The organism is Mesorhizobium sp. M0659 (assembly GCF_040320605.1).
GTDB lineage: Bacteria > Pseudomonadota > Alphaproteobacteria > Rhizobiales > Rhizobiaceae > Mesorhizobium.
In genome coordinates, this window is the sequence record NZ_JAMYPY010000007.1 from 57,672 (window position 1) to 111,920 (window position 54,249).

Here is a 54,249-nt window from a genome sequence, read left to right on the forward strand (position 1 = left end):
CGATCCCTCTCTTGTTCATACTGGACGCAGTTTGGATATCGACTGTGCTTGGTGTCCCGGTAAACCGTTTGCTTGCCGGAGGGGCTCTGGTTACACCTTTGGCATCCTTCATAGTCACAGGGATCTGGGCCGCCTATGTATACAGATCGGTCAGGGTGAGAAACACGTTCGGTGGCAGTACGGCAGCCACTCAGGCTGCGACGTTTTCTTAGAAGGTCGCAGGATCAACGGTTGCGAGTTAGCCTGATGCCGCTGCTGCCAGCTGCCCCGAATTGAACTATCGGTCGAGCTTCGAAGGATGGCCCGCCATCCGAAGCTCGAAGAGCGAAGGATGGTGCCCCCGGACGGCGCTAAAGGCCAAATCCTACCTGAGGCGTTCCACCCGAAGTTCCGAAAAAAATCAAGGGGATAGAAGGGGTTCTTCCCCCGAAGCGGTGAAGCTCGGTGTACCTCTGTGTGCCCGAGCGGTGTACCTCCTGTCAAGGTGGGCAGGGGGCCACAATCTTCTCATGCTGTGGACAAAAGACGCGTCTCATAAAGGGGTTCTCACGACAACGTTAAGCCCGCCGCATGTCCTCAACGTACCAAGCGGAAGGCCCTGCCACGGGTCATCGTCGAGCAACTTACCGCCTCGCCATAGGTATCGCGAGCCAACGCTACGGGTCGATCTCTTGCCCTCGTTTTCAACTTCCAGCATGCTGCGCAAAACCGGGAGGTAGGAATGCGGTCTATGTTCATAGCCGCGCTCGGCTTGGCGCTTGTCGGGTGCAACAACACGACGTCATCAGGGCATTGGCGTGAGGTTCAGGCCACAACAAAAGACAGCCGTCTTGAGAGGGCGAAGGCAATTTGCAAAGGTCGCGCAGGTGAAACGCAGGTGATGGCGGGACGGCTCTGGATTGCCGGGGCGATGGCAGCGAACAGCACCTTCAAAGCCTGCATGGCGGAACAGGGGTTCGTGCAATGAAAGGCCCCGCCCCGACACACCTCTTGGGGCGATGCATCGGGACGGGAAGGTCATTGTGGATTAGAGCCCGTGCGTCTTTCGCGCCGCTGCTATGGCTTGCGCATGTCCATGGAAGACGTGCCATTCGCCCTTGGCTGCAGCCCTGCGAAGCGCCGGGTAATCAGCCTCGTCGACATGCTCGAAGTACGTCGCCAGCGTCAGCCCATGCTGCCGAAGGACATTGCGGTCCAAATGCTGAGAGAAAGCAGTCTCGACCACAGCCGCTTCCACCGGGTCGATCCCGTATGCTTCGCCGGTAAGAATTTCTCCGGTCTCCACGTAGGCATCCACGATGAACTGCTGCTGCGGTTCGCTGTGGGTGTCCCGAAACCGATCAAGGCTCTGGTCGGCCATGCGAACAAACTCGGCATGTTGCTTCTCTTCCTTCGCATCGTCGATCACTTCCTCGTCCTGGGCGTCCACGGCAGGCAACTCAGGGGCCGAAGCCCCCTCGTCACTCTCGGCCTCCGTGGTCAGGTGAAAGACTTCGGTGCCGCGTATCCACGGCAAGCCAGTCCGTCGACCACAGCCTTGTTGAACTCGGCCTGGGTGATCTGCCCCACCTCGCACATGTCCTTGGCCTGCTGGAATGAGACCTCGATACCGCCGAGAACCCTGACCGTGGTCTTCTCGATCTCAGCCATCGGCGGGATAACGCCCACGTCCTGAGACCGGATCGCCCCTTGCGTCTTCACGCCCATGCGCTGGGCGGCAAGCTGCTGGTTGAACTTGGACATCGAGAGTTCGACAGCGCGGTCAATCTCTTCCTGCTTGGCCCGTTCTGACGCCTCGGCAGCAACGGCGTGTTGCTTGGCCGTATCAGCCTCTGCCTGTGCAGCTTGAGCCCGTATCATCGCCTGAGCCAGCGGCGTATTGTCGGTCTGGTATTTGTTGGGGTTGTCGTCGTAATTGGTCATGTGTTCGTTCCTTCTGGTCGTCATTGGCCACCCCGGCGCGTCATTGCTCCGGGCGTGGGTAGGTTCGGTGGTGTTGGTGGTGGTGGCGGCGTTATGCCCGACGTGTGAACCCGTAGGTGTCCAGTGCGACAGAGCCCTCAGGACGCGCCGTAGGAGCGGCTGGGGTTGGTGGTCGGGAAAGATCGCCGCTGCCTCGGGCGGCCCCTCCGCGCGCCGCTGTGTAGCTGGGCCGCACCGCAACCTCGGCAACACGTCTCGCGACTGCCGCAGCATCTAAAGCCGGATAGCCATAAACCTCAAAGCACCGCTCGGCTGCCGTGTTGAAGCTCTGTGTCCATTCGATGCCGATCCACGGCAATCTCCGGTCAAGCTGCGAAACCGTCTCCCAGTCGTCGGCCCCAATCCATTCAGCCAAGGCAAGGGCCGCCTCCCGCGCCGGATAGGTCGCGACCCAGTCCTGCCGCCTGATCTCGTCAAGGGTCAAAACGGGCATTCCGGTCGTTGCGCCACCGTAGCGGCCCGTGCTTCACGATCAGCGGCAGGTGATCTTGGAAGGTCTCACCATGCTCGCTGTGCGCTGTCGATGCCTCCAGCATGTCCAGCACCGTGGACCGCTGAAGATCGCGCGACGGGTGCCGCTCGGGCAGCCCGTTCAGCCAGTCCAGAACGTCTTGACTGACATGCCGGACAAGGCCAGCCTTCATCGCACCATTGCCGACAAGGCGCTTCAGTTCGCCGTTCAGCATCGACCGGCTGGTGATGTAGGCGCGGTCGGCCCATACGCCGGTTGACTGGAGGCCAGGCCTCCGGGTCCGCTTCATCTCGACCGTCTGGACGATCCATTCACGATCCGTCTCGACAACGCGGATTGTCGGGGTGATCTGGTGGACGTTCTCAGCGGACACTGGCAGAGCCCTGCGCGGCATATACGGTCTTCCGCCACTCGGCGAAGAGCTTCCGCACTTCCCGCTTATCCGCGTTGATGGTGTCGCGGTGGCGCTGATAGGTCTCCCGGTACATCTCGCGGTTTCGCTCCGGGTTCTCGCTGCGCCACTTGCGCTTGTATTCTCGCCATTTACGGCGTGTTGCTTCGTCTTGCATTCTGATGTTCCTTTCTTTCCTGTTGCCAGCATCGTGCTGCCCGCCCATGTGCGGGAGTGGTCACGAAACTGGAGCTGTTTCCAATTAAAAAAGCCCAATGAAACCAATCATCGGGCGTCTGTTTGTCGTCGATTTCTCGCAATAGTGCAGGGATTTCCCAGCGAGCGTTAGGCGAACGGGTCTGGCATCTTGCTCGTCAGCATCGCGGAGACATCCTTCAATGCTTTCTCCAGCAATTCCTCGGCCTTGCGGAGGCTCATCTCCTGATCCAAGGTATTTGCGATGTTGACCACTAGTGTGATTGCCCGTTCCAACTTACGGTTATTCTGGGCTTCCCTGACCTCGTCTGGATCGTATTCAGGATCGGTGTTGTCGTTCCACTCGTCGCCGTAGCCCGTCCTCTCGGTCAGCGCCCGCCACGTCGGATAGGAGACCTCCTTGACCCATTTCCAGAACGTCTTGATGTCGATGCCGTCATTGTCGAGGCACATCTGGGTGACGGACTTCAGTTCGCCATTGGCCCGCCCGCCGCGTGGCCCCGGATGCCGATGCAGATTGGCCCTGATGTAGCGCCGCAACTGCTCTTTGCGTTCCTTGGGCTTCAGCCGCTTGCCGTGCTGGCCGTTTGCCTTGCCCGCCTGCCATTCCCGGTAGGCTTGACCTCGATCTGGAAACACGATGGCACCTATGGCCAGCTTCCCGGCCCGCCTTGCCGCCTCCACACGATGGAAGCCGCTGACGAGATGGAATACATCCTTGCCGCCAAGCCTGCCGCGCACGCGGTCGACCTCGATCAAGTCCTTGAAGCCGTAGGTCATGGCTTCGATTGGCTGCCCGTCACTGTCAAGGATGATGCCGTCGACCTCGGAAAGACCGTCGTCATGGGCCTGCAGCACGCCGACGAGGGTTCGCACGTGGGCTTCATCGAGTTTGTCCCTGATCTGCGTCCCTTCCGCGTCAACGAGAATGTCCCTGAGCGCGACAATCTCGGTCACGCCCTGGGCATCGCGCGGCTGGCTGCCTGCCGTCTTTGCGGGCGGCTTTACCACGACGTTCATATCGGCGGCTGTTGCTCCTCGTGTGTCAGTTCCAAGTCGGATGTCATGGTGATCGTTCCTTATCGTTGATCGGATGGATTGCTGCCACCCTGCGCCACTCAGTCCAAAAGGGAGGACAGATAGAGGCAGGCACGGCAACAAAGATTAGGGCCGCTGATTGGGGTGTTTTTCTGGGACATGGTGGCGCTTATCCCACCAAGTATCACTCCCAGTGATCGTCGGACATCTCGAAATTATCCGTAAATACACTCTGAAGCCTCATCGAGGGCTCCATTTTGGTCAACTTCTGCGACTGCTCAGTGACTGCTTTGTTTCGGTTGTCGTTTGCTTCAGATTGTCTTATTGCGGCATCCTGCTTCTTGTCATTGTACCGCTGAATTGACGCCTCCTCCATGCGCCGAAAGCGGTCCTCGACCTTCCGTTCCTCGGCTTTGCTGCGAGCGCCCGCGCCGGACGCTATCGCCGCATCAACTGATGCCTTTACATCCTTCATCGGATGGCCCGCCTTCATCCGCCCGCAAATCTCATCCTTGAGGGTATTGTAGAGGCTCCAGTTGCATTTCTTGGCGCGGATTTGCCCACGCATCCAGTGCAGCAACGCCTTCATGGTTTGCTCGCGTCTGACGGCTCGGCTGCCGCCCGTCGCCTTGAATTTGTCGAGCTGGAGGATTTCCTCGAAGCTCTTGCCGTCGTCTTGCCACCCGCATTGGTATTGGCCGTTGCGCCAGCCCTTTCCTTTGATTGTTCTCGGCTTAGACATTCGTCTGCATTCTCTCCAATGTTCTCGAAACCTGTTTGGCCGTCCACACTCCGCCACGTGGTGTCGCTATGCCGGCCTTCTGCAACGCTCCGGCGATCTCTCTCAGCGTCTGCTTGGCGTCCCTGAGTGGCCTGATGAAGTCGATCACGCGCGCCGCATCGGCATGGGCCACGGCCTTGAGCCCCGCGATCCTGTTGTCGAGCGCGAACGTCCCGTCCTTCCGTACCCTTCGCCCGCCAAGCCTCTTGCCGTTCGCCTTGGCCGAAGCCAGTGCATCCTTGGTCCGCTTGCTGATGAAATCGCGCTCCTGCTCGGCCAGCGCCGCATAGATGTGCAACTGGAACTTGTCCGCATGTGGCATCGAGGCAACCCGGAGCTTCACCTTCTTGTCGTCCATCAGGCTGGCGATGAACGAGACCTTGCGGCTCAGCCTGTCGAGCTTAGCCACAAGCAATTCCGCGCCGGTCTTCCTGACGAGATCAAGCGCCTTGGCCAGTTCTGGCCTGCCATCATCCTTGCCGGTCTGGACCTCTTCAAACTCCCCGACTATGGCGAAGGGAACTTCCGAGTAGTTTTCCAGAAACAGCTTGATATCGCGTTTCTGCGCATCCATTCCAAGACCTGAGTGCCCTTGGTCTGCCGTCGACACCCGGCGATAGGACACATACTTGTTCATCATCTGCCCCTCTCCGCTCGTTCTGATTTGCCAATGGTAAGGGGTCTGTGTCTAACTGTCAACGGACGTTGTGCTTGACACAGTCTACACTTGCCAGCCAACGCCGAGCAACTGCTGCCGAAGACCGATCAAGCGCCTAGCAGCGCCCGTAGTCGGGCATCATATCGGACAGCTGCGTCGTCTTGGCATTGCATGCGGAGTACGGCGAGGGCGGCGCATCTTGCAACCATGTCAAGGCGCGCTTGCGCTAGCTAGCCACGAAGACGCCCTGCGCGCCTTTCCCATCCACATGGACAATCACCAACAGAATGCGACGCCCTCAAGGCACCCCAGGGGGGGCGGCGCGCGTGCCTCTTATCCGATCACCCGCTCAGAAATTTGTACCAAATATTCCCGACCCACATTAGATGTCCCTAATGGCAACTCTCCGGTACGACGTAAGGCGGGAACACGACGGGACGTTGACGGTGTTCGACGTGTTCACCGGGAAGCCGGCTATTGTAGCGGGCCACCCATCTGTCGACCTTCCCGACACGGAGTACGCCAAGGAGCTGGCGGACATCCTGAATGCCAACGACCTCAAGCAGAGGCTGTCCCACGGGAGGTTCCCAGGAGGGTTCGCCTGATGGCCCTCTCATGGTTCTCCCCAGCAGTCCCCATCAGGGAACGCCCAGGTCTCCGCCATAACGTCACCTCGGTCGAGGCAGCCGCAGAGTTGCTCCTGAAGTTCACCAAGAAGGGCGCTGCATGGCGACGTGCGGTCGAGGCTTGCGTGGCCTTCGGGGAGCATAGGGCTTCAGCTCAACAGGTCCGTAGGCTCTTTCGGCTGGCTGCCAAGGAGGAGGGGGTCCTACTGACAGAGATCACCGACAAGTGAGTATCTATTCACATCCGTTCCGCCCCGCCAAGCGCTACGTTCAGTCGGTCCTGACAGTAGCAAAACAGCCAACGGGGAGAACTGCACTTGGCAGCTTGGATGGGCGGTCAAGAGTTAAGGCGCATCGCGACGCCGAGCCGTTCGTGATACCGATATGCTGAGGCATCTCTCGACTGCATCCTGACTGAGGCAAGAGCGTCGCGCGCATGAACCATCTCAAGCCGAGCTAGCGCGAGTTGCTCGCGTAGCGTCCATGCGAGGGAAAGCGTGGCTATTAACGCATCATCTTTCATTAGCTCACCCTCATGCACGAAAGAACGAGCGTAAAGGTTTCGCTTTGAGAGGCGTTCCGTTGCCTCTTTGTCGCACCGTGCGGGCATAGCAGTTAGCCATTCGTCCGCGCTCGTACTGCAATTCGCGCTCGTACCACTGCCGAAAGAGAGAGGAGTAGGGGGATGGGCGCGCGTGCCTGTCATCGGATCACCTGCTCACGGTTTTGTACCAACACCCCGGCCTTCTCCGATATGGAACCTTTATGTCCTCGCGGCGTTCGGTGAGCGTTGTGGGTGTATGCAAACAGGGCGCAGTGGCAAGCGAACCAGCAGAAACAATATGGACGGGGTCTCTCGCGGGAGACGAAGGTCGGGCCGATGGGCGGCACGCCGGGATTGTCCTCTTGGTTGAGGACGAAATCTTCATCCGCATGGACGTAGGTGATCAACTACGGGAGGCCGGTTGGACCGTTTATGAACTGGGTACGGCGGATGACGCCATAGAGTTCCTTCAGAGCCCGATACACATCGACTTGGTGCTAACCGACGTCCAGATGCCCGGCAGGCTAGATGGCCTTGCTTTGGCGGCTTTTGTCCGACGCGAGCGTCCGACCGTCAAGGTAGCTGTCATGTCAGGCAATTACCTGCCGAAGCAACAAGATCAGCACCTGTTCGACTGCTTCTTCTCCAAGCCTGCGCTTATGGTCGCCCCAGAATTGCAGGCATTGATGCGTGGAACCGTGCCGGCCGCTGACCGTTCTCCGTCCAATGGAAGCCCCGAACCAACAGAGCCAAACGGTCCTCGTGGTTGACGGCGACGTCATCACCCGATCCGTCATCTCGGACTATCTCCGCCACTGTGGCTACAGGGTCATTGAGGCCCATGATGCCCGTGAGGCGCAACAAGCGTTGGACCATGCGGAGTTCGCTGTCGACACGATCTTGTGTGACGTTGACCTGCCGGGCAGCATGAACGGGTTCCAACTGTCGAAATGGGTTCGCGAGAACAAGCCCGAGGTCAAGATAGTGCTTTCTGCCGCAGTAGAACGAACTGCGAGCGCGGCGGGCGACCTTTGTCAGCAAGGCCCGCACCTTGCGAAGCCATACGAGCCGGCCAACGTGGTCGACCACATCAGGCGGCTTAAGCGCGGATCGGAGAGGTAAGGGCTCCAACTCAGGTCGCCAATAGGCTACCCGAAGTGATTGGCGGCCCAAAGCTCAAAACACAGCTTTTTTGTCGAACGGAGAACTAACATATGTAATTTTCAATGAAGCAGTCGAGCGCTAGATTGCTGCGTTTCCAAGTGTGAGGGGCGATGGATCAAGCAGTCTTCCGGCCAGCATCTACGGCCAAGCAGTTGGTGGATGCGGTGATCCGTCCGATCCTAGTTGGTAGCATCGTCTCAGTCCGAGACACCGTTGCCGCAGTTCGCAAAGCTGATCCCGATCTGCAAATGACCGACTGCGAGTTGGTGGAGACCATCATGGACCAAGCCACGCTCCACGGTCAGTTCGTGCTGTTCGATCTCAGAGAAGAGAGCCCTGATGCCCCCCGGCTATTTCCACTCTCCGGTCACAATTAAGACCGCTCAAAACAGAACCAATGCGGTGCCTGTTTTGGCTTCGCGAAACCCCAGCCGGCATCCTTGCCGCAGTCAGGACGCTCGCAACAATGATGCTGGATGCCGGAGGCTGTGACGTGTTCGGGGCTGGGAAGCCTGATTTCGTCGCTCACGTCCGTCATCATCCCAACATTACCGGGTATCGTCATAGCTGACGGTCGCCACCCCCGGATGCCGGTGGGCGATGGCGAGTATCTGGGTCTCAAGCTCACAGTTGTAGGCCATGAGCGCTTTCACGGTCTCAAGCGGGCTCTCGTATCGAGCGATCAGCTTCACTGCTTCCGAATGCAGTTCGGCTTTGGCTTCCGCGTCCAAATGCAAGATGCTCACCCTCGTTCCTCTCTGCGGGGCGCGGTCCCGAGCGCGCGTCAGGGCATTCGGGTAACGCGGCTTGCCGAGATAAAGACGGTGCGCCGGGCGATATTGAGCGATGAGAAGTGGTTGCGGCTAAAGACGGACCTTCGTGAGCTTGGAACGGTCGCGTTGATCCGGAGGGAAATGGCTTGGAAATTTGGACTCTGCTATAGCTTCGGGACTCAGAACATGCACTGAGTGCCGCCATTCTTCCTTGAACATCGATTGCGGAGGTGCGCTGATGTCGACAAAGCAATTCATTGCACTTCTCAGCTCACATGTGGCTGGCGATGAAGATCAATTCATGTCTATTGCGCTTCAGGTGGCTGCCCAAGAAGCGCGGGGCGGCAACTCAGCCGATGCGGAGAAGTTGAAGAGACTGGTCCAACGGATGCGTGAGCGGGGAACTACTCCGCCTAAGGGGCAATCTGTGATCCCCCTTGCGCGCCCTCGGGGGGAACTCCAGGATCTTGTTCAAAGCTCTTATCCGAAGGCTGGTCTCGATAGCATGGTACTGGCCGACGGCGTGCGAGCTCGGCTTGATCGGGTCGTGAGACAGCAATCGGAACGCGGTCTGTTGCGCAACCATGGACAGGTGCCTGCAACCCATCTCTTACTTGTTGGCCCTCCCGGCACTGGCAAGACGATGACGGCTTCCGCCCTTGCTGGCGAACTGCGCCTCCCGCTCTTCATGGTACGGCTCGACTCACTCTTCAGCCGCTTCTTCGGCGAAACGGCGGGCAAGCTTCGGCTCCTCTTCGACCAAGTTGCGAAGACCCGGGCGGTTTATCTGCTCGATGAATTTGACGCTATGGGCTCCAGTCGAGGAGACACCAATGACGTGGGCGAAGTGCGGCGGGTGCTCAATTCGGTCCTAACCTTCATGGAAGAGCCGAATGCGACAGACAGCCTTGTTGTGGCGGCAACCAATCACCCAGAAATCTTGGACAAGGCGCTTGCAAGGCGGTTCGACGAAATCGTTGAGTATGACGTGCCCGACAGACAAGCGGCGCGAGCAATTCTGACTCGCCGACTTGGACGCCTCAAGATGACAGCCAAAGGTTGGACAGAAGTAGCGGGCGCAACTGAGGGACTAAGCCAAGGCGAATTGGTCCGTGCTGCTGACACCGTTGTTAAGGATGCGATCTTGGGAGGGGTCGCAACTCTTTCAGTGTCAGCCCTTCGTGCCGCACTTGATGACCGTATTGCATTTAGGGGGCGACTAAACGCACATCGCTAGCGGTTCCTGGGGGGCAGTTTGAATGGCAGGAGAGGGTGAGAATTTTTCCGCTCACGAGTTGCAGCACTTACGAATTGATCCATTCCGAGTGCAAGCGCAGTATGAGTTTCCCAACAAGCCGCAAAACCGTGAACCGCGCCGTGAGGATTACCACGCTCACGCGCAGGTTTTAATTGGACACCTCACTGCCGCGCTTGGTGCTATTCCTACTCCCGGCGAGGATACACGATTGTCCATCGTCGGGCAGGGGCGAGGCACGATTGTCGAACTCGACACGATGGTTCCCGCCAGCGAACTCAGGGGGCCATCCAAAACACCCGCGCTTGATTACCCAGCTCAAGACATTGTGGTACTTCGCTCCACACGACAGGATGACAGGACCGAAAGGGCTGTCCTTTTTGTTCCGGACAACGCGCGCAACTTCCTTCTCGGTCGCATCGAGAACTATGGCGCGGAGAATTTGGGCAACAAGAAACGCCCTGATGTCCCGAAGTTCGAGCCGATCGAAGTTGTACGAGCTGCAGATGCGCGAACGCTCTTTGGCGGCCAAGTCGATTTCCAAGCGAAGGAGGCGGGCTGGTGGGAACTGTGGGTAAGGGAGCAGTCAACAGCGAAGCCCGGCCCTCGCACCATTGATGTAATCGTTGCTGCTCAAAATGCCGACCTTGCGGTTCACAATGAAAGGCTGAAGTTCCCTGATTCCGAGGTCGTGTTCGTTCACGGTTCGCCCGCTACTGTGGTGGCGTTTCTTGCGCGCATTCCCGGCGCTGTTTGGGAAGTGCGCAAGGCCGAGGGGAGCATCGAGCCATTCCTAGAATTAAGTGGCGATGGTTTCGGGCAACATGATTGGGTCAAGGAGCTTGTCGGCCGCATTCAAGGCCCCTCAAACGATGCTCCCGCCGTTTGCGTCATTGACACAGGGGTCGCTGCTGCACATCCGCTGATCGCGCCCGGCATTGCTGGAGCGTGGACCATCGACGACCAGTGGGGCGCGGATGACCATCACCCACATGGGGGACACGGAACACCCATGGCCGGAATGGTGCTCTACGGGGACCTAGTTTGGCGTATGAACGACAATGAACCTGTGGTCTTGAGCCACAATGTCGAGTCGGTGAAATTTCTGCCGCCAAAGGGCTTTCCAGCTAATCGACCCTCGGCCTACGGAATCGTAACTCAATCCGCGATTGCCATAGCTGAAATCGAACGCCCGAATGTTGCGCGAAGCTTCTGCATCGCATCATCAACTGATGAATTCCCCCCCGACTCCCCTTCGTCATGGAGCGGAGCGCTAGATCAAATCAGCGCTGGGTCGATGCCAGGCGAAGCTAATGATGAAATTGCAGCCAAAGACCGTTCCAAGCGTCTTCTATTGGTGGCAGGCGGAAACGTAATCGGGGGCCCCCGGCTTCAAGTCGAGCAGCATCATACCATAGAGGACCCAGCCCAGAGTTGGAATGCGCTGACGGTTGGAGGAATCACCGCGAAAGGCAAATGGCTGAAGAATCTGATGCCCCTTGCGGAGGTGAACGATAAAAGTCCGTTCAGCACCGGCTCCCAGAGCCTCGCCGGCGACCTTACACCGATCAAGCCTGAGGTGCTCTTTGAAGCTGGGAACATGATGGTCAACGCCGCAGATGACTGTGATTGGCATCCGGCAGTTTCTCTACTTTCCACGGGTTCTAACGTTGGCGAAGAGCCCTTGGTGCCATTTTGGGCGACCAGTGCCGCAACTGCGATGGCCGGCAATTTCGTGGGGCAGCTCAAGGGCGCCGTGCCCGGATTGTGGCCCGAAACGTATCGCGCTTTGGTGGTCCAATCAGCTGAGTGGCCAGCACCGATACGGCGAAGGCTCATCGGAAAGGGCTCCCACTGGAAGGGTATTAGCAAAGGCGCGGTGCAACTTCTTCTCCGCGAGGTAGGGTTCGGCGTGCCAAATCTTGGACGAGCCGTCGCTTCGGCGAGGAACGATGTCACTCTGCTCGCTCAGGCTGAGATTCAACCGTTCACGCTAGGAGCAGGCGGCAGCGCAGTCTTCAACGAGATGCATTTCTATGAGTTGCCGTGGCCTCGCAAGGCGCTGCAAGCGCTTGAGAGCGCGGTGGTTGTGATGAAGGTCACGCTTTCTTACTTCGTAGAGCCGAACCTATCAGGGCGAGCTGCAACTCGACCGGAGACCTATCGATCCTACGGGCTTCGGTTCGAATTGAAAAAGCGGCTTGAGACGCACGAAGAGTTTCGACAGCGCCTTAGCACCCCGGAAACGGACGCGGATAATGAAGCTCATGAGAAGCCGGTCGAAGCCGATAAAGCCCCTGTCGAGCCTAGTCGTTGGCTCCTAGGGCCAAAGTCCGTTCAGGCTGGTTCTCTTCACTGCGATCTGTGGCGCGGGTATGCTGTCGATCTCGCCAGCCATGATCACATAGCAATCTTCCCAGTTGGTGGATGGTGGAAATCGCACCTCGGCCAGAAGCGGGGCAAAGATAAGGCCCGATACTCCCTCGCGGTTTCCATTACTGCCGAGGGGAAAGAGGTCGACCTCCATGCGGAGATTCACGCCGAGGTACAGGCACATGTCGACGCTGGTCAGATTGTCATCGCAGCATTGGGGTAATCGGCTTGGGGGCGTGGGATGTCGAAAAAAAGAAATGTTCGGACGGAGTTGGAGAAGATTCCGTTGGAGTTGAAAGCCCTTGATTCGTTTGAGGGAACTAGTGAAGAAAAGGATAGAGAAACTCAGCGTCTGATGAGGAGGTTAAAAAGAGCGGTCTTTGAGACAGAGTCTTATGTAAAGGTGCTTGAAGGCAAAAAGAGGGAGTTGCTTGATGGATTTATGAAGTCTAATGAAACTCTGATGAGCCGAGGTCCGCATGGCGTCGTCCTTGCTTACACGCAAATTGTCGACAACGAGTTGACTAGGGTTATCCAGAGCCGCATGCCATCGCTGGATAAGCATACAAAGGAGACTTTGTTTAGCGGTACGGGGGGGCTCGCGACGTTCAGCGCCAGGATCTATGTCGCCAAAGCGTTAGCGCTCATTGAGCCTAAGTTGGCGGCGGAACTCCATAAGCTGCGCAAATTTCGGAACATGTTTGCGCACTCTGATAGGGTGCTGACGTTCGACGACGAACAAGTCGCAACCATGGTTGAGAAGTTTGATGGCGTAATGGCTGACATCCGCGCCCTTGGACCGAAAGCGATGTTCTCCGGTACAATAGCCGTGCTCCTTACGGCACTACGGGAAGGACCATCCGCTGCCGAGCAGAAGATGGAGGCTGGGGTTGTCCAGCTTCCCGACTCGGCTATCGGCTAAGGCTTTCGTAGAAGGCGATGAGGCGCTTTGCCGCAGTCGGTCTTCTCGCGCTCCGATTTCTGATGCCGACTAATCGGGGGACACAGGGCCGAGGGCCTTCAGCATCGCCTCGGTCGCCACCTTAAGCCGCGCCTCTTCGCCCCCATAGTTGTCCGCAGAGCCGCCACCCGAGTGACCCATGATGGACCGCTTGAGCTTCTCAGGGACCCAAGCAATGACCAGCAAATCCTCCATGCAGTGGCGCAATGAGTGGGTAGTCACCTTCCTGTCCGTTACGGCGGCTCTGACGTGCTTTCCAAGCGCCGCCGAGGCTTTGTCGCCGCCTCCCTCATGACCGTAACGGGCGAATAGCATCTTGCTCTCATCTGCCGTTTCGACGGCCTGCTTGGCAGCTGCCAAGGCGTCCCCAATGAGGGGGACCTTTCGGCGAGAGACTTCGGTCTTGACCCGGCGCTCATCATGCCACTCGACGTCGATGTGCGGGTACTGGGCATCGAGCATTACGTCGCTGACACGAAGCCCGGTGATCTCGGATAGACGGCAGCCCGTGCCCTCAAGCAGCCGCCAAATCTGTTGGAGGTCAGGGGCGGCGCGGTCAAGCACGCGCTCCCGAGTTGCCACCAATTGCTCGGGGGTGAAGGGGAGCCTCTTTCGTTTGTCGGGTTCGCGTCCGCTGTCGGCAACATCTAGCTTCTCAAATTGGTTCCTTGTGCCAGTTAGGTCGAACTCGCGAATGCCATGGGCAACGATGGCGCGCACGACATTGAGGTATCGGTCCACGGTCGCAGCAGTCGGGATTTCCTTCAGCATGGCGTCAGCGACTTTTCTGGCATCGGCGCGCTTCATGTCCGCCAATACCGGATCATAACCCAAGGCCGATTTGACATGTCCCACGACGCGGTCGGCCTGTTGCTCGTCCCGCTTCTTCGATTTCTCCGAAGGATTGGTCTTGGTGAACCGGACCTTCAGGTAGAGCCGTTTGGCATCCTCTAGGGTGGGCGAGGGACCGACGGGCTTATTTGAGGAGGTCAGTAGCGTGAGCAGCGCCCGGTCCTCGTCAGAGACGCCAATGGGGTGGTCGGTCTCTTCGTGCCTTGGATAACCTTTGACGATATCCTCAGCGACGACTTCGCGAGCATTCCATTCGGCCACCTCATCAGGATCATCAGGATCGCCGCTGCCGGCGCGATATGGGTTGAAGCCAAGGTCCCGAAGTCGCTTTGTCGCTTGATCGAACAGTTCACGCGCTGTGAGCTTCGCAGCCGGCGCCCTCACTCCATGCAATTCGTCCCATGCTTTGGCGAAGATTTGCTCTGCCTCGGCGTGGGTGGCGTCATACTGCTTGCGCACCTCGGCGTCGGTTCTTCCGAGGCGAAGCACCATCTCAGTCTTGCCGAGAATGCCTTGAAGTGCCTTGGGCACCTTCCTTCGATAGACCTTCCTGTTGCCGCGCGGCTGGACGTGTTCCAGTGCCATTTTCATCCTCGGTGTACCCCTCGGTGTACCTTTTGGTGTACCTCTGGGAACGTTGAAACCCTTGAGTTCCTTGATTTCTGGGGATTGTCGGGTGGAAACTGGTGCCCCCGGACGGAATCGAACCGCCGACCTTCGGTTTACAAAACCGCTGCTCTACCAGCTGAGCTACAAGGGCACGGCGCTCCGGTTAGCATATTTCGTGCGCCAGTAAAGACAAAACTCCGTTTCGATCGCTAATGGACCCCGCCGAGGTGGGCGGGCCGCCATGCTGAAAACCGCCAATGCGATCCCTACATATCTCTCAGGTGCAAACGCATCGAACGGGGTGTCGCATGATCAGACTTGTCATCATCCTGCCGCTTGTCGTCATTGCCTGGCTGCTTGCGGTAAAGCTCATCAGGGACGTGAAGAGCGCCAATGTCGACTGGACCGGCATCGCCGCCATCGTCGGTTTTATCGCGATGGCGTTTTGGCTGCGGCATGTGACTGGGATGGGGTGAATGGTGAATGGGCAAACGCCTTTCGGACCATTGACTACTCACTACTCGCTCAAAACCTCGAACCTTTCACCACGTCACCGCGACTGATCTCCAGAGGCGAATGGTCGCCTCGATCAAGGAGATCATCATGTTGAAGCGCAGTCTTACTTCGGGCCTGGTCGCCATCTTCGTCGCCACCGGCGCGCTCGCCGGTACCGTGCAGTCGTCCTCCGCTCACAGCCATCATCACCACCATCATCACAAGCACCACGACAAGCCCTGGTGGTGGTGGAACCATCACCACAAGCACCATCACCACAAGCATCATCATCACCACGGCAAGGTGATCATCTTCCTTTGAGCGAGACGACCTGCCTCGCGGAAGGGCGGCTTCGGCCGCCCTTTTTTGCGTTGAGCGCTCGATCGATCAGATCTTGGTTTCCATCGGCTGATTTCCGGCCTTCAAGAAAATCCCAAATTCTTTCGAACCTTTTTCCGCGCCGAAACGACAGATGATCAAGAGGCGGATGGATCGCCTCTCGCAACGAAACAAGGAGATCGTCATGTTCACGCGCAAAATCGCTTCTGCCCTCATCGCCAGCACCGTCGCCGCCACCTCGCTGGTCGGCACCGTCCAGCCGTCGGCCGCCCACAGCCATCACCACAACCGCGAAATCGGCATCGGCATCGCCGCCGGCGTCGGCGGCTTCGTGCTCGGCAGCCTGCTCAACCAGCAGCCCCGCACCGTCTATGTCGACGACGAGGGTGGCTCCTGGCACGTCCGCCGCTGCGCCAACCGCTACGCCAGTTACGATCCGTACTCCGACACCTATGTCGGCTATGACGGCTACCGCCACTATTGCCGCCTTTAGGAGGAGGCACCCCCACACGGAAAGGAGGGGCTGTACGCAGCCCCTCCTTCCTGATTTGAGCGCGCCGCGGTGCGGGCTACGGTTCGGAGATCGGCAATCCCGCTGCACGGCAGATGCGGGCAACACTCGCATTCTGCGATTGATCGCCCGTGGCGATGAGTTCGAAGCTGCTTCCTTCATCCGGATAGATCTTGGCGGCGAACGGTTGGTCTGTTGTATGACCACCGGACGACGTCTTTGCAGCGACATGGCCGCAGACCAGGATTTCGCGGCGGCCGTCGAGCGTTCGCTCGCCGGCACGCATCGTCCCGAATTTGGAGGATACAGGATCATGTAAATGCTGGCGAATGCCGATCGTGATTGTCTCCTCCAAAGCGAGCGAGATCGGAATCTCGCTGATTTGCTGGGAGACAGGGGCGGGTTCGGGCGCCGTCGCCACGCATCCGCACAGTGAAGCGGCGAGCAAAAGCTGAAGCGTTCTCCGCATTATAATCGGAACCCGCCGATCATCCTCGTCACCTCAGCGGCGGCGTCGCGCACCAGCGGCCCGATCTCGTCCAGCCGCTCCATCGTCACCCGCACCGTCGGTCCGGAGACCGAGACACCGCCGATCGGCTCGCCGAACTCGTTGAAAATGGCGGCGGCCACGCAGCGCATGCCGGGATGCCGCTCCTCGTCGTCGACCGACCAGCCGCGGTGCTTGATGACAGCCAGGTCATGGGCCAGCGCCGAAATGTCGGACAGCGTCTTGTCGGTGAAGCGCTGCAGGCCCGACTTGCGCAGGATGGCGGCGACGCGTTCCGGCTCGAGCTGCGCCAGCACCGCCTTGCCGATGCCCGAGGCATGGAAGGAGCTGCGCGTGCCCGGGCGGAAGAAGGCGCGGATCGCCTGATGGGTCTCGACCTGGCTGACGAAAACGACGCAATCGTCCTCGGCGACGCCGAGATTGGCGGTTTCACCGGTCTTCTCCATCAATTCCTGCATGACCACGCGGGCCCGGTCGACAAGCTTGCGGCGGCGCAGGAAGGCGGCACCCATGCGGTAGGTCTCGACGCCGATCGACCACAGCTGGTCCGATGTATCGAACTCGACCATGCCGTGGTTCTGCAGCGTCGTCAGCATGCGGTAGGCGGTGGACGCCGCGAGCTCGCTACGCGCCGAAATCTCGCTCAGCGACAGGCCACTGCCTTCAGCGACGATGGCCAGGATGCGCAAGGCCCGGTCCAGCGACTGTACAGAACCGGCCTCGGACGGACCGTTGAAAGCGCGCGGCCGGCCGCGCTGGCGTTTTTCGCTCGTTTCCATGGCGGCATTGTCGCCGGTTTCGCCGAAATCGCAATGAAAAACTTTTTCATCGATTTTGATGGCCGGATTTATGGAAAACGAAAAAGCCAGGGGAATCAGTGTATAGAAGCGGTTTTCTCGAAATGAAAAATTATTCTGAAAAAATTGAAAAATGAAAACGACACTGGCATTGTCAACCAACCAACAATCTTGAGGAGGCTGGACATGGCCAGGATGCGCGCTGTCGATGCAGCGGTTCTCGTTCTCGAAAAGGAAGGCGTTTCCTGCGGCTTCGGCGTGCCGGGCGCGGCGATCAATCCGTTCTATTCGGCGCTGAAGGCGAGGGGCTCGATCCGCCACATCCTGGCGCGCCATGTCGAGGCGGCCTCGCATATGGCCGAGGGCTACACGAGAGCCAAATCAGGCAATATCGGGCTGTGCATCGGCACGTCGGGCCCGGCCGGCACCGACATGGTCACCGGGCTCTATTCGGCGGCGGCGGACTCCATCCCGATCCTGTGCATCACTGGTCAGGCGCCGCGGGCACGGCTCAACAAGGAGGATTTCCAGGCGGTCGATATCGCCGCCATAGCCGCACCCGTCGCCAAATGGGCGGTCACGGTCATGGAGCCCTATCTCGTGCCGATGGCGCTGCAGAAGGCATTTCACCTGATGCGCTCGTCGCGACCGGGCCCGGTGCTCATCGACCTGCCGGTCGACGTGCAATTGGCCGAGATCGAATTCGATATCGATGCCTATGAACCGCTGGTCCCGTTCAAGCCGGCAATGTCGCGCGCCCAGGCCGAAAAGGCCTTGGCGATGCTCAATGCCGCGGAAAAGCCGCTGATCGTCGCCGGCGGCGGCATCATCAACGCCGATGCGTCGGATCTGTTGATCGAATTCGCCGAGATAACGGGCGTGCCGGTCATCCCGACGCTAATGGGCTGGGGCGCGATCCCCGACGACCACCGGCTGATGGCCGGCATGTGCGGGCTGCAGACCTCGCATCGCTACGGCAATGCGACGATGTTGGAAGCCGATTTCGTCTTTGGCATCGGCAATCGCTGGGCCAACCGCCACACCGGTTCGGTCGATGTCTACACCAAGGGCAAGAAATTCATCCATGTCGACATCGAACCGACCCAGATCGGCCGGGTGTTCGCGCCGGATCTCGGCGTCGTCTCGGACGCCGGTGCGGCACTAAAGATGCTGCTCGACGTCGCCACCGAATGGAAGACGGCAGGAAAGCTGCGCGACTGGTCGGGCTGGGCGAAGGAATGCCAGACCCGCAAGAAGACGATGAAGCGCAAGACGCATTTCGAGCAGGTGCCGCTGAAGCCGCAGCGCGTCTATGAGGAGATGAACAAGGCGTTCGGCCGTGACACCACCTATGTCACCACGATCGGCCTCTCGCAGATCGCCGGGGCGCAGTTCCTGCATGTCTACAAGCCGCGCAACTGGATCAATTGCGGCCAGGCCGGCCCGCTCGGCTGGACGCTGCCGGCAGCGCTTGGCGTGCGCGCCGCCGATCCGGATCGCACCATCGTGGCGCTGTCGGGCGACTACGACTTCCAGTTCATGATCGAGGAACTGGCGGCCGGCGCACAGCACAAACTGCCGTATATCCATGTCGTCGTGAACAATGCCTATCTCGGCCTGATCCGCCAGGCGCAGCGCGGTTTTGCGATGGATTTCGAGGTGAGCCTGGCCTTCGAGAACGTCAACCGCGCCAACGATCCGGAGGCCGGCTACGGCGTCGACCATGTCGCGGTCGCAGAAGCGATGGGTTGCAAGGCGGTCCGGGTGCGCAAACCGGAAGAGTTCGCCGGCGCGTTCAAGGAAGCGCAGCGGCTGATGAAGGAATACCAGGTGCCGGTGGTGCTCGAATTCATCCTCGAGCGCGTCACCAACATTTCCATGGGCACGGAAATCGACAAGATCACCGAATTCGAGGACCTTGCCGAAAGCCAGGAGGATGCGCCGACGGCGATTGTGTTGCTCGATTAGGCGCGCCGATATTCAGGTGAGACAGGCCTGCAAACGGCGCCTTCCTGCGCTTCCGGTGCTCACGTACAGAAAGTACGTTCCGCTCCGGTTCTCGAAAGTCACCGTTTTCGACTCTGCCTGACCCTGAATCTCAACACGCCTAGGGCCAAGCAGAAGAAGGAGAAAAAGAATGCCGCGTTTTTCAGCCAATCTGTCGATGCTCTTTGGCGAGCACGATTTTCTCGACCGCTTCGATGCCGCCGCCGGCGCCGGCTTCAAGGGCGTCGAATATATCGGCCCCTATGATCATGCGCCCGAGATCGTTGCGGCGCGGCTGAAGAAGAACGGCCTGAGCCAGGTGCTGTTCAACCTGCCGGTCGGCGACTGGGGCAAGGGCGAGCGCGGCATCGCGGTGCTACCCGACCGCGTGCCGGAATTCCGGCAAGGCATCGCCAAGGCGATCAGCTATGCCCACGCGCTCGGCTGCGAGCAGGTCAATTGCCTCGCTGGCATCGCGCCGCAGGGCGTGGATCGTTCGGTGCTGGAAAACACCTTTGCCGAGAACCTGGCTTTTGCCGCCGAGAAACTGGAACAGGCCGGCATCCGGCTTTTGATCGAGCCGATCAATACGCGCGACATCCCGGGCTTCTTCCTGAACTATTCGAACCAGGCGCTGGCGCTGATCGAGCGCGTCGGCTCGAAGAACCTGTTCCTGCAATACGACATCTATCACATGCAGATCATGGAGGGGGATCTCGCCCGTACCATCGAGGCCAACCTCGGCCGCATCGCGCATATCCAGCTTGCGGACAATCCCGGCCGTCACGAGCCGGGGACGGGCGAGATCAATTATCCCTTCCTCTACGAGCATATCGACCGGATTGGTTATTCCGGCTGGGTCGGGGCGGAATACAAGCCGAAGGCGGGGACGGAGGCCGGGTTGGGGTGGTTCAGAGAGCTTAACGGGCAGGGGAGTGCTGCGGCTTAGGCGTCGCAGCCCCCTCATCCGGCCCTTCGGGCCACCTTCTCCCCGAGGGGAGAAGAGATCGCCGAGGTTAGCGCCAGCCTCTTCTCCCCAACGGGGAGAAGGTGGCCGCGTAGCGGCCGGATGAGGGGGCGTTTCACACAGTCATTTGGAGAACAACAATGGAAACCATCGGCTTCATCGGCCTTGGCATCATGGGCGCGCCAATGGCGGGGCATCTCCTGGATGCCGGCTACGCCATCATTGCCAGCGACCACCGCTCGAAGCCGCCGGCCGATCTCGTCGCCAAGGGCTTGAGAAGCATCACCGGCCACGCGGCAGTGGCGAAGGCCGCGGATATCATCATCACCATGGTTCCCGACACCCCGCAGGTAGCCGAGGTGCTGTTCGGCGAGAACGGTGTCGCTTCCGGCCTGAGCAAGGGCAAGCTGGTCATCGACATGAGCTCGATCTCGCCGATCGAGACCAAGGTTTTCGCCAAGAAAATCAACGATCTCGGCTGCGACTATCTTGACGCGCCGGTGTCGGGCGGCGAGGTCGGCGCAAAGGCGGCGTCGCTGACCATCATGGTCGGCGGCGAGGACAAGGCGTTCGAGCGCGCCAAGCCCGTGTTCGAAAAGATGGGCAAGAACATCACGCTTGTCGGCCCGAACGGCGTCGGCCAGACCACCAAGGTTGCCAACCAGATCGTCGTGGCCCTGACCATCGAGGCGGTCGCCGAGGCGCTGGTCTTTGCCTCAAAAGCCGGCGCCGACCCCGCCAAGGTCCGGCAGGCGCTGATGGGCGGGCTGGCGGCATCGCGCATCCTCGAGGTGCATGGCGAGCGCATGATAAAGCGCACCTTCGCGCCGGGCTTCCGCATCGAACTGCACCAGAAGGATCTCAACCTGGCGCTGGAAGGCGCCAAGGCACTCGGTGTCTCGCTGCCCAATACGTCGACGACGCAGCAGCTGTTCAACTCATGCTCGGCGAATGGCGGGGCGAAAGAGGATCATTCCGCGCTGGTGCGGGCGCTGGAGCGGATGGCGGGGCATGAAGTGGGTGAATAGTGAATGATGAATAGTGAATGGTGACGGTAAGAACGCTTTCCCATTCACTATTTCACCATTCACCCTCCAAGGAATTTCCGTGCCGCATAAAGGCTCACCGCCGCCGCATTCGACACGTTGAGCGAGCGGATGGCGCCGGGCATGTCAAGGCGGGCGAGCGTGGTCACCGTCTCGCGCGTCTTCTGGCGCAGGCCCTTGCCTTCGGCGCCAAGCACCAGCGCGATCTTCTCGCCTGAAAAACCCGTTTCGAGTTCGGCCGGCCCGTCCGAATCGAGGCCGATGGTCTGGAAGCCGGCTTCGTGCAGCTGTTCCAGCGCGTCGGCGAGGTTCTTCACCTCGATCTGGTCGATATGTTCCAGCGCGCCGGAGGCGGATTTGGCCAGCACGCCGGATTCCTGCGGGCTGTGGCGGGCCGTGGTGATCAGCGCACCGGCGCCGAAGGCGACCGCCGAGCGCAGGATGGCGCCGACATTGTGCGGGTCGGTGACCTGGTCGAGCACCAGCACCAGTTTGGTATCGCCGAGCGCGTCAAGGCGCTTGGGCTTCAGCGGCTCGGCCTCGATCAGCACGCCCTGGTGGACGGCGTCCGAACCGGTGATCTTGTCGATGTCCTTCGGCTCGACCAGTTCGGCCTTGAACGGCAAAGCGGCGAGGTCGGCGATCGCCAGCCGCTCGGCGGCATTGCGCGTCACCAACATCTTTCTGATCCGCCGGCGCGGATTGTCGAGCGCGGCGCGCACCGTGTGCAGGCCATAAAGCCGCACCAGCCCGTCGGCGGCGTTCTCGCCCGGCGGCACCGGCTGGCGCGGCCGGAAGGCGGGCGCGCCGCCGGCCTTCTCGTCGCGGTGGGCGCGGCGCAGCTTGGCGTAATGGGTGTCTTTGGCGGTCTTGGGCGTGTTGTCATTGCTCATGGCCGGCTTCTATAGCCGCGTCGCCGGGCTGTGGATACAGGCAGAAAGCCGGCTTGCCGGGCAGGCTGTCAAATTCAGCGCATTTTGCCTTGCGGTGCGGTTGACACCCACTGGGCTTGCCGCCATAAGGCGCTTCGCTGATTTCGGACAAAACCCTGGTTTCGACCTGGTCGGCGAGAATGCCTCGTTGCAAGGCTTCGACGGCAGGCTGGAGAGGTGCCCGAGTGGTTAAAGGGGACGGACTGTAAATCCGTTAGCTTAGCTTACGTTGGTTCGAATCCAACCCTCTCCACCACTGCCAGCCCGCGAACCTTGAGGACGATGCGGGTATAGCTCAGTGGTAGAGCAGCAGCCTTCCAAGCTGAATATGCGGGTTCGATTCCCGCTACCCGCTCCAACTTCCCCCATCAAATCTGAGCGAATACGTCCAAGACGTTGCCGTGGGTGATTTTCCGGTTTCCGTCTACACGCCGGTCGATGCAGCGACCGCCGACCGGTTCATGGCTGTGGTGAAGGCGACGCCCGACAACCGCAGAGCGGCGTCGGGCGCGTTTCGGTCCGATGCAGAAGCAGGCGGTGTACCCTAGTTGTTAAACGCCGAAGCAACCTGATGCTGTTGCGGCACCTGTCCGTTCGGCGTCAGTCTGTCGACAATGCCTGGCAGGGCTGTGGACAATTGCTTGAGCAACTCCTGCTCGTCCAGTCCGGTCCTTTGCGCGATCTCTCGAATAACCTGCGGGCCGATCGCCTTGCCGAGATCATTGGCGTTGATCGGCTGGTTCTGTCCGGTGCCGACCCAGGAGTCAGCGACATTGCCTTGGCCGGCAGTCTTGAGCTTGTCGAGCAGTCCGCCCAGTCCGCCAAGCAGGCCGCCGTCGCCGGAGGCGGTGGTGCCGGTGGGGGCTGGCGTTTGAGGTGGGGCGGGCTCGCCCGTCTCTCCGGCACTCGTCTGTTCGGCGCTTCTGCCGCTCAGCATCTTTCCCACCAGCAGCGCGCCGAGCGCGATCATCAGCGGTTTGGTGATGTTGCCGCCGGGTACGGCGTTGTCAAAGAGTCCCATAGGTCAATCCTCCATAACGACCAAGCCCGTCCCGTCGGCTACAATGGACCATGCGGGCGGAATTTCAAGTTGGCTTGAGCTTTTGACAATCATGTGACCATGATCGGCGGGCGGGGAATGGAGAGGAAAAATGGGCATTATCAGCTGGATCATCCTCGGCGTCATCGCCGGCTTTATCGGCAGCAAGATCGTCAACAAGACCGGCCAGGGCCTGATCATGGATATCGTGCTCGGCATTGTCGGCGCCATCGTCGGAGGGCTGATCTTCAGCGCCTTTGGCGCCACGGGTGTGACCGGCCTCAACATCTGGAGCCTGATCGTCGCCATCATCGGCGCGGTGGTCGTGCTGTGGGCCTATCACCAGTTCTCCGGCAAGCGAACGCTTTAGGCGCCAGTCTGCCGACTGGCCGACCGCAGGACGGCCAAACCTGCTTCGACGCGTTGACTTGAAGGTCAGGCGACGACGGTCAGCCTGCGTTTGCGTTCATCAAGCGAGACGATGGTCAGCCCGCTCGCGACCACCAGCAGGATGCCGCAGACCGCCAGAGCATTCGGGAACTGCCCGAATACCAGCACGCCTGAGATGACCGCCCAGACGGTAAAGCAGTAGTAGAACGGCGCCACCACGCCGGTCGGACCGACGCGATAGGCCATGAAGATGAAGAAATGGCCGAAGATCAGGAAGAATCCGGCGCCGGCCATGAGCAGCAGGTGCCGGGCTTCCGGCATCACCCAGCGCTCGGAAACGAGATGCGCGGTGCCCGCGCCGATGAGCACCACCACGACGGCGGAAATGGCGACGATCATGCCCGGCACCTCGGCCGCGACCCGCCTGCCGGCAAGATCGCGCGCCGCTGCCAATGCCGCGTTGCCGAGCGCCAGCAACGCATAGACCGAGATGCCCTGCATGGTCGGCTGGGCCACCATAAGCGCACCGATGAAGCCGAGCCCGATCAGCGCCATGCGCACGCCGCCGATCCGTTCGCGAAACAGGATGGAGGAGCCGACCAGCATCAAAAGTGGGGTGATCTGCCCGAGCGCGGTCGAATCGGCGATCTGCATGTTGGCCAGCGCCACGACGTAACAGAGGATGGCCGCGAGCTCGAGCAGGTTGCGGCGCAGCACGCGTTTGTCGAAGATCAAAGGGATCTGCCTGCCATAGCCCAGCAGGAACAGCAGCGGCATGCCCCATAGCGTGGCCGCGACCCCGCGCAGGAACAGCACTTCATAGGACGGCAAGCCCGCGGTCGCGAGTTTCATCATCGTGTCGTTGACGAGGTACGACCCCGTCGAAACGATCATGAACAGCGGGCCGCGTATGGAGGTCGGTATGAATTGCATGGGGCAACCAAATCAGACCGCCGCCGTAGCGGCAATGGGCCAGGCGCCGGCTGCACATCCGGCAGGCAAAGGCCAGGACATGGGCGGGACAGGACATGGGCGGGAATAGCAAACAGGTGCTGGAGCCCGCAGCCCCCCATTTCATTTCCGCTCGCGCGTTCCTATATCAGCGCCACATCCCCGCAATCGGATCATCGGTTGAGACCGAGTGGACAGCGCACCCGGCCACAAGGCACTTGTGTTTTTCGGCCGTAGTCGCTAATCGCCCCGCATTCGACTGAACTGAAGGTCAAGGCCGTCCAAGGAAAGAGACTATGGCAAAAGGTAAATTCGAGCGTAACAAGCCTCATGTGAACATTGGCACGATTGGCCACGTCGATCATGGCAAGACGTCGCTGACGGCGGCGATCACGAAGTATTTTGGCGAGTACAAGCGCTACGACCAGATCGATGCGGCGCCCGAAGAGAAGGCCCGCGGCATCACGATTTCGACGGCGCACGTCGAATACGAGACGACTGCGCGCCACTACGCCCATGTCGACTGCCCCGGCCACGCCGACTATGTGAAGAACATGATCACGGGTGCTGCGCAGATGGACGGCGCGATCCTGGTCGTGTCGGCCGCCGACGGCCCGATGCCGCAGACCCGCGAGCACATCCTGCTTGCCCGTCAGGTCGGCGTGCCGTCGATCGTGGTGTTCCTGAACAAGGTCGACCAGGTCGACGACGCCGAGCTGCTCGAACTGGTCGAGCTCGAGGTTCGCGAGCTTCTGTCGAAGAACGAGTTCCCCGGCGACGACATTCCGATCGTCAAGGGTTCGGCGCTGGCAGCACTCGAAGATTCCAACAAGACCATCGGCGAAGATGCGATCCGCGAGCTGATGGCTGCGGTCGATGCCTATATCCCGACGCCGGTTCGTCCGCTGGACAAGCCGTTCCTGATGCCGATCGAAGACGTGTTCTCGATCTCGGGCCGTGGCACGGTCGTGACCGGCCGCGTCGAGCGCGGCATCGTCAAGGTCGGCGAGGAACTGGAAATCATCGGCATCCGTCCGACGACCAAGACGACCTGCACGGGCGTCGAGATGTTCCGCAAGCTGCTCGATCAGGGCCAGGCCGGCGACAACATCGGCGCGCTGCTGCGTGGCGTTGATCGTGAAGGCGTCGAGCGCGGCCAGGTTCTGGCCAAGCCCGGTACGGTGAAGCCGCACAAGAAGTTCGTGGCCGAAGCCTACATCCTGACCAAGGACGAAGGTGGCCGTCACACGCCGTTCTTCACCAACTACCGTCCGCAGTTCTACTTCCGCACGACCGACGTGACCGGCATCGTGTCGCTGCCGGAAGGCACGGAGATGGTTATGCCCGGCGACAACATCACGGTCGATGTCGAGCTGATCGTGCCGATCGCCATGGAAGAGAAGCTGCGCTTCGCCATCCGTGAAGGCGGCCGCACCGTCGGTGCCGGCATCGTCGTCACCATCAAAGAGTAATCGAGCCCGGCATCGCCGGATCGAAACGGATAGGGGCGGCCCTCGGGCCGCCCTTTTTCGTTGGCCAGATGTGCCTGTTTTGGGGTCCCAATCTCTGTTGCAAGTCTGTGAGCCTCTACAGTATAGATTGCATTGAGGGCTTGGTCGGATGGTTCCACAGCACCGTTTGCATAGTCGGTCATGGTGGGCACTGGGGCTGATCTGCCTGGCGTCGATGTTTGCCATGGGCAGCGCCGCCTTCGCGGCCGAGACAAAAAATTCAGAGCCGGATCCGGATCCGCCGATGCGGTTCGTCGTCGTGCGCAGCGACGCGGCGGGCTGTGAGCCGACCTGTCCGGAATGGATATCGGCCGAGGGTGCGATATCGGCCAAGTCGCCGGCGCTGCTCAAGGCTGCCCTGAAAACGCTCGGCGGCCGCAAATTGCCGATCGTCATCAACTCTCCGGGCGGCGATGTCGATGCGGCCATCGCCATGGGCCGGATGATACGCAAGAACAAGCTCGACATCGCGGTCGGCAGGACGTGGTTCGTCGGCTGCGAGCCGGGGATGAAAAACTGCAAGGAGAACGACGCCAGAGGCGCGCACTATATCGGCAGCCCCTATGTGCTCGGCAGCTATTGCGCGTCCGCTTGTCCAATGATGCTGGCCGGCGGCACCAGGCGCCTGGTCGGGCCGCTGGCCTATCTCGGCGTCCACCAGATCACCACCACGATCGTGCAGATGAACGTGCAATATCAGGTCCGCTACCGGATCGTGAAAGGCAAGAAGCGGGTCATCAGCAAGAAGGTCGTCAGCCGCAAGAACACCGGCAGCTACAAGACCTACGAGATGAGCAAGGGGGTGGAGCGCAAGCTGTCCGCCTATTTCAAGGAGATGGGTGTCGACCTCAGCATCATCGAGACGATGAAGAGCACGCCGGCCAGCGACATCCAGCAGATCGACCTCAGCGACATGCTGACAATGAAGCTGGTCACCAGCGACGACGCTGCAGATTTGCTGACCAGCGCAAGCCTGTGCAGGCTGAACCTTCCGGCTCCGAATTGCCGGGAAATACCGGCGAACAAGCCAGCCGGCGGCCTGCCGGACGTGGCAAAGGCTGCGCCGCTGCCGGTGAAGCCGGAGAGCGCGCCGCACGATGACGGCATGCGCTTTGTCGTGGTTCGCGGCAGCAACCCGCTCTGCAATCCCGACTGCCCGGAATGGATTGCAGCGCAAGGCGCGATTACGTCCCAGACGCCGCAGAAACTCAGCCAATTGCTCGCCACGCTTGGCAACCGGCGGCTGCCGGTGGTGATCAGCTCGCGAGGCGGCGACCTCTCCGGCGCCCTGGCGGCGGGCCGGATCATCCATGAAAAGAAGCTCGACGTTGCCGTTGCCCGCACCGATTTCGTCGGCTGCGACCCGGCAGAGTGGAATTGCCTGGCCAAGGACGGCGCCTATGCCGGGCTGAGCGTCGATGGCGACGGCGACTGCGATTCGGCCTGCGCGCTCATGCTGGCCGGTGGCGCCAGGCGGCTTGTCGGTTCCCAGGCGCGGCTCAGCCTCTATCTGATGGGGCAGAAGCAGGCGGTCAAATCCTACCTCGACGAGATGGCGATCAGCCCCGCTTTGTTCCGGGCGCTCCAGGGCAGTTCGGTCGAGCGTCAGCTCGAACCCGACATGATGATGAAGGTCGGCCTGACGACCGGGCGCCAGTCGGTGGATGCGCTGACGGGGTCCAGCATCTGCAGATCGGCGCCGAAACCTGAGAATTGCCGCGTGGTGCCGTCGTCCAATGGCTGATCGTGCCTATCGCCATGGAAGTGAAAGGGGTCGGACGGGGCGTGCTGGAGCCGACGAAGGCGACGCCGGCCAGCGACATCACGCCGAAGCGCCGGCCAAATTGTAGCGCGGCGGGTTCACACTCGCCATCGAGGCAGGTTGAGCAGGGCGCTATTTCCGCTATCGTCGTGCAGGCGCCGGGCTTGGCGGAGGATCAAGAATGAGCCAGGATATCCCGACACTCTACGAATGGGCCGGCGGCATCGAAGCCCTCAACCGGCTGACGGAAACCTTTTACGACAAGGTGTCGCGCGACCCGGTGGTCGGCCCGGTGTTCAAACACATGTCGCCGGATCATCCCGCGCATGTCGCGGCCTTCATCGGCGAGGTTTTTGGCGGACCCAAGACCTACAGCGAACAGCATGGCGGCCATCGCGAGATGGTCATGCATCACTTGGGCAAGCATCTGACGGAGGAACAGCGCCGCCGCTGGATCAGCCTGCTTGCCGATGCCGCCGATGCGGTCGGGCTGCCGGACGATCCCGAATTCCGTTCCGCCTTCATGGGCTATGTCGAATGGGGGTCACGGCTTGCCAAGATGAATTCCACCCTCGGCGAGACCTGCGACCCGCAGACCGAACCGATGCCGGCCTGGGGCTGGGGCGTACCGGGCGGGCCGTACAAGCCGCCGGCCGGGGATTGAGCGCCGGCATGCGGCTTCAGGCAGGCGAAAAATCGAGATCGGCAGGGACGGGCTGGTCATCACCTATTCGGATTTTGGCAAAGGATCTGAAAGCGCGTCAGACACTCTTTACAGCGCGCCCGGAAGCTTTTAGGAAGCGCCTGCGCTGAAACGCGCGTACGGGCATAGCTCAGTTGGTAGAGCGGCGGTCTCCAAAACCGCAGGTCGTAGGTTCGAGCCCTGCTGCCCGTGCCATTTTCCTCGTTGGAATCCGGCATTTTAGAAACGCCTTGTTTTGGCTCCTCGTTTGGTTGGGCTGAAGCCGCGTACTCGACGAGCGACGTTCCGAAGGCATGCGCAGAGCGAGAGCGCTGATGCGCAATGCCGAAGTCGGCGTATTTCCACGAACCGATTCCTTGATTCAACTGCCATTGGCGAGCCAATTGCCATTTGCGTTCACAATTCAGAATAGGCCTATTTTGCTGCCGCCGGCTGCTTTTCAGCGGCTGCGAATTATTGGAAGCGGGATGCTGGCCTGGCTTCTGAAATTTTCTGAACAGGGCTCTTGAACCGGTTTTCGGCCCTTCCTAATTCGTTTCCCGCCGAGGCCGATTGGCTTGGCAAAAGGCGGCGCTGCTGGGCGGCGCCCTTGTACCCATGTTGCTTCAAGGAGGATGTGGCTATGAGAACCTTTGATACTCTCTATCGGACCACCGTCGGTTTCGACCGGCTTTTCGACATGCCCGACAGCGGTACGCGTCCGGACTGGCCGCCCTATAACATCGAGAAGGTCGACGAGAACGATTACCGTATCTCGATGGCCATCGCAGGCTTCAGCCAGGATGAGGTTGAGCTGACCCAGCATGGACCCGAACTGGTCGTGGTAGGCCAGAAAGCTGATGATCAGAGCGGACGCCAGCTGCTGCACCAGGGCATTGCCTACCGCAGTTTCAGGCAGACGTTCAAGCTTGCCGACCACATGAAGATCAAGGCAGCCAAACTGGAGAATGGCCTCCTCTCGATCGACATTGTCCGCGAGATTCCCGAAGAGCTGAAGCCGCGCCGCATCAGCATCGGCGTGGGCGACGCCCAGGTGGGCGGCAAGCAGATCGCCCAGGATACGGAACGCACCCGCAAAGCGGCCTGATCGTATCGATTCAGTTATCCCTGCGGTCCGCCTCCCGGCTTCGGCCGGGAGGCCCAGATTGCGGAGAATGGAGATGGACAACTTCTACGAGACACCGACACTTTCTGCGGCACGCTCGGGCAAAATTGAAACTTCTTTGTGCCTGCTCGACAATCCAGACGACGTCATCAACCATCCACGCCTCAGCCGTGGAGAAAAGCGGGCACTGCTTTCCTCGTGGGCGTCCGATGCCTGCGCGGTGGAAAACCAGCCTGCCTTGCGCCGCCTGGACAACGGCACGGTAATCCCTGTCGACCAGATTCTGAGGGCGTTGAAGGCTCTCGATGAGAAACCCACGCTGGGGAAAGAGACTTCAGGCCGAGTGCTGCCTTGGCGACCCTCCTCGCGCCGCAGCGCTCTCAAGGCTTGGCGGCGTCGTGGCCGTTCTTTCGGCCCCGACGATGACGACGACCCGCCCCCGTGCCCGGCAGTGATCGCGCCGCGCCCACGCCCACCACGCGGAATCGGCGCAGTGGCCGGGGTCGAACTCGCCTGTGCCTGAACTAACCCTGGGTTGATCCAGCTGCCTCGCCAGGGGCAGCTGGATTCCAACCTTGGGTGCTTCATTTGCTTTCCAACACAGCAGGTCGCAGGTTCGACCTCAACGCCATTTCCTCGAACTTGTAATCACGTGCCTGATCTTCCGGATGCATCCTCCGGAATGGGGTCTGGCATTGAAAAACGGCAGGTGGCTTGCCATATTGGGCGAACTGAGGCATAAGGCCCCGATAGCCGGGACGGGACGACTGGATGGTTCCGAGGCGGCGTTTGATCATAAAGCGGACACTTGCCACTTGCGTGGATCAAGAATCGGTTTTATGTAGACACAACAGACACGCGACGCGTGGAGCTGGGAAGCCGGCTTTACGCGTCCGATTTGCATGGGCGAAATAGCGCTGATTCGGCGCCGACTTGAACCCAGGCGGCACGTCCCGGCCAGCGGGATCATCCAGGAGACCCGGCCAACGGGTCTTGAAGACAGAGCGGCATATGGCTTCGAAAACCACAAATCCTTTCGTCTTTCTCCAGCAGGTTCGCGCGGAAACTGCCAAGGTGACTTGGCCGTCGCGCCGGGAGACGATGATCTCGACGGTGATGGTGCTCGTATTCGCGGTCATCGCGATGATCTTTTTCTTCACCGCCGACGTGGCCATGGGCTACGCGATCGAGCGGTTACTGAGCCTCGGCCATTAAGTCCGGCGATTACGGAGAAGTCTTGAAATGACCGCGCGCTGGTACATCGTCCACGCCTATTCGAACTTCGAAAAGAAGGTCGCCGAGGACATTGAGAACAAGGCCAAGCAGAAGGGCCTGTCCGCCGATATCGAACAGATCGTGGTGCCGACCGAGAAGGTCGTCGAGATCCGCCGCGGCCGCAAGGTCGATGCCGAGCGCAAGTTCTTTCCGGGCTATGTGTTGCTCAAGGCCAATCTGACCGATGCGGTGTTCTCGCTGGTCAAGAACACGCCGAAGGTCACCGGTTTCCTCGGTGACTCCAAGCCGGTGCCGATCACCGAAGCCGAGGCGCAGCGCATCCTGAACCAGGTTCAGGAAGGCGTCGAGCGGCCGAAGCCCTCGGTCACTTTCGAGATCGGCGAGGCGATCCGCGTTTCGGATGGCCCGTTCGCCTCGTTCAACGGTTTCGTCCAGGAAGTGGACGAGGAGCGGGCGCGGCTCAAGGTGGAAGTATCGATCTTCGGGCGCGCCGTGCCGGTCGATCTGGAATTCGGACAGGTCGAAAAGGGCTGATCCGAAAACCCTGCGCCGGTTCGCCGGCAAGGGGAGGCGGCGCGGAAAGCGCGCGGCCATGAACGGGTGGGAGGCGAATGCGGCTTTAGCCGGCCGCGCGGACCGCACCACCAGACTGCAACCGCCGGTGTTCCCGATACTGGGGCCGGCATGAGATAAAGGCAGGAAAGAGATGGCTAAGAAAATTGCAGGCCAGCTCAAGCTCCAGGTCAAAGCGGGATCGGCTACGCCGTCTCCGCCGATCGGCCCGGCACTTGGTCAGCGCGGCATCAACATCATGGAATTCTGCAAGGCGTTCAACGCGCAGACCCAGGAAATGGAAAAGGGATCGCCGATCCCGGTCGTCATCACCTATTACCAGGACAAGTCCTTCACCTTCGTCATGAAGACGCCGCCGGTGAGCTACTTCCTGAAAAAGGCGGCGAACTTGACGTCAGGTTCGAAAGAGCCGGGCAAGATCAAGGCCGGCACGATCGGTCGCGACAAGGTGCGCGCCATCGCCGAACAGAAGATGAAGGATCTGAACGCAAACGACGTCGAGGCGGCCATGCGCATGGTCGAGGGCTCCGCCCGCTCGATGGGTCTGGAAGTGGTGGGCTGAGATCATGGCAAAGATTGCAAAGCGTGTATCGAAGTCCCGTGACGGCATCGACCCCAACAAGGCTTATGCCCTTGGTGAGGCGCTGAAGCTGCTCAAGGACCGTTCGACGGTGAAGTTCGACGAGACCATCGAAGTTGCGATGAACCTCGGCGTCGACCCGCGCCATGCCGACCAGATGGTCCGCGGCGTGGTCAACCTGCCGAACGGCACCGGCCGCTCTGTCCGCGTCGCCGTGTTCGCACGTGGCGGCAAGGCCGATGAGGCTCGCGCCGCCGGCGCCGACATTGTCGGTGCCGAGGATCTGGTCGACATCGTCCAGAAGGGCACGATCGACTTCGATCGCTGCATCGCCACGCCGGACATGATGCCGCTGGTAGGCCGTCTGGGCAAGGTGCTGGGCCCGCGCGGCATGATGCCGAACCCGAAGGTCGGCACCGTCACCACCGACGTCGCCGCCGCCGTCAAGGCATCGAAGGGCGGCGCTGTCGAGTTCCGCGTCGAGAAGGCCGGCATCGTTCATGCCGGCGTCGGCAAGGTCTCGTTCGACGTCAAGGCGCTGGAAGAAAACGTCCGCGCCTTCGCCGATGCCGTGACCAAGGCAAAGCCGGCTGGCGCCAAGGGCAACTACGTCAAGAAGGTGTCGGTCACCTCGACGATGGGCCCGGGCCTCAAGCTCGACGTCTCGACGCTCGCAGCGTCTTGATACGAACATCTGGATCGGCTCCAAGGCGCTGATCCGCAAGTGAATTCCGGGCCTCCGACTTGTCGGCGGCCCGGTACCGGAAGTCGAGAGGCTTCCGGACATCCTGTCCGAGATTGCAGGCGGCCCAGAAGCCTTAATTGAATTGGGCCTGCATGAGACGGGTGAAAACCGGACAACGGAGCGACAAGCTCCAATGAAAGGTTCGAACCGTGTTTGCCTTTTGTCTGCGCATCTCCGGCTTGCCGTCGATGTGGCGAAAGGGGGCAGGATCCTCGAGCGTCGTTCGGGAGATCTGTAATGGATGGCCCGGCCGGCAAAAAGGCAACCCGACGCCTGTCCCACTAGCGGGGCAGGGGTCAACTGGAGATAGGCAGTGGACAGAGCGGAAAAACGCGAACTCGTCACGGGCCTGAATGGTGCTTTTGCAGGCGCTGGTTCAGTCGTCGTGGCCCACTACGCCGGTATCACCGTCGCGCAAATGAACGACCTTCGGTCGAAAATGCGCGCTGCCGGTGGCACCGTCAAAGTCGCGAAGAACCGTCTCGCCAAAATCGCTCTTCAGGGCACGGACTCCGCATCGATCATCGACCTGTTCAAGGGACAGACGCTGATCGCTTATTCGGAGGATCCGATTGCGGCGCCGAAGGTCGCGTCCGATTTCGCCAAGGGAAATGACAAGTTGGTCATTCTCGGCGGCGCAATGGGCACCACCTCGCTCAACGCCGACGGTGTGAAGGCACTCGCCACACTTCCGTCGCTCGATGAGCTGCGCGCCAGGCTGGTTGGCATGATCGCCACGCCGGCAACCCGGATCGCCCAGATCGTCAATGCGCCAGCGGCTTCGGTCGCGCGCGTCATCGGCGCTTACGCCCGGAAGGACGAGGCGGCATGAGGCCGTTCCTCGCTATCACAAACACACGTTCGAACCTGATGAAGGAATACAACAATGGCTGATCTGGCAAAGATCGTAGACGACCTTTCGAAGCTGACCGTCCTCGAGGCGGCCGAGCTGTCGAAGCTTCTGGAAGAAAAGTGGGGCGTTTCGGCTGCTGCTCCGGTGGCGGTTGCCGCTGCCGGCGGCGCTGCCGCTGCTGCTGCTCCGGCTGAGGAAAAGACGGAATTCGACGTCGTCCTCACCGAGGCAGGCGCTCAGAAGATCAACGTCATCAAGGAAGTCCGCGCCATCACCGGCCTGGGCCTCAAGGAAGCCAAGGATCTGGTCGAAGCAGCTCCGAAGCCGGTCAAGGAAGCCGTTTCCAAGGCTGACGCTGAGAAGTTCAAGGCCCAACTGGAAGCAGCCGGCGCCAAGGTCGACCTGAAGTAAGCGTAAAAGCGGCGGGCGGCCTCGCGCCGTCCGCCACTCCCTTCATCAGAGGGGAGGATGCGTAGCGCGAGATGTACGAGAACCTCTTTCCTGAGGGCCGAAACCGGCCTTCAGGAAACGGGTTTTCTCCCGTTTTAGCCGTCGCCGCCAGGCGGCGGGAAACAGATCAGGGGCCGCCGCCGAGGTGGCCGCGCATGCAAGGTGAGCCGCGGCGAGGCTCGCCCCGAGTTTATAGCTAAGGAGCGACGATGGCCCAGACCCAGACTTTCAATGGCCGCAGACGCGTACGCAAGTTCTTCGGAAAGATTCCGGAAGTTGCGGAGATGCCGAACCTGATCGAGGTTCAAAAAGCATCCTATGACCAGTTCCTGATGGTGGCGGAGCCCAAGGGTGGGCGTCCGGACGAGGGACTGCAGGCCGTTTTCAAGTCGGTTTTCCCGATCTCCGATTTCTCCGGCTCCTCGATGCTGGAGTTCGTGAAGTACGAGTTTGAAGGACCGAAATTCGACGTTGACGAATGCCGTCAGCGCGACCTGACCTATGCCGCGCCACTCAAGGTGACGCTGCGCCTCATCGTGTTCGATATCGACGAGGATACCGGCGCAAAGTCGATCAAGGACATCAAGGAGCAGGACGTCTATATGGGCGACATGCCGCTCATGACGCTCAACGGCACCTTCATCGTCAATGGCACGGAGCGCGTCATCGTCTCGCAGATGCACCGTTCGCCGGGCGTCTTCTTCGACCATGACAAGGGCAAGTCGCACTCCTCGGGCAAGCTTTTGTTTGCGGCGCGCGTCATTCCCTATCGCGGTTCGTGGCTCGACATCGAGTTCGATTCCAAGGACGTCGTGCACGCCCGCATCGACCGCCGCCGCAAGATTCCGGTGACGTCGCTCTTGATGGCGCTCGGCATGGACGGCGAAGAAATCCTGTCGACCTTCTACAACAAGATCACCTACAAGCGCGCCGGTGACCACTGGCGCATCCCGTTCAACGTCGAGCGTTTCCGCGGCCTGAAGGCCGTTGGCGACCTCGTCGATGCCGATACCGGCGAAGTTGTCGTCGAGGCCGGCAAGAAGATCACCGCCCGCCAGGCAAGAGCACTTGGCGAAAAGGGTCTGAAGGCGATCAAGGCGACCGACGAGGATCTGCTCGGCAATTACCTGGCCGAGGACATCGTCAACTACGGCACCGGAGAGATTTTCCTCGAAGCCGGCGACGAGATCGACGAAAAGACGCTGAAGGTGCTGCTCGGCACGGGCGAAAGCGAGATCAAGGTTCTCGACATCGACCACGTCAATGTCGGCGCCTACATCCGCAATACGCTCAACGTCGACAAGAACGAGAGCCGCCAGGACGCACTGTTCGACATCTACCGTGTCATGCGCCCGGGCGAGCCGCCGACGCTTGAAACCGCCGAAGCCATGTTCAACTCGCTGTTCTTCGACTCGGAGCGCTACGACCTGTCGGCCGTCGGCCGCGTCAAGATGAACATGCGCCTCGAGCTCAAGGCTGAGGATACCGTGCGCGTGCTGCGCAAGGATGACATCCTGGCCGTGGTCAAGACGCTGGTCGAACTGCGCGACGGCAAGGGCGAGATCGACGACATCGACAATCTCGGCAACCGCCGCGTGCGTTCCGTCGGCGAGCTGATGGAGAACCAATACCGCGTCGGCCTGCTGCGCATGGAGCGCGCGATCAAGGAACGTATGTCCTCGATCGAGATCGATACGGTGATGCCGCAGGACCTGATCAACGCCAAGCCGGCGGCTGCCGCCGTGCGCGAGTTCTTCGGTTCCTCGCAGCTGTCGCAGTTCATGGATCAGACCAACCCGCTGTCGGAGATCACCCACAAGCGCCGCCTGTCGGCACTTGGACCGGGCGGTCTGACCCGCGAGCGCGCCGGCTTCGAAGTGCGGGACGTGCACCCGACGCATTACGGCCGCATCTGCCCGATCGAGACGCCGGAAGGCCCGAACATCGGTCTGATCAACTCGCTGGCGACCTTCGCGCGCGTCAACAAGTACGGCTTCATCGAAAGCCCGTACCGCAAGATCGTCAACGGCAAGCTGACCAATGAGGTCGTCTATCTCTCCGCTATGGAAGAGTCCAAGCACCACGTCGCGCAGGCCAATGCCGAGCTCGACAAGAATGGTGGTTTCGTCGACGAATTCGTCATTTGCCGCAGCGCCGGCGAAGTGATGATGGCGCCGCGCGAAAACGTCGATCTGATGGACGTGTCGCCCAAGCAGATGGTGTCCGTGGCTGCGGCGCTGATCCCGTTCCTCGAGAACGACGACGCCAACCGCGCGCTGATGGGCTCCAACATGCAGCGTCAGGCCGTGCCGCTGGTGCGCGCCGAAGCGCCGTTCGTAGGCACCGGCATGGAGCCGATCGTTGCCCGTGACTCGGGCGCCGCCATCGGCGCCCGCCGCGGCGGCATCGTCGACCAGGTGGACGCGACGCGTATCGTCATCCGCGCCACGGAAGATCTCGATCCCGGCAAGTCGGGCGTCGACATCTACCGGCTGATGAAGTTCCAGCGTTCGAACCAGAACACCTGCATCAACCAGCGTCCGCTGGTGCGCATGGGCGACCGCGTCAACAAGGGCGACATCATCGCCGACGGTCCGTCGACCGAGCTCGGCGATCTGGCGCTCGGCCGCAACGTGCTGGTCGCGTTCATGCCGTGGAACGGCTACAACTACGAGGACTCGATCCTGCTCTCCGAGCGCATCGTGGCCGACGACGTCTTCACCTCGATCCACATCGAGGAATTCGAGGTCATGGCCCGCGACACCAAGCTTGGACCGGAGGAAATCACACGCGACATTCCGAACGTTTCGGAAGAAGCGCTGAAGAACCTCGACGAAGCCGGCATCGTCTATATCGGCGCGGAAGTGCAGCCGGGCGACATCCTGGTCGGCAAGATCACGCCGAAGGGCGAAAGCCCGATGACGCCGGAAGAAAAGCTCCTGCGCGCCATCTTCGGTGAAAAGGCGTCCGACGTTCGCGACACCTCGATGCGCATGCCTCCGGGCACCTTCGGCACCGTCGTCGAAGTGCGCGTGTTCAACCGCCACGGCGTCGAGAAGGACGAGCGCGCCATGGCGATCGAACGCGAGGAGATCGAACGCCTCGCCAAGGACCGCGACGACGAGCAGGCGATCCTCGACCGCAACGTCTATTCGCGCCTTTCCGACGTTCTCGTCGGCAAGGAAGCGATTGCCGGGCCGAAGGGCTTCAAGAAGGGCTCGAAGCTGTCGAAGGACACGCTTGACGAGTATCCACGTTCGCAGTGGTGGCAGTTTGCGGTGGAGAACGAAAAGCTCCAGAGCGAACTGGAAGCCCTGCGTGGCCAGTACGACGATTCCAAGAAGGCGCTCGAGCAGCGCTTCATGGACAAGGTCGAGAAGGTCCAGCGCGGCGACGAAATGCCTCCGGGCGTCATGAAGATGGTCAAGGTCTTCGTGGCCGTGAAGCGCAAGATGCAGCCGGGCGACAAGATGGCGGGACGTCACGGCAACAAGGGTGTCGTGTCGCGCATCGTTCCGGTCGAGGACATGCCTTTCCTCGAGGACGGCACGCATGCCGATATCGTGCTCAACCCGCTGGGTGTGCCGAGCCGCATGAATGTCGGCCAGATCCTGGAAACGCATCTGGGCTGGGCATGCGCGGGCATGGGCAAGAAGATCGGCGAGCTGATCGACGCGTACAAGACGGCTGGAGACATCAAGCCGTTGCGCAAGACGCTTGAGAGCTTCATCCCGGCCAACGACCGCAACGAGCCGGTCCGCGAATATGACGACGAGAGCATCGTTCGCCTCAGCGAGCAGATGCGCCGCGGCGTCTCCATCGCGACACCGGTGTTCGACGGCGCGCATGAAGTCGACATCAACATCATGCTGGAGCAGGCGGGCCTGCACACCAGCGGTCAGTCGCAGCTCTATGACGGACGCACCGGCGAGCCGTTCGATCGAAAGGTGACGATGGGCTATATCTATATGCTCAAGCTTCACCACCTGGTGGACGACAAGATCCACGCGCGTTCGATCGGTCCGTACTCGCTCGTTACCCAGCAGCCGCTGGGCGGCAAGGCGCAGTTCGGTGGCCAGCGCTTCGGCGAAATGGAGGTCTGGGCGCTGGAAGCCTATGGCGCCGCCTACACGCTGCAGGAAATGCTGACGGTGAAGTCGGACGATGTCGCCGGCCGCACCAAGGTCTACGAGGCGATCGTGCGCGGCGACGACACGTTCGAGGCCGGCATTCCCGAGAGCTTCAACGTGCTCGTCAAGGAAATGCGGTCTCTCGGCCTCAATGTCGAGCTGGAGAATACCAAGCTCGACGACAACCCTGTCCGGCTGCCAGATGCTGCCGAATAGGGGCGCGGCCGAGTAAGCAAGACATCCGGTCGCGGAACGCCGCGACCGGATGCAACAAATTCTACGGCCAGTGGGCCGACCACTCAGCGGGCATTTGGCCCGCGTTAGATGCAAGGGGTTTTCGAGGACCCCGAAAAGGAGAACGGCATGAACCAAGAGGTCATGAATCTCTTCAATCCGCAGGCGCCGGCGCAGGTGTTCGATTCCATCCGGATATCGCTCGCCAGCCCTGAGAAGATTCTGTCCTGGTCGTTCGGCGAGATCAAGAAGCCGGAGACCATCAACTACCGCACCTTCAAGCCGGAGCGTGACGGTCTGTTCTGCGCGCGCATTTTTGGCCCGATCAAGGACTATGAATGCCTGTGCGGCAAGTACAAGCGCATGAAGTACAAGGGCGTCATCTGCGAAAAGTGCGGCGTCGAAGTCACGCTGTCGCGCGTTCGCCGCGAACGCATGGGCCATATCGAGCTGGCGGCACCCGTCGCTCACATCTGGTTCCTGAAGTCGCTGCCGTCGCGCATCGGCACGCTGCTCGACATGACCCTGAAGGACATCGAGCGCGTCCTCTACTTCGAGAACTACATCGTCACCGAGCCTGGCCTCACCGCGCTGAAGGAGCACCAGCTGCTCAGCGAGGAAGAGTACATGATCGCCGTCGACGAGTATGGCGAGGATTCATTCACCGCCATGATCGGCGCCGAGGCCATTCATGACCTTCTGGCCGGCATGGACCTGGAGAAGATCGCCGGCGACCTGCGTTCGGAACTGGCTTCGACCACGTCCGAGCTGAAGCAGAAGAAGTATCTGAAGCGGCTCAAGGTCGTCGAGAACTTCATGGAGTCCGGCAACCGTCCGGAATGGATGATCATGAAGGTGGTTCCGGTGATCCCGCCGGACCTGCGCCCGCTGGTTCCTCTGGATGGCGGCCGTTTCGCGACCTCCGACCTGAACGATCTCTATCGCCGCGTCATCAACCGCAACAACCGCCTGAAGCGGCTGATCGAGCTGCGCGCCCCGGGCATCATCGTGCGCAATGAAAAGCGCATGCTGCAGGAAGCCGTCGATGCGCTGTTCGACAACGGCCGTCGCGGCCGCGTCATCACCGGCGCCAACAAGCGTCCGCTGAAGTCGCTGTCCGACATGTTGAAGGGCAAGCAGGGCCGGTTCCGCCAGAACCTGCTCGGCAAGCGCGTCGACTATTCGGGCCGTTCGGTCATCGTCACCGGTCCGGAGCTCAAGCTGCACCAATGCGGCCTGCCGAAGAAGATGGCGCTCGAACTGTTCAAGCCGTTCATCTACGCCCGCCTCGACGCCAAGGGGTTCTCCTCGACCGTCAAGCAGGCCAAGAAGCTGGTCGAGAAGGAGCGTCCGGAAGTCTGGGATATCCTCGACGAGGTCATCCGCGAGCATCCGGTGCTGTTGAACCGTGCGCCGACGCTGCACCGCCTTGGCATCCAGGCGTTCGAGCCGATCCTGATCGAAGGCAAGGCGATCCAGCTGCATCCGTTGGTCTGCACGGCCTTCAACGCCGACTTCGACGGCGACCAGATGGCCGTTCACGTGCCGCTCTCGTTGGAAGCGCAGCTTGAAGCCCGCGTGCTGATGATGTCGACCAACAACATCCTGCACCCGGCTTCCGGCGCGCCGATCATCGTGCCGTCGCAGGACATGGTTCTGGGTCTCTACTATCTCTCGATCGTCAATCAGAACGAGCCGGGCGAAGGCATGGTGTTTGCCGACATGGGCGAACTCCAGCACGCGCTTGAGACCAAGGCGGTGACGCTGCACTCCAAGATCAAGGGTCGTTTCCGCACGGTCGATGCCGAAGGCAAGGTCGTGTCGAAAATCTACGACACCACGCCTGGCCGCATGATCATCGGCGAGCTGCTGCCGAAGAACGTCAATGTGCCTTACGAGACGGCCAACCAGGAGATGACCAAGAAGAACATCTCCAAGATGATCGACACCGTCTACCGCCACTGCGGTCAGAAGGAGACGGTCATTTTCTGCGACCGCATCATGGCCCTCGGCTTCAGCCACGCCTGCCGCGCCGGCATTTCGTTCGGCAAGGACGACATGCTGATCCCGGACGCCAAGATCAAGCTGGTTTCCGACACCGAGGCTTTGGCCAAGGAATACGAGCAGCAGTACAATGACGGCCTGATCACGCAGGGCGAGAAGTACAACAAGGTCGTCGACGCCTGGGCGAAGTGCTCGGAAAAGGTCGCCGACGAGATGATGGCCCGCATCAAGGCCGTCGAGTTCGAGGACAGTGGCCGTCAAAAGCCGATGAACTCGATCTACATGATGTCGCATTCGGGTGCGCGTGGTTCGCCTACCCAGATGCGTCAGCTCGCCGGCATGCGCGGCCTGATGGCAAAGCCCTCGGGTGAAATCATCGAGACGCCGATCATCTCGAACTTCAAGGAAGGCCTGACCGTGCTCGAGTACTTCAACTCGACCCACGGCGCCCGCAAGGGTCTGGCCGACACCGCCTTGAAGACGGCGAACTCGGGCTACCTCACCCGTCGTCTGGTCGACGTGGCGCAGGACTGCATCGTCAACTCCGTGGATTGCGGCACCGACAAGGGCCTCACCATGCAGCCGATCGTCGATGCCGGTCAGGTCGTTGCTTCGGTCGGTCAGCGCGTGCTGGGCCGCACCTCGCTCGACGACATCACGCATCCGGTTTCGGGCGAAGTTCTGGTCAAGGCCGGAACGCTGATGGACGAACGTGACGTGGAAAAGATCGAAAAGGCCGGCGTGCAGTCGGTCCGCATTCGCTCGGCACTGACCTGCGAGGTCAGGATCGGCGTGTGCGCGGTCTGCTACGGACGCGATCTTGCCCGCGGCACCCCGGTCAACCAGGGCGAAGCCGTCGGCGTCATCGCGGCGCAGTCGATCGGCGAGCCGGGCACCCAGCTCACCATGCGTACCTTCCACATGGGCGGTACGGCGCAGGTGGTGGACAGCTCGTTCCTTGAAGCCTCGTATGAGGGCAAGGTCGAGATCCGCAACCGCAACGTGGTGCGCAACTCGGACGGCCAGCAGATGGTCATGGGCCGCAACATGGCGGTGCTGATCCTCGACGAAGCCGGCAAGGAGCGTGCCTCGCATCGCCTTACCTATGGTTCGCGCATCTTCGTGGACGATGGCGACAAGGTGAAGCGGGGCCAGCGTATCGCCGAATGGGATCCCTATACCCGCCCTGTCCTTACCGAAATCGAGGGCAAGGTGTCGTACGAGGATCTGGTCGACGGCATTTCCGTTCAGGAAACGGCCGACGAATCGACCGGCATCACCAAGCGCGAGGTCATCGACTGGCGCTCGACGCCACGCGGCAACGACCTCAAGCCGGCGATCGCGATCCTTGACCCCAAGGGCAAGGTCGGCAAGCTGTCGAAGGGCGGCGACGCCCGCTTCCTGCTCTCGGTCGAGGCCATTCTTTCGGTCGAGCCGGGTTCGCAGGTTCGTCCCGGCGACGTTTTGGCGCGTATCCCGATGGAAAGCGCCAAGACCAAGGATATCACCGGTGGTCTGCCGCGTGTTGCCGAACTGTTCGAGGCACGTCGTCCGAAGGATCACGCCATCATCGCAGAGATCGATGGCACGATCCGCTTCGGCCGCGACTACAAGAACAAGCGCCGCATCATCATCGAGCCGCATGACTCGACGCTTGAGCCGGTCGAATACCTGATCCCGAAGGGCAAGCCGTTCCATCTCCAGGACGGCGACGTCATCGAGAAGGGCGACTACATCCTCGACGGCAATCCGGCGCCGCACGACATCCTGGCGATCAAGGGCGTGGAAGCACTTGCTTCCTACCTCGTGAACGAAATCCAGGAAGTCTACCGTCTGCAGGGCGTGTCGATCAACGACAAGCATATCGAGGTGATCGTTCGCCAGATGCTGCAGAAGGTCGAGATCACGGTGCAGGGCGACTCGACCTACATTCCGGGCGACCACGTCGACGTGATCGAACTGGAAGAGGTCAACGAGCGCCTGGTCGAGGACGGCAAGAAGCCGGCCGAAGGCCAGCCAGTGCTGCTGGGCATAACCAAGGCCTCGCTGCAGACGCCGTCCTTCATCTCGGCCGCCTCCTTCCAGGAGACGACCAGGGTGCTGACCGAAGCTGCGGTTGCCGGCAAGACCGACATGCTGCAGGGCCTGAAGGAAAACGTCATCGTCGGCCGGCTGATCCCGGCCGGTACCGGCGGCACGATGAGCCAGATCCGGCGCATCGCCACCTCGCGCGACGAACTGATCATCGACGAGCGCCGCAAGGCCTCCGGTGTCGAGGTCGCCGAGCCGATGCTGACCGACATGGTCAACGCCGCGCAGTAAGCGCGGTAGGACGAGAAGAAGGAAGGGGGCCCCAGCGGCCCCTTTTCGCGTTTTGACCCCTAATCGAATCGAGGAAAACATGAGCAAGAAGGTTTGGACTGACGTCGACGACTACATCGTTTCCTCTCTCTTCGAAGCAGATCCCATCCTCGAAGCGGTGCTTGCGGCCAACCGCGACCAGGGCCTGCCGGCCATCGACGTATCGCCGGCGCAGGGCAAGCTGCTGTCGCTGCTGGTCCGCATCAGCGGCGCCAGGAAGGTGCTGGAGATCGGCACGCTTGGCGGCTACTCGACCATCTGGATGGCAAGGGGATTGCCCGTCGGCGGCAAGATCGTGACGCTCGAACTCGAGCCGCATCATGCAAAAGTCGCGCACTCGAATCTTGAGCGGGCAGGGGTGTCGGACAAGGTCGAACTCAGGATCGGCCCCGCGCTTCAGTCGCTTGAGACGCTGGCTGCCGAAAATGCCGGTCCGTTCGATCTGATCTTCATCGACGCGGACAAGCCGAACAACCCGAATTATCTGTCATGGGCCATGCGCCTGTCGCGGCCGGGGACGGTCATCATCTGCGACAATGTCATCCGCGACGGCACCGTGCTCAACGACGATGGCCGTGATGCCTATGTCGAAGGCGCACGCGGTGCGTTTTCCTTCATCGGCGGCGACAAGCGCCTGGACGGCACCGCCATCCAGACCGTCGGCGCCAAAGGCTATGACGGGTTTGCGATTGCGATCGTCGAGTAAGGCTGCATGGCGAGTGTCCAGACTGCGGTCCGGCAGAACTCATCGCTCAATCGAAGAACGCTTCCACCACATTGCGCTTGCCGAGCATGAAGGCGTCGGCCACGTGCTGCAGGGGTGCCAAATCGACATCGGAGACGCCGTCGCGTACGATTTCAGCGAAGCGCCGGTAAAGCTGGGGATATTCGGCCTCCGGCTCGTCGTGAACCACCTTGCCGTCGATGGCGAGCTTGGTGCCGCCTCCGGACAGCACCATCTTGCCCTTGTCGGTGTCGGCCAGGATGTCCCAGCTCTGTGGTCCTGTCTGCAGCCAGTCGAGTTCCATCGTGATCGGCAAACCGTCCGAGGTGCGGAAGTTGACGTGGGCCGCGACAGGTGAGGCGCGGTTTTCGGGAAAGTCGAGCACCGCCGAGGTGATGAACATCGCCGGCAGGATGTGGGTCACGATCGACAGCGCGTTGATGCCTGGATCGAAGACGCCGAATCCGCCCGGCGCCCAGATCCAGTCCTGGTTCGGGTGCCAGCGGCGGACGTCTTCTTTCCAGACGATTGCCGCCGAGCTGATTTTGGCTGATTTCAGAAAAGTCCGCGCGGCTTCCACCGCCGGCGCGTAGCGCGAATGCCAGCTGGCGAACAGGGTGACTCCATTGGCGTCCGCCAGCCGCTTCAGGTCCTCGACCTCGCTGACGGTGGCGCCCGGCGGCTTTTCCAGGAAGACATGCTTTTTTGCCATCAACGCGGTGCGAGCCGCGTCGTAGCGGAATTGCGGCGGCATGCAGAGCGACACGGCCTCGAGGTCTGGCACCCCGTCGAGCATTGCTTCGATGGTTGGGAAGTTGGGGATGTTTTCCACCTTGCCGTGCCGGCTGGCGGCGGCGATCAGGCGGTAATCTGCATCCTTGGCCACCGCCGGCAGATGCTGGTCGCGCACGATCTTGCCCACGCCGACGATGCCGAGCTTGATGGGGTCATTGTTCGAAGGCATGGGAACTCCGCGGGCAGGAACTTTGGTTCTTGGATTTTGTCAGGTTCTTAGCAGAGAACCGGTGCCGGGCAAGCCGGCGTGGTGACAGGTGCGAGCCGTCAGCGCACCTGCGACTCAGAGCGGAACTTCGAATGTCACGATCGACACTTCGCCTTCGAGCGCGCCCTGGAAGGCGGACAGATGCGGCTCATCGTCCGGTACGCCTTCCATATCGCCGATCTGGTCGAGCTCTGCCTCGGCATAGCCTTCGGCGGCGAGCGATTCGAGAGCGCGGCGCACGGCCGAATCGTCATCGGGTGCAACCAGCATCACATGCACGCCTTCGGGCTTGCCGCCCTTCTTTTTCCAGACGCGGCCGGTGATGATAGTCACCGGGCGCTCCTCATTGTCGTTCACGGGCTGATTCCTCTTGAGACTCGGGCGGGCGAGGGGTTTCGGGCTGTCCATGCCGCCTTTTGCCATGAAGCGCCGGTGCAGGACAGCCAAAAGCCGGTCACTTTCGTGCCTGACCGGTTACTTTCTTCCTTGCCATTGCAAAACGGCGAAAGAAAATTACATGCGGTTTTCGCATGGCTGCCACGCCCGGTTTGGCGCGCAATATTTGGCGTGCCGGGGTTGACGGTTCACGGTCTTGCGAGTAGAAGCCGCCCAGTCAGAACCGATGTGAGGCTCTCCCTTCCGAAGCGACACGCTTTGGAGTTTGCCTCAAACAGGGTTCGTTTTACGAGCGAAAAGACATTTCCGGCGCGCATGAAGCGGTTCCCGCTTCCTCTGCATTTTGTTCGGGCAGGACCGCGAGGCGCGGTTTATGGCCCGAATTTGCGTATGGAATTGGCGCTTTGAGCGGCCCTGACCGGGCGAGACACGGAATTGAGAGACAAGAGGGTTTAATGCCTACCGTCAACCAGCTGATCCGCAAGCCGCGCATTGCGCCGGTGAAGCGCAACAAGGTCCCGGCCATGCAGCAGAACCCGCAGAAGCGGGGCGTCTGCACGCGCGTCTATACAACGACGCCGAAGAAGCCGAACTCGGCACTGCGCAAGGTGGCCAAGATCCGCCTGACCAACGGCTTTGAAGTGATCGGCTACATCCCCGGCGAAGGCCACAACCTTCAGGAACACTCCGTGGTCATGATCCGCGGCGGCCGCGTCAAGGATCTTCCGGGCGTGCGCTACCACATCATCCGCGGCGTGCTCGACACGCAGGGCGTGAAGAACCGCAAGCAGCGCCGTTCGAAGTACGGCGCCAAGCGTCCGAAGTAAGGGGCGTCCGAAGTAAGATTTTCCGGCCCTGGCGCTGCTTGAATGCGTCGGGCTACGAGATTGAGAGACAAAAGCCATGTCGCGTCGTCACAGTGCAGAAAAGCGTGAGATCAATCCGGACCCGAAGTTCGGCGATCTGATCGTCACCAAGTTCATGAACGCCGTCATGTATGACGGCAAGAAGTCGGTTGCCGAGACCATCGTCTACGGTGCGCTCGACCAGGTTCAGTCGAAGACCAAGCAGGAGCCGGTCACCGTCTTCCATCAGGCGCTCGACAATGTCGCGCCGCATGTGGAAGTCCGGTCGCGCCGCGTCGGCGGCGCTACCTACCAGGTTCCGGTCGATGTGCGCCCCGAGCGCCGCCAGGCCCTGGCGATCCGCTGGCTGATTGCAGCTGCGCGCAACCGCAACGAGACCACCATGGTCGACCGCCTCTCCGGCGAGCTGATGGACGCGGCCAATAACCGCGGCACCGCCGTGAAGAAGCGTGAAGACACCCACAAGATGGCAGAAGCCAACCGCGCTTTCGCGCACTACCGCTGGTAAAGCGCGAACGAGACTGAGAAGGCATCCACGATGGCCCGCGAATACAAAATCGAAGACTACCGCAATTTCGGTATCATGGCGCATATTGACGCCGGCAAGACGACGACCACCGAGCGCGTCCTCTATTACACGGGCAAGTCGCACAAGATCGGCGAAGTCCACGACGGCGCTGCCACCATGGATTGGATGGAGCAGGAGCAGGAGCGCGGCATCACCATCACGTCCGCCGCCACCACGACCTTCTGGAAGGGTCGCAGCGGCAAGATGTACCGCTTCAACATCATCGACACCCCCGGGCACGTCGACTTCACCATCGAGGTCGAGCGTTCGCTGCGCGTGCTCGACGGCGCCATTGCGCTGCTCGATGCCAATGCCGGTGTCGAGCCGCAGACGGAAACCGTCTGGCGCCAGGCCGACAAGTATAAAGTTCCGCGGATGATCTTCTGCAACAAGATGGACAAGATCGGCGCCGACTTCTACCGCTCGGTCGAGATGATCGGCTCGCGTCTTGGTGCGCATGCCGTCGTCATGCAACTGCCGATCGGCGCTGAGACCGAGTTCAAGGGTGTCGTCGATCTCGTCGAGATGAACGCGCTGGTCTGGCGCGACGAGACGCTGGGCGCTGCCTGGGACGTCGTCGAGATCCCGGCCGACCTTCAGGCCCGGGCCGAAGAATACCGCGAGAAGATGATCGAAGCCGCCGTCGAAATGGACGAGACGGCCCTCGAGAATTACCTCGAAGGCAAGATGCCGTCGAATGACGAGATCCGCGCCCTGATCCGCAAGGGCACCATCGCGGTCAAGTTCTACCCGATGTTCTGTGGCTCGGCCTTCAAGAACAAGGGCGTGCAGCCGCTGCTCGACGCCGTCGTCGAATATCTGCCGTCGCCGGCCGATGTTCCCGCCATCAAGGGCGTCGACGCCAAGACCGACGCCGAGATCGAGCGTCATGCCGACGACAACGAGCCGCTGTCGATGCTGGCCTTCAAGATCATGAACGACCCGTTCGTCGGTTCGCTGACCTTTGCCCGCATCTATTCGGGCAAGCTGACCAAGGGCATCTCGGTCGATAACACCGTCAAGGGCAAGAAAGAGCGCATCGGCCGCATGCTGCAGATGCATGCGAATTCGCGCGCCGACGTCGAAGAAGCCTTTGCCGGCGACATCGTCGCTCTGGCTGGCCTCAAGGACACGACCACCGGCGACACGCTCAGCGATCCGCTGCACCCGGTCATCCTCGAGCGCATGGAATTCCCCGATCCGGTCATCCAGATCGCCATCGAGCCGAAGACCAAGAACGACCAGGAAAAGATGGGCCTCGCCCTTCACCGCCTGGCCGCCGAGGATCCGTCCTTCCGCGTCAAGACCGACGAGGAAAGCGGCCAGACCATCATTTCGGGCATGGGCGAGCTTCACCTCGACATCATCGTCGACCGCATGCGCCGCGAGTTCAAGGTCGAGGCCAATGTCGGCGCGCCGCAGGTGGCTTACCGCGAGACGATCACCCGCAGGCACGAGCAGGACTACACCCACAAGAAGCAGACCGGCGGTACCGGTCAGTTCGCCCGCGTCAAGATCGTGTTCGAACCGAACCCGGAAAGCTCGGAGTTCGAGTTCGAGACCAAGATTGTCGGCGGTGCGGTTCCCAAGGAATACATCCCGGGTGTCGAAAAGGGCATCAACAGCGTCATGTCGTCGGGTCCGTTCGCGGGCTTCCCGATGATCGGCGTCAAGGCGACGCTTATCGACGGCGCTTACCACGATGTGGACTCCAGCGTTCTGGCCTTCGAAATCGCCGGCCGCGCCTGCTTCCGTGAAGCCGCACCCAAGCTTGGCGTGCAGCTGCTCGAGCCGATCATGAAGGTCGAAGTCGTGACGCCGGAAGACTATGTCGGCAGCGTCATCGGCGACCTGAACGGCCGTCGCGGCCAAATCCAGGGCCAGGAAGCGCGTGGCGTGGCTGTCGTCATCAACGCGATGGTGCCGCTGGCCAACATGTTCAAGTACGTCGACAACCTGCGCTCGATGAGCCAGGGCCGCGCGGCCTACACGATGCAGTTCGATCACTATGAGCCTGTGCCGACCGCGGTCGCCCAGGAAGTCCAGAAGAAATACGCGTAACCTGAACGGGTTGCATCGGTAACTTAATTCAAGGCCCGTACGGGCGAGCAGATTGGAGACATCACATGGCAAAAGGTAAATTCGAGCGTAACAAGCCTCATGTGAACATTGGCACGATTGGCCACGTCGATCATGGCAAGACGTCGCTGACGGCGGCGATCACGAAGTATTTTGGCGAGTACAAGCGCTACGACCAGATCGATGCGGCGCCCGAAGAGAAGGCCCGCGGCATCACGATTTCGACGGCGCACGTCGAATACGAGACGGCAGCGCGCCACTACGCCCATGTCGACTGCCCCGGCCACGCCGACTATGTGAAGAACATGATCACGGGTGCTGCGCAGATGGACGGCGCGATCCTGGTTGTTTCGGCCGCCGACGGCCCGATGCCGCAGACCCGCGAGCACATCCTGCTTGCCCGTCAGGTCGGCGTGCCGTCGATCGTGGTGTTCCTGAACAAGGTCGACCAGGTCGACGATGCCGAGCTGCTCGAACTGGTCGAGCTCGAGGTTCGCGAGCTTCTGTCGAAGAACGAGTTCCCCGGCGACGACATTCCGATCGTCAAGGGTTCGGCTCTGGCTGCTCTGGAAGATTCCAACAAGACCATCGGCGAAGACGCGATCCGCGAGCTGATGGCTGCGGTCGATGCTTACATCCCGACGCCGGTTCGTCCGCTGGACAAGCCGTTCCTGATGCCGATCGAAGACGTGTTCTCGATCTCGGGCCGTGGCACGGTCGTGACCGGCCGCGTCGAGCGCGGCATCGTCAAGGTCGGCGAGGAACTGGAAATCATCGGCATCCGTCCGACGACCAAGACGACCTGCACGGGCGTCGAGATGTTCCGCAAGCTGCTCGATCAGGGCCAGGCCGGCGACAACATCGGCGCGCTGCTGCGCGGCGTTGATCGTGAAGGCGTCGAGCGCGGCCAGGTTCTGGCCAAGCCTGGTACGGTGAAGCCGCACAAGAAGTTCGTGGCCGAAGCCTACATCCTGACCAAGGACGAAGGTGGCCGTCACACGCCGTTCTTCACCAACTACCGTCCGCAGTTCTATTTCCGCACGACCGACGTGACCGGCATCGTGTCGCTGCCGGAAGGCACGGAGATGGTTATGCCCGGCGACAACATCACGGTCGATGTCGAGCTGATCGTGCCGATCGCCATGGAAGAGAAGCTGCGCTTCGCCATCCGTGAAGGCGGCCGCACCGTCGGTGCCGGCATCGTCGTCACCATCAAAGAGTAATTTGGACTTAAACCGATCTGTCGCGGGCGCAGGATTTGCCCGCGCCGCGCCAGAACAAGGAAGTGACGCATGAACGGACAGAATATCCGCATCCGCCTGAAGGCGTTTGATCACCGCGTGCTCGACGCCTCGACGAAAGAAATCGTGTCGACGGCCAAGCGCACCGGAGCAAACGTCCGCGGCCCCATTCCGCTGCCGACGCGGATCGAAAAGTTCACGGTCAACCGGTCGCCTCACGTCGACAAGAAGAGCCGCGAGCAGTTCGAGATGCGCACGCACAAGCGTCTGCTCGACATCGTCGATCCGACCCCGCAGACGGTCGATGCTTTGATGAAGCTCGATCTGGCCGCCGGTGTCGACGTCGAGATCAAGCTCTAAGGGAATGAGAGCGCGGTAAGGGGCGGTGCCCCTGGCCCGGAACTCTAAAGGAATTGAACCGATGCGTTCAGGTGTGATTGCAAAGAAGGTGGGAATGACCCGCATCTATAATGATGCCGGGGAACATGTTCCCGTCACTGTTCTCCAGATGGAGAACTGCCAGGTCGTGGCTCAGCGCACGCAGGAGAAGAACGGCTATACGGCCGTCCAGCTCGGCGTTGGCCTTGCCAAGGTAAAGAACACGTCGAAGGCGATGCGCGGCCATTTCGCGACCGCTTCCGTCGAGCCGAAGGCGAAGGTCGCCGAGTTCCGCGTCTCCGCCGAGAACATGATCGATGTCGGCGCCGAGATCACCGTCGAGCACTTCGTCGCCGGCCAGAAGGTCGATGTGACGGGCACGACGATCGGCAAGGGTTTCCAGGGCGTCATCAAGCGCCACCACATGGGTGGTGGCCGCGCGACGCACGGTAACTCGGTTTCGCACCGTACGCACGGTTCGACCGGCCAGCGTCAGGATCCGGGCAAAGTGTTCAAGGGCAAGCATATGGCTGGCCACATGGGCGACACCCGAGTCACCACACAGAATGTCGAGATCGTTTCGACCGACGCCGATCGCGGCCTGATCCTGATCCGCGGTGCGGTTCCCGGATCGAAGGGCGCCTGGATCCTGGTCCGCGATGCGGCCAAGGTGGCACTGCCGGCCAATGCGCCGAAGCCTGCCGCGATCCGCCCGGTTGCTGCAGCGAGCGCTGCCACGAACGAGGCTCCGGCCGCAGAGGGAGCAGAATAATGGATCTCAAGATCACAACGCTTGGCGGCAAGGACGCCGGCAAGGTGAAACTCTCCGAGGAGATTTTCGGCCTTGATCCGCGCGAGGACATCCTGCAGCGCGTCGTGCGCTGGCAGCTGGCCAAGCGCCAGCAGGGCACGCACAAGGCCAAGGGCCGCGCCGAAATCGCGCGCACCGGCGCCAAGATGTACAAGCAGAAGGGTACGGGCCGCGCCCGTCACCATTCGGCACGCGCTCCGCAGTTCCGCGGCGGCGGCAAGGCCCACGGCCCGGTCGTTCGCAGCCACGAGCACGATCTGCCGAAGAAGGTGCGCGCTCTGGGCTTGCGGCATGCTCTCTCGGCCAAGGCCAAGAGCGCGTCGATCATCATCATCGACGAGCTGAAGCTGACCGAGGCCAAGACGAAGGCGCTGATCGCGAATTTCGCGACGCTGGGCCTGACCAACGCCTTGGTGATCGGCGGTGCCGAGCTTGACCAGAACTTCAAGCTGGCGGCGACCAACATCCCGAACATCGACGTGCTGCCCATCCAGGGCATCAACGTCTACGACATTCTGCGCCGCGGCACGCTGGTCCTTTCGAAGGCCGCCGTCGAGGCTCTCGAGGAGCGCTTTAAATGACCGACCTCCGTCATTACGACGTGATCGTCTCGCCGGCGATCACCGAAAAGTCGACCATGGCTTCCGAGAACAACCAGGTTGTTTTCAACGTCGCCAAGAAGGCGTCGAAGCCGGAAATCAAGGCCGCTGTCGAAGCGCTGTTTGGCGTCAAGGTTACGGCCGTGAACACGCTTGTCCGCAAGGGCAAGATCAAGCGCTTCCGCGGCACGATCGGCCGCCAGAGCGACGTCAAGAAGGCGATTGTGACACTGGCCGACGGCCAGTCGATCGACGTCGCGACGGGTCTCTGAGCTAGGCCGCGAGGACAACAAACATGGCACTTAAAAAATTCAACCCGGTAACGCCGAGCACCCGCCAGCTGGTCATCGTCGACCGCTCGGGCCTCTACAAGGGCAAGCCCGTCAAGGGCCTGACCGAAGGCCTGACGAAGTCGGGCGGCCGCAACAATCACGGCCGCATCACGGCCCGCTTCATCGGCGGCGGTCACAAGCGTTCGTACCGCATCATCGACTTCAAGCGCCGCAAGTTCGACGTCGTCGGCACGGTCGAGCGCATTGAATACGATCCGAACCGCACCGCCTTCATCGCGCTGATCAAGTATGACGATGGCGAGCTGTCCTACATCATCGCTCCGCAGCGCCTTGCCGCCGGCGACAAGATCGTGGCCGGTGAATCGGTCGACGTGAAGCCAGGCAATGCGATGCCGCTGGCCTCGATGCCGGTCGGCACGATCGTCCATAACATCGAGCTGAAGCCGGGCAAGGGCGCCCAGGTTGCCCGCTCGGCGGGTGGCTACGGACAGCTGGTCGGTCGCGATCAGGGCATGGCGATCCTGCGCCTCAACTCGGGCGAGCAGCGTGTCGTTCACGGCTCCTGCATGGCCACCGTCGGCGCCGTGTCGAACCCCGACCACGGCAACATCAACGACGGCAAGGCCGGCCGCACGGTCTGGCGCGGCAAGCGCCCGCACAATCGCGGCGTGACCATGAACCCGGTCGACCATCCGCATGGCGGTGGTGAAGGCCGCACCTCCGGTGGCCGTCATCCGGTCAGCCCGTGGGGCAAGCCGACCAAGGGCAAGAAGACGCGGTCCAACAAGGCGACCGACAAGTTCATCCTGCGCTCGCGCCATCAGCGCAAGAGCTAAGAAGAGGTAACGCCAAGTGACTCGTTCTATTTGGAAAGGCCCCTTCATCGACGGCTACCTTCTCAAGAAGGTGGACAAGGTTCGTGAAGGTGGTCGCAATGAGGTGATCAAGATGTGGAGCCGTCGCTCCACCATCCTGCCGCAGTTCGTCGGCTTCACCTTCGGTGTCTACAACGGCCAGAAGCATGTTCCCGTCTCGGTGAACGAGGACATGGTCGGTCACAAGTTCGGTGAATTCGCTCCGACCCGGACCTATTACGGTCACGGCGCGGATAAGAAGGCGAAGAGGAAATAATCATGGGCAAGGCCAAAGCTCCGCGCAGGCTTGCTGACAACGAAGCGCGCGCCGTTCTGCGCACGATCCGTATCAGCCCGCAGAAGCTGAACCTGGTTGCCGCGCTGATCCGCGGCAAGAAGGTCGCGACAGCGCTTTCCGATCTCGAATTCTCGGCCAAGCGGATTTCCGGCACGGTCAAGAAGACGCTGGAATCGGCGATCGCCAACGCGGAAAACAACCACGACCTCGACGTCGATGCGCTGATCGTGGCGGAAGCCTATGTCGGCAAGTCGATCGTCATGAAGCGGTTCCATGCTCGTGGCCGCGGTCGCGCCAGCCGTATCGAAAAGCCGTTCTCGCACCTCACGATCGTCGTTCGTGAAGTCGAAGAAAAAGGGGAGGCCGCATAATGGGCCAGAAAGTCAATCCGATCGGTCTGCGCCTCGGCATCAACCGCACCTGGGATTCGCGCTGGTTCGCGAACACCGGCGAGTACGGCAAACTGCTGCATGAGGACATCAAGATCCGCAAATATCTTGAAAAGGAACTGAAGCAGGCTGCGATTTCGAAGGTCGTGATCGAGCGCCCGCACAAGAAGTGCCGCGTCACCATCCATGCGGCGCGCCCGGGCCTGATCATCGGCAAGAAGGGCGCCGACATCGAAAAGCTTCGCAAGAAGCTGATGGAGATGACGAAGTCCGAGACGCACTTGAACATCGTTGAAGTGCGCAAGCCGGAAATCGACGCGACCCTGGTCGCCCAGTCGATCGCCCAGCAGCTCGAGCGTCGTATCGCGTTCCGCCGCGCCATGAAGCGCGCCGTTCAGTCGGCGATGCGCCTGGGCGCCGAAGGCATCCGCATCAACTGCGCCGGCCGTCTCGGCGGCGCCGAGATTGCGCGCATGGAATGGTACCGAGAAGGCCGCGTGCCGCTGCATACGCTGCGCGCCGATGTCGACTACGGCACGGCCGAAGCGCATACGGCTTACGGCATCTGCGGCGTCAAGGTCTGGGTGTTCAAGGGCGAAATCCTCGAGCACGATCCGATGGCTTCGGAGCGTCGCGCGACCGAGGGTGATGCTGCGCATGGCGGTGGTGGCGATCGCGAACGCGGTCGTCGTCGCGAAAACGCCTGATTATTTAGGAATTTGGAGTTAGAACGATGCTGCAGCCAAAGCGCACAAAGTTCCGCAAGCAGTTCAAGGGCCGTATCCATGGTACCGCAAAGGGCGGCACCAACCTGGATTTTGGTGGTTTCGGGCTGAAGGCGCTTGA

Annotated in this window: 62 protein-coding genes and 4 tRNA genes (2 of these 66 running past the window's edge); 49 read left to right on the top strand and 17 right to left on the bottom strand. The window is 61.1% G+C overall.

The genetic code is table 11. The features are described from left to right. A protein-coding gene (locus tag NKI31_RS13355) for a DUF2569 family protein (RefSeq protein WP_352651810.1) crosses the window boundary here: on the top strand, positions 1-212 show its 3' end. The gene continues 247 nt to the left of window position 1, outside the view; the window shows 212 of its 459 coding nt (coding positions 248-459); its start codon lies beyond the left edge, outside the window; it ends in the stop codon at positions 210-212. A gap of 518 nt (positions 213-730) precedes the next feature. Beyond that, positions 731-967 carry a hypothetical protein gene (locus NKI31_RS13360; protein WP_352651811.1) on the top strand — a complete coding sequence of 79 codons (237 nt, stop codon included), beginning with the start codon at positions 731-733 and terminating at the stop codon, positions 965-967. A gap of 60 nt (positions 968-1,027) precedes the next feature. Here the strand turns inward: NKI31_RS13360 and NKI31_RS13365 are convergent, their stop codons facing one another. From NKI31_RS13365 to NKI31_RS13385, 5 genes are all read right to left on the bottom strand, one after another. Beyond that, a complete protein-coding gene (locus NKI31_RS13365; protein ID WP_352651812.1) occupies positions 1,028-1,429 on the bottom strand; it encodes a hypothetical protein in 402 nt (133 codons plus the stop codon). 50 nt (positions 1,430-1,479) lie between these two features. Next, on the bottom strand, positions 1,480-1,923 hold the full coding sequence (locus NKI31_RS13370; protein ID WP_352651813.1) for a hypothetical protein: 444 nt from the start codon (positions 1,921-1,923) through the stop codon (positions 1,480-1,482). Positions 1,924-2,396: 473 nt separating this feature from the next. Beyond that, positions 2,397-2,828 (bottom strand): hypothetical protein, encoded by a 432-nt coding sequence (locus tag NKI31_RS13375; RefSeq protein WP_352651814.1) that lies wholly within the window; start codon positions 2,826-2,828, stop codon positions 2,397-2,399. Continuing rightward, a complete protein-coding gene (locus NKI31_RS13380; protein ID WP_352651815.1) occupies positions 2,818-3,024 on the bottom strand; it encodes a hypothetical protein in 207 nt (68 codons plus the stop codon). Before NKI31_RS13380 ends, NKI31_RS13375 begins: the two co-directional genes overlap by 11 nt. Before the next feature lie 167 nt (positions 3,025-3,191). Further along, on the bottom strand, positions 3,192-3,920 hold the full coding sequence (locus NKI31_RS13385; protein ID WP_352651816.1) for a hypothetical protein: 729 nt from the start codon (positions 3,918-3,920) through the stop codon (positions 3,192-3,194). Between NKI31_RS13385 and NKI31_RS13390 the strand changes: the two genes are divergently transcribed. Next, the gene (locus NKI31_RS13390; RefSeq protein WP_352651817.1) at positions 3,906-4,151 is read left to right on the top strand and encodes a hypothetical protein; all 246 of its coding nucleotides are present in this window, start codon (positions 3,906-3,908) and stop codon (positions 4,149-4,151) included. The two genes, NKI31_RS13385 and NKI31_RS13390, sit on opposite strands and share 15 nt — an antisense overlap. A 133-nt stretch (positions 4,152-4,284) precedes the next feature. On the opposite strand, the gene NKI31_RS13395 is transcribed toward NKI31_RS13390, so the two are convergent. Together NKI31_RS13395 and NKI31_RS13400 are read right to left on the bottom strand one after the other, a co-directional pair. Then, entirely contained in the window at positions 4,285-4,842 is a 558-nt protein-coding gene (locus tag NKI31_RS13395) for a hypothetical protein (protein WP_352651818.1), read from the bottom strand. Then, positions 4,835-5,518 (bottom strand): recombinase family protein, encoded by a 684-nt coding sequence (locus tag NKI31_RS13400; RefSeq protein ID WP_352651926.1) that lies wholly within the window; start codon positions 5,516-5,518, stop codon positions 4,835-4,837. The genes NKI31_RS13395 and NKI31_RS13400 overlap by 8 nt, the downstream gene beginning before the upstream one ends. Positions 5,519-5,934: 416 nt before the next feature. On the opposite strand from NKI31_RS13400, the gene NKI31_RS13405 reads away from it, so the two are divergent. The 4 genes from NKI31_RS13405 (at position 5,935) to NKI31_RS13425 (ending at position 8,250) form a co-directional block, all read left to right on the top strand. Beyond that, positions 5,935-6,144 (top strand): hypothetical protein, encoded by a 210-nt coding sequence (locus NKI31_RS13405; protein WP_352651819.1) that lies wholly within the window; start codon positions 5,935-5,937, stop codon positions 6,142-6,144. A gap of 927 nt (positions 6,145-7,071) precedes the next feature. Beyond that, a complete protein-coding gene (locus NKI31_RS13415) occupies positions 7,072-7,479 on the top strand; it encodes a response regulator (protein ID WP_352651821.1) in 408 nt (135 codons plus the stop codon). After that, the gene (locus NKI31_RS13420; protein WP_352651822.1) at positions 7,472-7,831 is read left to right on the top strand and encodes a response regulator; all 360 of its coding nucleotides are present in this window, start codon (positions 7,472-7,474) and stop codon (positions 7,829-7,831) included. Before NKI31_RS13415 ends, NKI31_RS13420 begins: the two co-directional genes overlap by 8 nt. A gap of 152 nt (positions 7,832-7,983) precedes the next feature. Further along, entirely contained in the window at positions 7,984-8,250 is a 267-nt protein-coding gene (locus NKI31_RS13425) for a hypothetical protein (protein WP_352651823.1), read from the top strand. A gap of 171 nt (positions 8,251-8,421) precedes the next feature. Here the strand turns inward: NKI31_RS13425 and NKI31_RS13430 are convergent, their stop codons facing one another. Continuing rightward, the gene (locus tag NKI31_RS13430) at positions 8,422-8,619 is read right to left on the bottom strand and encodes a hypothetical protein (RefSeq protein ID WP_352651824.1); all 198 of its coding nucleotides are present in this window, start codon (positions 8,617-8,619) and stop codon (positions 8,422-8,424) included. A 265-nt stretch (positions 8,620-8,884) separates the two neighbouring features. On the opposite strand from NKI31_RS13430, the gene NKI31_RS13435 reads away from it, so the two are divergent. Genes NKI31_RS13435 through NKI31_RS13445 form a run of 3 tightly spaced genes read left to right on the top strand, consistent with a single transcriptional unit; the run spans position 8,885 to position 13,196 of the window. Continuing rightward, a complete protein-coding gene (locus NKI31_RS13435; protein ID WP_352651825.1) occupies positions 8,885-9,883 on the top strand; it encodes an AAA family ATPase in 999 nt (332 codons plus the stop codon). Between the two features lie 22 nt (positions 9,884-9,905). Next, positions 9,906-12,497, top strand: a complete 2,592-nt coding sequence (locus tag NKI31_RS13440) for a S8 family peptidase (RefSeq protein ID WP_352651826.1) — start codon at positions 9,906-9,908, stop codon at positions 12,495-12,497. Positions 12,498-12,515: 18 nt separating this feature from the next. Continuing rightward, positions 12,516-13,196, top strand: coding sequence for a hypothetical protein (locus NKI31_RS13445; RefSeq protein WP_352651827.1), 681 nt, complete (start codon positions 12,516-12,518; stop codon positions 13,194-13,196). A 69-nt stretch (positions 13,197-13,265) separates the two neighbouring features. Here the strand turns inward: NKI31_RS13445 and NKI31_RS13450 are convergent, their stop codons facing one another. Beyond that, a complete protein-coding gene (locus tag NKI31_RS13450; protein ID WP_352651828.1) occupies positions 13,266-14,672 on the bottom strand; it encodes a tyrosine-type recombinase/integrase in 1,407 nt (468 codons plus the stop codon). Positions 14,673-14,771: 99 nt separating this feature from the next. Continuing rightward, positions 14,772-14,847 (bottom strand) — tRNA-Thr (locus NKI31_RS13455). Between the two features lie 157 nt (positions 14,848-15,004). Between NKI31_RS13455 and NKI31_RS13460 the strand changes: the two genes are divergently transcribed. The 3 genes from NKI31_RS13460 to NKI31_RS13470 all read left to right on the top strand — a co-directional run bounded on the left by NKI31_RS13460 (position 15,005) and on the right by NKI31_RS13470 (position 16,023). Then, positions 15,005-15,172, top strand: a complete 168-nt coding sequence (locus NKI31_RS13460) for a hypothetical protein (RefSeq protein ID WP_023695307.1) — start codon at positions 15,005-15,007, stop codon at positions 15,170-15,172. Between the two features lie 127 nt (positions 15,173-15,299). Next, positions 15,300-15,512, top strand: a complete 213-nt coding sequence (locus NKI31_RS13465; RefSeq protein ID WP_023741376.1) for a hypothetical protein — start codon at positions 15,300-15,302, stop codon at positions 15,510-15,512. 202 nt (positions 15,513-15,714) lie between these two features. Then, entirely contained in the window at positions 15,715-16,023 is a 309-nt protein-coding gene (locus NKI31_RS13470) for a BA14K family protein (protein ID WP_023667455.1), read from the top strand. A 76-nt stretch (positions 16,024-16,099) separates the two neighbouring features. On the opposite strand, the gene NKI31_RS13475 is transcribed toward NKI31_RS13470, so the two are convergent. Both NKI31_RS13475 and bhcR read right to left on the bottom strand, forming a co-directional pair. Further along, a complete protein-coding gene (locus tag NKI31_RS13475) occupies positions 16,100-16,510 on the bottom strand; it encodes a hypothetical protein (protein ID WP_352651829.1) in 411 nt (136 codons plus the stop codon). Continuing rightward, the gene (gene bhcR / locus NKI31_RS13480) at positions 16,510-17,328 is read right to left on the bottom strand and encodes an HTH-type transcriptional regulator BhcR (protein WP_023681470.1); all 819 of its coding nucleotides are present in this window, start codon (positions 17,326-17,328) and stop codon (positions 16,510-16,512) included. Before bhcR ends, NKI31_RS13475 begins: the two co-directional genes overlap by 1 nt. A 204-nt stretch (positions 17,329-17,532) precedes the next feature. Between bhcR and gcl the strand changes: the two genes are divergently transcribed. The 3 genes from gcl to NKI31_RS13495 all read left to right on the top strand — a co-directional run bounded on the left by gcl (position 17,533) and on the right by NKI31_RS13495 (position 21,327). Then, positions 17,533-19,314 carry a glyoxylate carboligase gene (gene gcl, locus NKI31_RS13485; RefSeq protein ID WP_352651830.1) on the top strand — a complete coding sequence of 594 codons (1,782 nt, stop codon included), beginning with the start codon at positions 17,533-17,535 and terminating at the stop codon, positions 19,312-19,314. Between the two features lie 169 nt (positions 19,315-19,483). Then, positions 19,484-20,281 (top strand): 2-oxo-tetronate isomerase, encoded by a 798-nt coding sequence (gene otnI, locus NKI31_RS13490; RefSeq protein WP_352651831.1) that lies wholly within the window; start codon positions 19,484-19,486, stop codon positions 20,279-20,281. 158 nt (positions 20,282-20,439) lie between these two features. Next, complete coding sequence (locus NKI31_RS13495) at positions 20,440-21,327, top strand: 2-hydroxy-3-oxopropionate reductase (protein ID WP_352651832.1); 888 nt, start codon at positions 20,440-20,442, stop codon at positions 21,325-21,327. A gap of 59 nt (positions 21,328-21,386) precedes the next feature. Here NKI31_RS13495 and NKI31_RS13500 read toward each other — a convergent pair whose 3' ends face one another. After that, a complete protein-coding gene (locus NKI31_RS13500) occupies positions 21,387-22,238 on the bottom strand; it encodes a TrmH family RNA methyltransferase (protein WP_023729785.1) in 852 nt (283 codons plus the stop codon). A 210-nt stretch (positions 22,239-22,448) separates the two neighbouring features. On the opposite strand from NKI31_RS13500, the gene NKI31_RS13505 reads away from it, so the two are divergent. From NKI31_RS13505 to NKI31_RS13515, 3 genes are all read left to right on the top strand, one after another. Then, a tRNA-Tyr gene (locus NKI31_RS13505) sits at positions 22,449-22,533 on the top strand. 28 nt (positions 22,534-22,561) lie between these two features. Further along, positions 22,562-22,635 (top strand) — tRNA-Gly (locus tag NKI31_RS13510). A gap of 43 nt (positions 22,636-22,678) precedes the next feature. Next, positions 22,679-22,825, top strand: coding sequence for a hypothetical protein (locus tag NKI31_RS13515; RefSeq protein ID WP_023738906.1), 147 nt, complete (start codon positions 22,679-22,681; stop codon positions 22,823-22,825). Here NKI31_RS13515 and NKI31_RS13520 read toward each other — a convergent pair. Beyond that, positions 22,822-23,298, bottom strand: coding sequence for a YidB family protein (locus NKI31_RS13520; protein ID WP_352651833.1), 477 nt, complete (start codon positions 23,296-23,298; stop codon positions 22,822-22,824). The two genes, NKI31_RS13515 and NKI31_RS13520, sit on opposite strands and share 4 nt — an antisense overlap. Positions 23,299-23,428: 130 nt before the next feature. Between NKI31_RS13520 and NKI31_RS13525 the strand changes: the two genes are divergently transcribed. Then, positions 23,429-23,686 (top strand): GlsB/YeaQ/YmgE family stress response membrane protein, encoded by a 258-nt coding sequence (locus tag NKI31_RS13525; RefSeq protein ID WP_023688411.1) that lies wholly within the window; start codon positions 23,429-23,431, stop codon positions 23,684-23,686. 65 nt (positions 23,687-23,751) lie between these two features. Here NKI31_RS13525 and NKI31_RS13530 read toward each other — a convergent pair whose 3' ends face one another. Beyond that, a complete protein-coding gene (locus tag NKI31_RS13530) occupies positions 23,752-24,639 on the bottom strand; it encodes a DMT family transporter (protein WP_352651834.1) in 888 nt (295 codons plus the stop codon). Between the two features lie 314 nt (positions 24,640-24,953). Here NKI31_RS13530 and tuf (NKI31_RS13535) point away from each other — a divergent pair, with 314 nt between their 5' ends. From tuf (NKI31_RS13535) to NKI31_RS13610, 16 genes are all read left to right on the top strand, one after another. Next, positions 24,954-26,129 (top strand): elongation factor Tu, encoded by a 1,176-nt coding sequence (gene tuf / locus NKI31_RS13535; protein WP_352608132.1) that lies wholly within the window; start codon positions 24,954-24,956, stop codon positions 26,127-26,129. Positions 26,130-26,277: 148 nt separating this feature from the next. Further along, complete coding sequence (locus tag NKI31_RS13540; RefSeq protein ID WP_352651835.1) at positions 26,278-27,912, top strand: COG3904 family protein; 1,635 nt, start codon at positions 26,278-26,280, stop codon at positions 27,910-27,912. A gap of 199 nt (positions 27,913-28,111) precedes the next feature. Then, positions 28,112-28,594, top strand: a complete 483-nt coding sequence (locus tag NKI31_RS13545; protein WP_023667442.1) for a group II truncated hemoglobin — start codon at positions 28,112-28,114, stop codon at positions 28,592-28,594. Between the two features lie 158 nt (positions 28,595-28,752). Then, positions 28,753-28,828, top strand: a tRNA-Trp gene (locus NKI31_RS13550). 119 nt (positions 28,829-28,947) lie between these two features. Further along, positions 28,948-29,142 (top strand): hypothetical protein, encoded by a 195-nt coding sequence (locus tag NKI31_RS13555; protein ID WP_352651836.1) that lies wholly within the window; start codon positions 28,948-28,950, stop codon positions 29,140-29,142. Between the two features lie 113 nt (positions 29,143-29,255). Continuing rightward, positions 29,256-29,720 (top strand): Hsp20 family protein, encoded by a 465-nt coding sequence (locus tag NKI31_RS13560; RefSeq protein ID WP_352651837.1) that lies wholly within the window; start codon positions 29,256-29,258, stop codon positions 29,718-29,720. A 73-nt stretch (positions 29,721-29,793) separates the two neighbouring features. Then, a complete protein-coding gene (locus NKI31_RS13565; RefSeq protein WP_156933861.1) occupies positions 29,794-30,261 on the top strand; it encodes a hypothetical protein in 468 nt (155 codons plus the stop codon). Between the two features lie 488 nt (positions 30,262-30,749). Then, positions 30,750-30,953, top strand: coding sequence for a preprotein translocase subunit SecE (gene secE, locus NKI31_RS13570; protein WP_023667439.1), 204 nt, complete (start codon positions 30,750-30,752; stop codon positions 30,951-30,953). A 27-nt stretch (positions 30,954-30,980) separates the two neighbouring features. Further along, a complete protein-coding gene (gene nusG / locus NKI31_RS13575; protein ID WP_006333333.1) occupies positions 30,981-31,508 on the top strand; it encodes a transcription termination/antitermination protein NusG in 528 nt (175 codons plus the stop codon). Positions 31,509-31,680: 172 nt separating this feature from the next. Beyond that, positions 31,681-32,109, top strand: a complete 429-nt coding sequence (gene rplK / locus NKI31_RS13580) for a 50S ribosomal protein L11 (protein ID WP_006333334.1) — start codon at positions 31,681-31,683, stop codon at positions 32,107-32,109. 4 nt (positions 32,110-32,113) lie between these two features. Next, the gene (gene rplA / locus NKI31_RS13585; protein ID WP_023667438.1) at positions 32,114-32,812 is read left to right on the top strand and encodes a 50S ribosomal protein L1; all 699 of its coding nucleotides are present in this window, start codon (positions 32,114-32,116) and stop codon (positions 32,810-32,812) included. A gap of 373 nt (positions 32,813-33,185) precedes the next feature. After that, positions 33,186-33,704, top strand: coding sequence for a 50S ribosomal protein L10 (gene rplJ, locus NKI31_RS13590; RefSeq protein WP_023667437.1), 519 nt, complete (start codon positions 33,186-33,188; stop codon positions 33,702-33,704). 54 nt (positions 33,705-33,758) lie between these two features. Next, complete coding sequence (gene rplL / locus NKI31_RS13595) at positions 33,759-34,136, top strand: 50S ribosomal protein L7/L12 (protein ID WP_023667436.1); 378 nt, start codon at positions 33,759-33,761, stop codon at positions 34,134-34,136. Between the two features lie 248 nt (positions 34,137-34,384). Continuing rightward, positions 34,385-38,521: a DNA-directed RNA polymerase subunit beta gene (gene rpoB, locus NKI31_RS13600; RefSeq protein ID WP_023686024.1), complete on the top strand. Its 4,137-nt coding sequence runs from the start codon at positions 34,385-34,387 to the stop codon at positions 38,519-38,521. A gap of 147 nt (positions 38,522-38,668) precedes the next feature. After that, positions 38,669-42,865 carry a DNA-directed RNA polymerase subunit beta' gene (gene rpoC / locus NKI31_RS13605; protein WP_023667434.1) on the top strand — a complete coding sequence of 1,399 codons (4,197 nt, stop codon included), beginning with the start codon at positions 38,669-38,671 and terminating at the stop codon, positions 42,863-42,865. A 79-nt stretch (positions 42,866-42,944) separates the two neighbouring features. Then, positions 42,945-43,610, top strand: a complete 666-nt coding sequence (locus tag NKI31_RS13610) for an O-methyltransferase (RefSeq protein WP_023713031.1) — start codon at positions 42,945-42,947, stop codon at positions 43,608-43,610. Positions 43,611-43,656: 46 nt separating this feature from the next. Here NKI31_RS13610 and NKI31_RS13615 read toward each other — a convergent pair whose 3' ends face one another. Together NKI31_RS13615 and NKI31_RS13620 are read right to left on the bottom strand one after the other, a co-directional pair. After that, on the bottom strand, positions 43,657-44,592 hold the full coding sequence (locus NKI31_RS13615) for a Gfo/Idh/MocA family protein (protein ID WP_023829546.1): 936 nt from the start codon (positions 44,590-44,592) through the stop codon (positions 43,657-43,659). A gap of 114 nt (positions 44,593-44,706) precedes the next feature. Beyond that, positions 44,707-44,988, bottom strand: coding sequence for a transcriptional regulator (locus NKI31_RS13620; RefSeq protein WP_023829547.1), 282 nt, complete (start codon positions 44,986-44,988; stop codon positions 44,707-44,709). 494 nt (positions 44,989-45,482) lie between these two features. On the opposite strand from NKI31_RS13620, the gene rpsL reads away from it, so the two are divergent. The 13 genes from rpsL to rplP form a co-directional block, all read left to right on the top strand. Further along, positions 45,483-45,854 (top strand): 30S ribosomal protein S12, encoded by a 372-nt coding sequence (rpsL, locus tag NKI31_RS13625; protein ID WP_006333356.1) that lies wholly within the window; start codon positions 45,483-45,485, stop codon positions 45,852-45,854. Positions 45,855-45,930: 76 nt separating this feature from the next. Next, complete coding sequence (gene rpsG / locus NKI31_RS13630) at positions 45,931-46,401, top strand: 30S ribosomal protein S7 (protein ID WP_008875664.1); 471 nt, start codon at positions 45,931-45,933, stop codon at positions 46,399-46,401. A 30-nt stretch (positions 46,402-46,431) separates the two neighbouring features. Beyond that, on the top strand, positions 46,432-48,522 hold the full coding sequence (gene fusA / locus NKI31_RS13635; RefSeq protein WP_023667430.1) for an elongation factor G: 2,091 nt from the start codon (positions 46,432-46,434) through the stop codon (positions 48,520-48,522). 65 nt (positions 48,523-48,587) lie between these two features. Continuing rightward, complete coding sequence (tuf, locus tag NKI31_RS13640; RefSeq protein WP_023723394.1) at positions 48,588-49,763, top strand: elongation factor Tu; 1,176 nt, start codon at positions 48,588-48,590, stop codon at positions 49,761-49,763. Between the two features lie 69 nt (positions 49,764-49,832). Next, a complete protein-coding gene (gene rpsJ, locus NKI31_RS13645; RefSeq protein WP_010909272.1) occupies positions 49,833-50,141 on the top strand; it encodes a 30S ribosomal protein S10 in 309 nt (102 codons plus the stop codon). Positions 50,142-50,202: 61 nt separating this feature from the next. Then, positions 50,203-50,931 carry a 50S ribosomal protein L3 gene (gene rplC / locus NKI31_RS13650; protein WP_352651838.1) on the top strand — a complete coding sequence of 243 codons (729 nt, stop codon included), beginning with the start codon at positions 50,203-50,205 and terminating at the stop codon, positions 50,929-50,931. Continuing rightward, on the top strand, positions 50,931-51,551 hold the full coding sequence (gene rplD / locus NKI31_RS13655) for a 50S ribosomal protein L4 (RefSeq protein WP_023672750.1): 621 nt from the start codon (positions 50,931-50,933) through the stop codon (positions 51,549-51,551). The genes rplC and rplD overlap by 1 nt, the downstream gene beginning before the upstream one ends. Continuing rightward, complete coding sequence (locus NKI31_RS13660; RefSeq protein ID WP_023672751.1) at positions 51,548-51,841, top strand: 50S ribosomal protein L23; 294 nt, start codon at positions 51,548-51,550, stop codon at positions 51,839-51,841. The genes rplD and NKI31_RS13660 overlap by 4 nt, the downstream gene beginning before the upstream one ends. 23 nt (positions 51,842-51,864) lie before the next feature. Then, entirely contained in the window at positions 51,865-52,698 is an 834-nt protein-coding gene (gene rplB / locus NKI31_RS13665) for a 50S ribosomal protein L2 (protein WP_023706515.1), read from the top strand. Positions 52,699-52,714: 16 nt separating this feature from the next. Further along, positions 52,715-52,993 carry a 30S ribosomal protein S19 gene (gene rpsS / locus NKI31_RS13670; RefSeq protein ID WP_006205463.1) on the top strand — a complete coding sequence of 93 codons (279 nt, stop codon included), beginning with the start codon at positions 52,715-52,717 and terminating at the stop codon, positions 52,991-52,993. Positions 52,994-52,995: 2 nt separating this feature from the next. Further along, a complete protein-coding gene (rplV, locus tag NKI31_RS13675; protein WP_006205462.1) occupies positions 52,996-53,385 on the top strand; it encodes a 50S ribosomal protein L22 in 390 nt (129 codons plus the stop codon). Next, on the top strand, positions 53,385-54,110 hold the full coding sequence (rpsC, locus tag NKI31_RS13680; protein ID WP_023672753.1) for a 30S ribosomal protein S3: 726 nt from the start codon (positions 53,385-53,387) through the stop codon (positions 54,108-54,110). The genes rplV and rpsC overlap by 1 nt, the downstream gene beginning before the upstream one ends. A 26-nt stretch (positions 54,111-54,136) precedes the next feature. Next, positions 54,137-54,249 carry the 5' portion of a 50S ribosomal protein L16 gene (rplP, locus tag NKI31_RS13685; RefSeq protein ID WP_006205460.1) on the top strand. 301 nt of this gene lie beyond the right edge of the window, so the window shows 113 of its 414 coding nt (coding positions 1-113); the start codon lies at positions 54,137-54,139; its stop codon lies off the right edge, out of view.

Coding starts and splice junctions, on each gene's coding strand:
- NKI31_RS13360 (WP_352651811.1), top strand. CDS start 731: ATGTTCATAGCCGCGCTCGGCTTGGCGCTTGTCGGGTGCAACAACACG.
- NKI31_RS13370 (WP_352651813.1), bottom strand. CDS start 1,923: ATGACCAATTACGACGACAACCCCAACAAATACCAGACCGACAATACG.
- NKI31_RS13380 (WP_352651815.1), bottom strand. CDS start 3,024: ATGCAAGACGAAGCAACACGCCGTAAATGGCGAGAATACAAGCGCAAG.
- NKI31_RS13390 (WP_352651817.1), top strand. CDS start 3,906: ATGGGCCTGCAGCACGCCGACGAGGGTTCGCACGTGGGCTTCATCGAG.
- NKI31_RS13395 (WP_352651818.1), bottom strand. CDS start 4,842: ATGTCTAAGCCGAGAACAATCAAAGGAAAGGGCTGGCGCAACGGCCAA.
- NKI31_RS13400 (WP_352651926.1), bottom strand. CDS start 5,518: ATGAACAAGTATGTGTCCTATCGCCGGGTGTCGACGGCAGACCAAGGG.
- NKI31_RS13405 (WP_352651819.1), top strand. CDS start 5,935: ATGGCAACTCTCCGGTACGACGTAAGGCGGGAACACGACGGGACGTTG.
- NKI31_RS13425 (WP_352651823.1), top strand. CDS start 7,984: ATGGATCAAGCAGTCTTCCGGCCAGCATCTACGGCCAAGCAGTTGGTG.
- NKI31_RS13435 (WP_352651825.1), top strand. CDS start 8,885: ATGTCGACAAAGCAATTCATTGCACTTCTCAGCTCACATGTGGCTGGC.
- NKI31_RS13440 (WP_352651826.1), top strand. CDS start 9,906: ATGGCAGGAGAGGGTGAGAATTTTTCCGCTCACGAGTTGCAGCACTTA.
- NKI31_RS13445 (WP_352651827.1), top strand. CDS start 12,516: ATGTCGAAAAAAAGAAATGTTCGGACGGAGTTGGAGAAGATTCCGTTG.
- NKI31_RS13450 (WP_352651828.1), bottom strand. CDS start 14,672: ATGGCACTGGAACACGTCCAGCCGCGCGGCAACAGGAAGGTCTATCGA.
- NKI31_RS13460 (WP_023695307.1), top strand. CDS start 15,005: ATGATCAGACTTGTCATCATCCTGCCGCTTGTCGTCATTGCCTGGCTG.
- NKI31_RS13465 (WP_023741376.1), top strand. CDS start 15,300: ATGTTGAAGCGCAGTCTTACTTCGGGCCTGGTCGCCATCTTCGTCGCC.
- NKI31_RS13470 (WP_023667455.1), top strand. CDS start 15,715: ATGTTCACGCGCAAAATCGCTTCTGCCCTCATCGCCAGCACCGTCGCC.
- NKI31_RS13475 (WP_352651829.1), bottom strand. CDS start 16,510: ATGCGGAGAACGCTTCAGCTTTTGCTCGCCGCTTCACTGTGCGGATGC.
- bhcR (WP_023681470.1), bottom strand. CDS start 17,328: ATGGAAACGAGCGAAAAACGCCAGCGCGGCCGGCCGCGCGCTTTCAAC.
- gcl (WP_352651830.1), top strand. CDS start 17,533: ATGGCCAGGATGCGCGCTGTCGATGCAGCGGTTCTCGTTCTCGAAAAG.
- otnI (WP_352651831.1), top strand. CDS start 19,484: ATGCCGCGTTTTTCAGCCAATCTGTCGATGCTCTTTGGCGAGCACGAT.
- NKI31_RS13495 (WP_352651832.1), top strand. CDS start 20,440: ATGGAAACCATCGGCTTCATCGGCCTTGGCATCATGGGCGCGCCAATG.
- NKI31_RS13500 (WP_023729785.1), bottom strand. CDS start 22,238: ATGAGCAATGACAACACGCCCAAGACCGCCAAAGACACCCATTACGCC.
- NKI31_RS13520 (WP_352651833.1), bottom strand. CDS start 23,298: ATGGGACTCTTTGACAACGCCGTACCCGGCGGCAACATCACCAAACCG.
- NKI31_RS13525 (WP_023688411.1), top strand. CDS start 23,429: ATGGGCATTATCAGCTGGATCATCCTCGGCGTCATCGCCGGCTTTATC.
- NKI31_RS13530 (WP_352651834.1), bottom strand. CDS start 24,639: ATGCAATTCATACCGACCTCCATACGCGGCCCGCTGTTCATGATCGTT.
- tuf (WP_352608132.1), top strand. CDS start 24,954: ATGGCAAAAGGTAAATTCGAGCGTAACAAGCCTCATGTGAACATTGGC.
- NKI31_RS13540 (WP_352651835.1), top strand. CDS start 26,278: ATGGTTCCACAGCACCGTTTGCATAGTCGGTCATGGTGGGCACTGGGG.
- NKI31_RS13545 (WP_023667442.1), top strand. CDS start 28,112: ATGAGCCAGGATATCCCGACACTCTACGAATGGGCCGGCGGCATCGAA.
- NKI31_RS13555 (WP_352651836.1), top strand. CDS start 28,948: ATGCGCAATGCCGAAGTCGGCGTATTTCCACGAACCGATTCCTTGATT.
- NKI31_RS13560 (WP_352651837.1), top strand. CDS start 29,256: ATGAGAACCTTTGATACTCTCTATCGGACCACCGTCGGTTTCGACCGG.
- NKI31_RS13565 (WP_156933861.1), top strand. CDS start 29,794: ATGGACAACTTCTACGAGACACCGACACTTTCTGCGGCACGCTCGGGC.
- secE (WP_023667439.1), top strand. CDS start 30,750: ATGGCTTCGAAAACCACAAATCCTTTCGTCTTTCTCCAGCAGGTTCGC.
- nusG (WP_006333333.1), top strand. CDS start 30,981: ATGACCGCGCGCTGGTACATCGTCCACGCCTATTCGAACTTCGAAAAG.
- rplK (WP_006333334.1), top strand. CDS start 31,681: ATGGCTAAGAAAATTGCAGGCCAGCTCAAGCTCCAGGTCAAAGCGGGA.
- rplA (WP_023667438.1), top strand. CDS start 32,114: ATGGCAAAGATTGCAAAGCGTGTATCGAAGTCCCGTGACGGCATCGAC.
- rplL (WP_023667436.1), top strand. CDS start 33,759: ATGGCTGATCTGGCAAAGATCGTAGACGACCTTTCGAAGCTGACCGTC.
- rpoB (WP_023686024.1), top strand. CDS start 34,385: ATGGCCCAGACCCAGACTTTCAATGGCCGCAGACGCGTACGCAAGTTC.
- rpoC (WP_023667434.1), top strand. CDS start 38,669: ATGAACCAAGAGGTCATGAATCTCTTCAATCCGCAGGCGCCGGCGCAG.
- NKI31_RS13610 (WP_023713031.1), top strand. CDS start 42,945: ATGAGCAAGAAGGTTTGGACTGACGTCGACGACTACATCGTTTCCTCT.
- NKI31_RS13615 (WP_023829546.1), bottom strand. CDS start 44,592: ATGCCTTCGAACAATGACCCCATCAAGCTCGGCATCGTCGGCGTGGGC.
- rpsL (WP_006333356.1), top strand. CDS start 45,483: ATGCCTACCGTCAACCAGCTGATCCGCAAGCCGCGCATTGCGCCGGTG.
- rpsG (WP_008875664.1), top strand. CDS start 45,931: ATGTCGCGTCGTCACAGTGCAGAAAAGCGTGAGATCAATCCGGACCCG.
- fusA (WP_023667430.1), top strand. CDS start 46,432: ATGGCCCGCGAATACAAAATCGAAGACTACCGCAATTTCGGTATCATG.
- tuf (WP_023723394.1), top strand. CDS start 48,588: ATGGCAAAAGGTAAATTCGAGCGTAACAAGCCTCATGTGAACATTGGC.
- rpsJ (WP_010909272.1), top strand. CDS start 49,833: ATGAACGGACAGAATATCCGCATCCGCCTGAAGGCGTTTGATCACCGC.
- rplC (WP_352651838.1), top strand. CDS start 50,203: ATGCGTTCAGGTGTGATTGCAAAGAAGGTGGGAATGACCCGCATCTAT.
- rplD (WP_023672750.1), top strand. CDS start 50,931: ATGGATCTCAAGATCACAACGCTTGGCGGCAAGGACGCCGGCAAGGTG.
- NKI31_RS13660 (WP_023672751.1), top strand. CDS start 51,548: ATGACCGACCTCCGTCATTACGACGTGATCGTCTCGCCGGCGATCACC.
- rplB (WP_023706515.1), top strand. CDS start 51,865: ATGGCACTTAAAAAATTCAACCCGGTAACGCCGAGCACCCGCCAGCTG.
- rplV (WP_006205462.1), top strand. CDS start 52,996: ATGGGCAAGGCCAAAGCTCCGCGCAGGCTTGCTGACAACGAAGCGCGC.
- rpsC (WP_023672753.1), top strand. CDS start 53,385: ATGGGCCAGAAAGTCAATCCGATCGGTCTGCGCCTCGGCATCAACCGC.